The sequence below is a fragment of the Polaromonas sp. P4_F4 genome, assembly GCF_056401355.1.
In genome coordinates this window covers 57,672-114,186 of the sequence record NZ_JBFUJO010000008.1, presented here as the reverse complement: position 1 = coordinate 114,186, position 56,515 = coordinate 57,672, and the positions used below count along the sequence as shown (strand labels likewise).

At 64.4% G+C, this 56,515-nt stretch carries 49 protein-coding genes and 1 pseudogene (1 of these 50 running past the window's edge); 25 read left to right on the top strand and 25 right to left on the bottom strand.

Annotated features, from left to right (window positions below; all coding sequences use genetic code 11):
- The 9 genes from AC1DUR_RS11005 to AC1DUR_RS10965 all read right to left on the bottom strand — a co-directional run.
- Nucleotides 1-323, bottom strand: the 5' portion of a protein-coding gene (locus AC1DUR_RS11005; protein WP_477716302.1) for an aldehyde dehydrogenase family protein. Its footprint begins 1,180 nt before the window's first position; 323 of the gene's 1,503 nt are visible here — the first part of the coding sequence; the start codon lies at nt 321-323; its stop codon lies off the left edge, out of view.
- A gap of 41 nt (nt 324-364) precedes the next feature.
- The gene (locus AC1DUR_RS11000) at nt 365-1,954 is read right to left on the bottom strand and encodes a GMC family oxidoreductase (protein WP_477721614.1); all 1,590 of its coding nucleotides are present in this window, start codon (nt 1,952-1,954) and stop codon (nt 365-367) included.
- Nucleotides 1,955-2,657: 703 nt separating this feature from the next.
- Nucleotides 2,658-4,454 carry a carboxylesterase/lipase family protein gene (locus tag AC1DUR_RS10995; RefSeq protein WP_477721613.1) on the bottom strand — a complete coding sequence of 599 codons (1,797 nt, stop codon included), beginning with the start codon at nt 4,452-4,454 and terminating at the stop codon, nt 2,658-2,660.
- A gap of 557 nt (nt 4,455-5,011) precedes the next feature.
- Nucleotides 5,012-6,292: a fumarylacetoacetase gene (gene fahA / locus AC1DUR_RS10990; protein WP_477716299.1), complete on the bottom strand. Its 1,281-nt coding sequence runs from the start codon at nt 6,290-6,292 to the stop codon at nt 5,012-5,014.
- Complete coding sequence (hmgA, locus tag AC1DUR_RS10985; RefSeq protein ID WP_477716298.1) at nt 6,289-7,596, bottom strand: homogentisate 1,2-dioxygenase; 1,308 nt, start codon at nt 7,594-7,596, stop codon at nt 6,289-6,291. The genes fahA and hmgA overlap by 4 nt, the downstream gene beginning before the upstream one ends.
- Nucleotides 7,597-7,725: 129 nt before the next feature.
- A complete protein-coding gene (locus AC1DUR_RS10980) occupies nt 7,726-8,685 on the bottom strand; it encodes a Bug family tripartite tricarboxylate transporter substrate binding protein (protein ID WP_477721612.1) in 960 nt (319 codons plus the stop codon).
- 29 nt (nt 8,686-8,714) lie between these two features.
- Complete coding sequence (locus AC1DUR_RS10975) at nt 8,715-8,903, bottom strand: DUF2783 domain-containing protein (RefSeq protein WP_477716296.1); 189 nt, start codon at nt 8,901-8,903, stop codon at nt 8,715-8,717.
- An 11-nt stretch (nt 8,904-8,914) separates the two neighbouring features.
- Nucleotides 8,915-10,597, bottom strand: a complete 1,683-nt coding sequence (locus AC1DUR_RS10970) for an FAD-dependent oxidoreductase (protein WP_477721611.1) — start codon at nt 10,595-10,597, stop codon at nt 8,915-8,917.
- A gap of 22 nt (nt 10,598-10,619) precedes the next feature.
- Complete coding sequence (locus AC1DUR_RS10965) at nt 10,620-11,579, bottom strand: MBL fold metallo-hydrolase (protein ID WP_477721610.1); 960 nt, start codon at nt 11,577-11,579, stop codon at nt 10,620-10,622.
- 214 nt (nt 11,580-11,793) lie between these two features.
- On the opposite strand from AC1DUR_RS10965, the gene AC1DUR_RS10960 reads away from it, so the two are divergent.
- A complete protein-coding gene (locus tag AC1DUR_RS10960; protein WP_477721609.1) occupies nt 11,794-12,528 on the top strand; it encodes an IclR family transcriptional regulator in 735 nt (244 codons plus the stop codon).
- A gap of 389 nt (nt 12,529-12,917) precedes the next feature.
- Here AC1DUR_RS10960 and AC1DUR_RS10955 read toward each other — a convergent pair whose 3' ends face one another.
- Nucleotides 12,918-13,109, bottom strand: coding sequence for a 4-oxalocrotonate tautomerase (locus AC1DUR_RS10955; protein WP_305636226.1), 192 nt, complete (start codon nt 13,107-13,109; stop codon nt 12,918-12,920).
- 257 nt (nt 13,110-13,366) lie between these two features.
- Between AC1DUR_RS10955 and AC1DUR_RS10950 the strand changes: the two genes are divergently transcribed.
- Entirely contained in the window at nt 13,367-14,692 is a 1,326-nt protein-coding gene (locus AC1DUR_RS10950) for a zinc-binding metallopeptidase family protein (protein WP_477721608.1), read from the top strand.
- 50 nt (nt 14,693-14,742) lie between these two features.
- Nucleotides 14,743-15,078, top strand: a complete 336-nt coding sequence (locus tag AC1DUR_RS10945; protein WP_477721607.1) for a hypothetical protein — start codon at nt 14,743-14,745, stop codon at nt 15,076-15,078.
- Between the two features lie 69 nt (nt 15,079-15,147).
- Here the strand turns inward: AC1DUR_RS10945 and AC1DUR_RS10940 are convergent, their stop codons facing one another.
- From AC1DUR_RS10940 to AC1DUR_RS10930, 3 genes are all read right to left on the bottom strand, one after another.
- Entirely contained in the window at nt 15,148-15,927 is a 780-nt protein-coding gene (locus AC1DUR_RS10940; protein ID WP_477721606.1) for a Crp/Fnr family transcriptional regulator, read from the bottom strand.
- 176 nt (nt 15,928-16,103) lie between these two features.
- Entirely contained in the window at nt 16,104-16,262 is a 159-nt protein-coding gene (locus tag AC1DUR_RS10935) for a hypothetical protein (protein WP_477716288.1), read from the bottom strand.
- 175 nt (nt 16,263-16,437) lie between these two features.
- On the bottom strand, nt 16,438-19,032 hold the full coding sequence (locus AC1DUR_RS10930) for a DUF1631 family protein (protein WP_477721605.1): 2,595 nt from the start codon (nt 19,030-19,032) through the stop codon (nt 16,438-16,440).
- Between the two features lie 292 nt (nt 19,033-19,324).
- On the opposite strand from AC1DUR_RS10930, the gene AC1DUR_RS10925 reads away from it, so the two are divergent.
- Together AC1DUR_RS10925 and AC1DUR_RS10920 are read left to right on the top strand one after the other, a co-directional pair.
- Nucleotides 19,325-20,356 carry a LacI family DNA-binding transcriptional regulator gene (locus tag AC1DUR_RS10925; protein WP_477716286.1) on the top strand — a complete coding sequence of 344 codons (1,032 nt, stop codon included), beginning with the start codon at nt 19,325-19,327 and terminating at the stop codon, nt 20,354-20,356.
- 120 nt (nt 20,357-20,476) lie between these two features.
- Nucleotides 20,477-21,490 (top strand): Bug family tripartite tricarboxylate transporter substrate binding protein, encoded by a 1,014-nt coding sequence (locus tag AC1DUR_RS10920; RefSeq protein ID WP_477721604.1) that lies wholly within the window; start codon nt 20,477-20,479, stop codon nt 21,488-21,490.
- Nucleotides 21,491-21,566: 76 nt separating this feature from the next.
- Here the strand turns inward: AC1DUR_RS10920 and AC1DUR_RS10915 are convergent, their stop codons facing one another.
- Genes AC1DUR_RS10915 through AC1DUR_RS10895 form a run of 5 tightly spaced genes read right to left on the bottom strand, consistent with a single transcriptional unit; the run spans nt 21,567 to nt 28,001 of the window.
- Complete coding sequence (locus AC1DUR_RS10915) at nt 21,567-23,363, bottom strand: carboxylesterase/lipase family protein (protein ID WP_477721603.1); 1,797 nt, start codon at nt 23,361-23,363, stop codon at nt 21,567-21,569.
- A complete protein-coding gene (locus tag AC1DUR_RS10910) occupies nt 23,360-24,922 on the bottom strand; it encodes an FAD-dependent oxidoreductase (protein ID WP_477721602.1) in 1,563 nt (520 codons plus the stop codon). Before AC1DUR_RS10910 ends, AC1DUR_RS10915 begins: the two co-directional genes overlap by 4 nt.
- 25 nt (nt 24,923-24,947) lie before the next feature.
- Nucleotides 24,948-25,538: a twin-arginine translocation signal domain-containing protein gene (locus tag AC1DUR_RS10905; RefSeq protein ID WP_477716282.1), complete on the bottom strand. Its 591-nt coding sequence runs from the start codon at nt 25,536-25,538 to the stop codon at nt 24,948-24,950.
- Between the two features lie 27 nt (nt 25,539-25,565).
- Entirely contained in the window at nt 25,566-26,471 is a 906-nt protein-coding gene (locus AC1DUR_RS10900) for a SphA family protein (RefSeq protein ID WP_477721601.1), read from the bottom strand.
- Between the two features lie 54 nt (nt 26,472-26,525).
- Complete coding sequence (locus AC1DUR_RS10895) at nt 26,526-28,001, bottom strand: benzaldehyde dehydrogenase (protein WP_477721600.1); 1,476 nt, start codon at nt 27,999-28,001, stop codon at nt 26,526-26,528.
- Between the two features lie 278 nt (nt 28,002-28,279).
- Here AC1DUR_RS10895 and AC1DUR_RS10890 point away from each other — a divergent pair, with 278 nt between their 5' ends.
- Nucleotides 28,280-30,181 (top strand): sigma-54-dependent Fis family transcriptional regulator, encoded by a 1,902-nt coding sequence (locus AC1DUR_RS10890; protein WP_477721599.1) that lies wholly within the window; start codon nt 28,280-28,282, stop codon nt 30,179-30,181.
- Between the two features lie 70 nt (nt 30,182-30,251).
- Here AC1DUR_RS10890 and AC1DUR_RS10885 read toward each other — a convergent pair whose 3' ends face one another.
- The 3 genes from AC1DUR_RS10885 to AC1DUR_RS10875 all read right to left on the bottom strand — a co-directional run bounded on the left by AC1DUR_RS10885 (nt 30,252) and on the right by AC1DUR_RS10875 (nt 34,310).
- The gene (locus tag AC1DUR_RS10885; protein WP_477721598.1) at nt 30,252-32,462 is read right to left on the bottom strand and encodes a malate synthase G; all 2,211 of its coding nucleotides are present in this window, start codon (nt 32,460-32,462) and stop codon (nt 30,252-30,254) included.
- Between the two features lie 56 nt (nt 32,463-32,518).
- Entirely contained in the window at nt 32,519-33,247 is a 729-nt protein-coding gene (locus AC1DUR_RS10880; protein WP_477721597.1) for a haloacid dehalogenase type II, read from the bottom strand.
- A 334-nt stretch (nt 33,248-33,581) separates the two neighbouring features.
- Nucleotides 33,582-34,310, bottom strand: coding sequence for an IclR family transcriptional regulator (locus tag AC1DUR_RS10875; RefSeq protein WP_477721596.1), 729 nt, complete (start codon nt 34,308-34,310; stop codon nt 33,582-33,584).
- Between the two features lie 111 nt (nt 34,311-34,421).
- Here AC1DUR_RS10875 and AC1DUR_RS10870 point away from each other — a divergent pair.
- Together AC1DUR_RS10870 and AC1DUR_RS10865 are read left to right on the top strand one after the other, a co-directional pair.
- A pseudogene (locus AC1DUR_RS10870) lies at nt 34,422-35,255 on the top strand (hydroxymethylglutaryl-CoA lyase); the annotation flags it as partial.
- A 102-nt stretch (nt 35,256-35,357) separates the two neighbouring features.
- Complete coding sequence (locus AC1DUR_RS10865) at nt 35,358-36,590, top strand: CaiB/BaiF CoA transferase family protein (protein WP_477721641.1); 1,233 nt, start codon at nt 35,358-35,360, stop codon at nt 36,588-36,590.
- Between the two features lie 285 nt (nt 36,591-36,875).
- Here AC1DUR_RS10865 and AC1DUR_RS10860 read toward each other — a convergent pair whose 3' ends face one another.
- From AC1DUR_RS10860 to AC1DUR_RS10850, 3 genes are all read right to left on the bottom strand, one after another.
- Complete coding sequence (locus AC1DUR_RS10860; protein WP_477721595.1) at nt 36,876-37,205, bottom strand: collagen-like protein; 330 nt, start codon at nt 37,203-37,205, stop codon at nt 36,876-36,878.
- 190 nt (nt 37,206-37,395) lie between these two features.
- On the bottom strand, nt 37,396-38,721 hold the full coding sequence (locus tag AC1DUR_RS10855) for an Ig-like domain-containing protein (protein WP_477721594.1): 1,326 nt from the start codon (nt 38,719-38,721) through the stop codon (nt 37,396-37,398).
- 344 nt (nt 38,722-39,065) lie between these two features.
- The gene (locus tag AC1DUR_RS10850) at nt 39,066-39,884 is read right to left on the bottom strand and encodes a hypothetical protein (protein ID WP_477721593.1); all 819 of its coding nucleotides are present in this window, start codon (nt 39,882-39,884) and stop codon (nt 39,066-39,068) included.
- Between AC1DUR_RS10850 and AC1DUR_RS10845 the strand changes: the two genes are divergently transcribed.
- Nucleotides 39,883-40,062, top strand: coding sequence for a hypothetical protein (locus tag AC1DUR_RS10845; RefSeq protein WP_477721592.1), 180 nt, complete (start codon nt 39,883-39,885; stop codon nt 40,060-40,062). The genes AC1DUR_RS10850 and AC1DUR_RS10845 overlap by 2 nt on opposite strands.
- 25 nt (nt 40,063-40,087) lie before the next feature.
- On the opposite strand, the gene AC1DUR_RS10840 is transcribed toward AC1DUR_RS10845, so the two are convergent.
- Complete coding sequence (locus AC1DUR_RS10840; protein WP_477721591.1) at nt 40,088-41,008, bottom strand: LysR family transcriptional regulator; 921 nt, start codon at nt 41,006-41,008, stop codon at nt 40,088-40,090.
- A 123-nt stretch (nt 41,009-41,131) separates the two neighbouring features.
- Here AC1DUR_RS10840 and AC1DUR_RS10835 point away from each other — a divergent pair, with 123 nt between their 5' ends.
- The 16 genes from AC1DUR_RS10835 to AC1DUR_RS10760 all read left to right on the top strand — a co-directional run bounded on the left by AC1DUR_RS10835 (nt 41,132) and on the right by AC1DUR_RS10760 (nt 56,413).
- The gene (locus AC1DUR_RS10835; protein WP_477721590.1) at nt 41,132-42,271 is read left to right on the top strand and encodes an ABC transporter substrate-binding protein; all 1,140 of its coding nucleotides are present in this window, start codon (nt 41,132-41,134) and stop codon (nt 42,269-42,271) included.
- Between the two features lie 36 nt (nt 42,272-42,307).
- Nucleotides 42,308-43,096, top strand: a complete 789-nt coding sequence (locus tag AC1DUR_RS10830) for an enoyl-CoA hydratase-related protein (protein ID WP_477721589.1) — start codon at nt 42,308-42,310, stop codon at nt 43,094-43,096.
- Between the two features lie 47 nt (nt 43,097-43,143).
- Nucleotides 43,144-44,082, top strand: coding sequence for a ketopantoate reductase family protein (locus AC1DUR_RS10825; protein WP_477721588.1), 939 nt, complete (start codon nt 43,144-43,146; stop codon nt 44,080-44,082).
- A gap of 22 nt (nt 44,083-44,104) precedes the next feature.
- Entirely contained in the window at nt 44,105-44,503 is a 399-nt protein-coding gene (locus AC1DUR_RS10820; RefSeq protein ID WP_477721587.1) for a VOC family protein, read from the top strand.
- Nucleotides 44,504-44,528: 25 nt separating this feature from the next.
- Nucleotides 44,529-45,305: an SDR family oxidoreductase gene (locus AC1DUR_RS10815; RefSeq protein WP_477721586.1), complete on the top strand. Its 777-nt coding sequence runs from the start codon at nt 44,529-44,531 to the stop codon at nt 45,303-45,305.
- A gap of 63 nt (nt 45,306-45,368) precedes the next feature.
- Nucleotides 45,369-45,854 (top strand): MaoC family dehydratase, encoded by a 486-nt coding sequence (locus tag AC1DUR_RS10810; RefSeq protein ID WP_477721585.1) that lies wholly within the window; start codon nt 45,369-45,371, stop codon nt 45,852-45,854.
- An 85-nt stretch (nt 45,855-45,939) separates the two neighbouring features.
- Entirely contained in the window at nt 45,940-47,190 is a 1,251-nt protein-coding gene (locus tag AC1DUR_RS10805) for a CaiB/BaiF CoA transferase family protein (RefSeq protein WP_477721584.1), read from the top strand.
- Complete coding sequence (aroE, locus tag AC1DUR_RS10800; RefSeq protein WP_477721583.1) at nt 47,187-48,008, top strand: shikimate dehydrogenase; 822 nt, start codon at nt 47,187-47,189, stop codon at nt 48,006-48,008. The genes AC1DUR_RS10805 and aroE overlap by 4 nt, the downstream gene beginning before the upstream one ends.
- Nucleotides 48,009-48,086: 78 nt before the next feature.
- On the top strand, nt 48,087-48,812 hold the full coding sequence (locus AC1DUR_RS10795; protein ID WP_477716264.1) for a TetR/AcrR family transcriptional regulator: 726 nt from the start codon (nt 48,087-48,089) through the stop codon (nt 48,810-48,812).
- Nucleotides 48,813-48,954: 142 nt separating this feature from the next.
- Complete coding sequence (locus AC1DUR_RS10790; RefSeq protein ID WP_477716263.1) at nt 48,955-49,491, top strand: TRAP transporter small permease; 537 nt, start codon at nt 48,955-48,957, stop codon at nt 49,489-49,491.
- Between the two features lie 21 nt (nt 49,492-49,512).
- The gene (locus AC1DUR_RS10785) at nt 49,513-50,790 is read left to right on the top strand and encodes a TRAP transporter large permease subunit (protein WP_477716262.1); all 1,278 of its coding nucleotides are present in this window, start codon (nt 49,513-49,515) and stop codon (nt 50,788-50,790) included.
- Nucleotides 50,791-50,889: 99 nt separating this feature from the next.
- Nucleotides 50,890-51,897 (top strand): TRAP transporter substrate-binding protein, encoded by a 1,008-nt coding sequence (locus AC1DUR_RS10780; RefSeq protein WP_477716261.1) that lies wholly within the window; start codon nt 50,890-50,892, stop codon nt 51,895-51,897.
- 85 nt (nt 51,898-51,982) lie between these two features.
- Nucleotides 51,983-53,032 carry a Gfo/Idh/MocA family protein gene (locus tag AC1DUR_RS10775; RefSeq protein WP_477721582.1) on the top strand — a complete coding sequence of 350 codons (1,050 nt, stop codon included), beginning with the start codon at nt 51,983-51,985 and terminating at the stop codon, nt 53,030-53,032.
- 60 nt (nt 53,033-53,092) lie between these two features.
- The gene (aroQ, locus tag AC1DUR_RS10770; RefSeq protein WP_477721581.1) at nt 53,093-53,542 is read left to right on the top strand and encodes a type II 3-dehydroquinate dehydratase; all 450 of its coding nucleotides are present in this window, start codon (nt 53,093-53,095) and stop codon (nt 53,540-53,542) included.
- Nucleotides 53,543-53,571: 29 nt separating this feature from the next.
- Entirely contained in the window at nt 53,572-55,488 is a 1,917-nt protein-coding gene (locus AC1DUR_RS10765; RefSeq protein ID WP_477721580.1) for a bifunctional sugar phosphate isomerase/epimerase/4-hydroxyphenylpyruvate dioxygenase family protein, read from the top strand.
- Between the two features lie 91 nt (nt 55,489-55,579).
- Nucleotides 55,580-56,413, top strand: a complete 834-nt coding sequence (locus AC1DUR_RS10760; protein WP_477721579.1) for a shikimate dehydrogenase family protein — start codon at nt 55,580-55,582, stop codon at nt 56,411-56,413.
- The last annotated feature ends 102 nt before the right edge of the window (nt 56,414-56,515 follow it).

Sequence of the window (56,515 nt, the reverse complement as noted above, 5' to 3'; positions counted from 1 at the left end):
GTCTCCATCGCGCTCAGTTCGTCCGCGTGGTCTTCGATCAGCTGGGAAAGGCGGAACAGCGCGCGCTCGCGGTCGGCCGGCCGCATGCGGGACCAGGCCGAGTCTTCCAGTGCCCGGCGCGCCACGGCGACAGCGGCATCCACATCGCTCTGGTCACTGTCGGGCGTGTCGGCCACGATCATTTCCGAAGCAGGATCGACGACATCGATGCGCTTGCCGCTGCGGGATTCGCGGAATTCACCGTCAATAAAATTTTCGAAGCTGCGCCGCGAGAGGAAGCCGATGCGTGCGAGCTCCTGTTGGGAAAGGTCTTTAGGGTTCATGGTGGTGCGGGATGGTTGGAGGGAAGGGAAACTCGCACCGCTCAGCGGCCGAGCATGAACTCGGCGCCGCGCTCGGCGATCATGATGGTGGGCGCGTTGGTGTTGCCGCTGCAGATGGTGGGCATCACCGACGCGTCGCATACACGCAGCCGGCCGACGCCATGCACGCGCAGTTCGGAATCGACGACGGCCAGCGGGTCGTTCCCCATGCGGCAGGTGCCCACGGGGTGGTAGACGGTCTTGGCGTACTGGCGCACGAACTGCTCCAGTTCGCTGTCGGGCATGTGCTCCTGGGGGCCAGGGTAAAGCTCTTCGGAGACAAGCTTGCGCAGTGAGGGCATGCGCAGGATGCGGCGGGCCAGCTTGAGGCCGCGCACGAGCGTATCGACGTCTTCCTGCACCGACAGGAAGCCGCCATCGAACTGCGCCTGGTCCAGGGCATTCGCGCTGACGGCCCGCACGCGCCCGCGCGACTTCGGGCGCAGGAAGCAGGGGTCGATGGAGATGCCGTGCACTTCCGGCATCGGGCGATCCACGTCGCCCACCAGCACGGGCAGCACGTGGAACTGCACATCGGGACGTCCCGTGCCGGCTGTATCAACGAAGCCGCCGCTCTCCACCACGTTGGAAGTGAGAAGACCAGTCTTGAACAGCTCCCACTGCACGCCGTGCTTCAGCGCAGTCAGGCCTTTGTCCTGCCCGAGCAGGCTGATCGGCTCCTTGCAGAGGCCATGCGCGATGATCTCCAGATGGTCCTGGAAGTTCTCGCCCACGCCAGGCAGGTCGCGATGCAGCGGGACGCCCAGGTCGCGGAGCAGGTCGCCGGGGCCGATGCCCGAGACTTGCAGCAGCTTGGGCGACGCGAGCGCACCCGCGCTCAGCACGACCTCGCGGTTGGCAAGCGCCTTCACGCTGCCACCGTCATTGCGGCGGTACTCGACACCGGTCGCATTACCGCTCTCAAGGGTCACGCGCAGCACATGGGCGCCATTCACCACAGTGAGCTTCGGGTCGCCAAGAACCGCGGCAAGGTAAGTCGCGGCGGTGCTGCCGCGCGTGCCGTTGATCGTCGTGGTCTGGTAGAAGCCCACGCCGTCCTGGGTGCCGCTGTTGAAGTCGTCGTTGTACGGAAGGCCCGCCTCCTGCGCGGCCTTCACGAACGCCAGGCTCAGTGGGTGCCGGTACTTCGTGTCGCTGACATGCAGCGGTCCGTCGGTGCCATGCATCTCGCCGGAGAAGCGCATGTTGTTCTCGGCGCGCTTGAACGCGGGTAGCACATCCTTCCAGCCCCAGCCGTTGCAGCCCGCCTCAGCCCATGCGTCATAGTCGGCGGCCGCGCCGCGGATGTAGACCATCGCGTTGAGCGAACTGCCGCCGCCATTCATTCGTCCCTGCGGCACGAACATCTTGCGGCCGTTGGCGTGCGGCTGGGCGACTGTTTCGTAGACCCACGAACGCTCGGTCCCAATGACACGAACGAAGGTCGCGGGAATCTTCACGAACTTGCTCGCATCGGTCGGGCCTGCCTCGAGCAGCAGCACTGAATGGCCTGCCTTGACGAGGCGGTGCGCGATCACACATCCGGCCGAGCCGGCTCCGACCACGATGTAGTCGGCAACTTGAGTCTCCATGTCTGTCTCCGTTCTTGCTGTATTGGGAGCGGATGATCGGTCGGCTGCCGGTCTGTTTCAAGGGAAAGCGCGCCAAGTGCGCGCTGGATCAATTCGAAGTGCCCGTTCGGGCAGGTAAGAGAAAGCTGGCAATGAAAGGCATCGCGATCCGTTGAGTTGGGTCTATCAAGACCTTGCACTGGGTTGGTTAAACCTAGAAACCGCAGTTGGATGCGCCCGAGTGCGCCGTGATCGGCGTGCCAGGCAAGGGTGAGCGCTGCGGCTCCGCTGGCACCTGCGTGCCAGTGGACAGCGCGAACGGGCTCAGGCTGCGACTGAGCCGCGCCCTGCAAGGGTGACGACGCGGCGGGCTACTGCCCGCAAGGAGGAGCAACGCAGCCAGGCGCGTCGGGCGCGATGCAATCGGGTGCATAGCGCTCTCACCCAAACGGTGAAAACCAACGAAGGCACAAAAGAGAGTGTCCGCTTGCGCGATTGAATCGCTAGTACTTATTCACTGATGTTACGCAGCTCGGCTGTCTTGCTCCTTCCCGCCTTTGGGGGAAGGTTGGGATGGGGCTCTTGGGCGCTGATTACACACCATTAGTGCTTATAGGCCCAGGCCCCCATCCCTACCTTCCCCCAGCGGGGGAAGGGGTAAAACCAGTGCCTGCGTAACATCAGTTATTCATCGAATCCCGGAAAATACGCCACCAGCGTTCCATCAAACTTCAAGCTGTGGCCGGAACCGCGCAACTGGAACGGCACAGCCAAATTCGCGGCACCAAAGCTCGTACTCGGATGCGTCGCCATGGCCTGCGAACAGCGGATTCCATACGAAGAGGCGAGCGTAGATGCGGCAGCGAAGGGTGGCGGGCTCGGCCTCTGAATCTGTCCTCAGCGCTTGCTTGACCGCTGCCATGTTCGTACTGAGCCGTGCCATGCGGATACCGCCGTCGCGCGCCGTGTCGAAGAGCAGGCAATCGGGACGGTTCTTCTCGACCCTGCGGCGCGACCACTCATGGCTTGGCAACGTCGGTATTGCGTTGCGTGCGAAACTGGTCCAGGCATCGCCCATCGCCCGGGCGAGCACGGTTCTGCCCGAGCGATTGAAGGGCGTATTGACGCCAAAAATGTCGAGTTCGCCGGCCGTGTCGCGGAAGACGAAGGCCATCTCCATGGCGTGTGCCGCGCCGAGAAGCAGGTCGGGGCGCACGAAGGGCACGGCGGGTGCCTCGTCCCAATCGAAACGATAGGTCCACACGTCGGCGTGTCCACCCGCCAGCATCGCGTCGGCCGGGGCGTCGATATGCAGTGCCTTCCAAGCCAGCGACAGGTACTTCATCTCGACCTGATAGGCGCGGCGGTCGCGCAGGATCGGCATCTTTCCCAGCAGCAGGCGCGAGTGCTCGGGCTTGTCTGCGCTGAAGGTCTTGAACTCGTCGCGGTTGCTTCCAAGAATGACCGGCACGCGGTTCCATTGGCCGCGGGCGAAGGCTTCGGCCAACGGCTCGCGCGGCAGCACCACGCCGTCGCGCACCGGACGGGGGGTCCGGTAGATCCCGACGCTGCCCGGCGTGAAAGCGCCCAGCAGCCGGGCTGGACTGAGTGCGCGCAGAAAAGCAGCAATGTCCGCTGCGGGCAGGGTTGCGAGTTGCTTCTTGGCTCCCTCGCGGTCACGCGACCGGCCCTCGGCGACCCACAGCCGTGCGGTGACCTCGCACGCACTCTCACGATCGCCCGGTTGCGCGTCGTCGCTCCAGTTCACCGCCTGCTCGATGCTGAAGGTCTCGGCCACCGGCGATTGCGCGATCGCACGATGGAACAAGCCTCGGGCCAAGGGGCTCGCCAGCAGCGTCAGCACATTCTGCCCGCCGGCCGATTCGCCGAAGATCGTCACGCAGCCGGGGTCGCCTCCGAAGGCCGCGATGTTGTCCTGCACCCATCGAAGCGCGGCAATCAGGTCGAGGGTGCCGAAATTGCCCGAGCGTTCCTCGGGCGTGACGTCGCCGGCCTCGTGCAATGCAGGGTGGTTGAACCAGCCCAGCACGCCGAGCCGGTAATTGACGGTGACGACCACCAAGCCGTCGTGTGTCGCGTAGTTGCGCGCCGCGTCATAGGTCGCCGAAGTGCCGACTGAATTGCCGCCGCCGTGAATCCACACCATCACTGGTCGGCGTTGGTCGGCTCTCGGCACCGCATCGGGCTCGAACGCGGGCGCGAAGATGTTGAGCGTCAGGCAGTCTTCGTCACCCGCGATCTGGCCGCGTTGCCGGGCTGGGACACCGGCCAGCAGGTCGGCGTATTGAGGTGCGATCGAACCGTGCGCGCTGGCCTCAAGGACACCGCTCCACGGTGCGGCGGGACGCGGCGCGCGCCAGCGCAAGGCGCCCGAGGGCGGACCGGCGTATGGGATGCCACGCCAGGCGTGAGCCCCGCCTTGTTCGCGCGTGCCGATGATCTCGCCGGCGGCAACACGGCGACGCGACGCGGGATCGAGTTTTTGGAGCGTTTTTTTCATCGTGAGCTTCCGGTTCGCAACGCAATGAGCGCGATCACAGATCCGGCCGAGCCGGCTCCGCCAACGATGTAGTCGGCAACTTGAGTCTCCACGTCTGTCTCCGTTCTTGCTTTACTAGGAGCGAATGGTCGACCAGCTGCCGGTCTGTATCAAGGGAAAGCGCGCCAAGTGCGCGCTGGATCAATTCGAAGTGCCCGCTCGGGCAGGCAAGAGGCCCGAACGGGCACCCGCAGCCCCAGCCAGCGCACCGGGCGCATCGCACTCACCATGGCCGCGAGATATCCACCCAGTGTCATCTCGCAATGTCAGCAGCGCCACCGGCACATCGAGTGGCTGAAATTCCTCAGGCAGATTGATGCCAGCGCGGCACCTGACTTGCAGATTGACGCCGTGCAAAGCAGCCAAAACATCAAAACGCTACGAAATCAATAGCTTATTACGCCCATCCAGTATGCGCTGGAGCCAATTTTGATGCCTGAATCACCCGCTTTGGCGTGAACAGGCTCCAGTCACCCAGGCTGCGGGCCACCGCAGCAAGCATGAAGCAAACGCGTCGCTCATCGGTTCACAGGGGCTGGCAGCACCGTGCCGCGGCACTCGCCAAAACCGATGCGCCTGAAACCCTCGCGCTCGCAATAGCCGCGCAGGATGATGCTGTCGCCGTCTTCCAGCCAGGCGCGGGTTTCACCGTTTGACAAGGCCAAAGGCCGCTGGCCGCCCCCACCCAGTTCCATCAGCGAGCCGCCCTGCTCAGGCTGGGGGCCGGACAGCGTGCCCGAGCCGAACAGGTCGCCTGCGCGCAGGTTGCAGCCGTTAACGGTGTGGTGGGCCACCAATTGGGCCACGGTCCAGTAGGCATCACGGTAGTTCGATTGCGAGATGCGCTCGCCGGCATGGCCGGCCTGGCGCATCTGCGCCGTTTGCAGCCACACTTCCAGTTCAATATTGATAGCACCCTCTGCCCTGTTGGTGGGCGAATCGAGGTATTCCAGCGGTTCTGGATGGCCTTCGGGGCGGCTGAACGGCACGCGAAACGGCGCCAGCGCATCCAGCGTGACGACCCAGGGCGAGAGCGTGCTGGCAAAGTTCTTCGACAAAAACGGGCCGAGCGGCTGGTACTCCCAGGCCTGGATGTCGCGCGCGCTCCAGTCGTTGAACAGGCTCACGCCGAACACATGCTCTTCGGCGCTGCCCATGGGGATGGGCTCGCCCAAGGCGTTGGGGCGGGCGACGAGCGCTGCGAGTTCGAGCTCGTAGTCAAGCCGGCGGCAAGGGCCAAAGCTGGGGCGCTCCTGGTCAGGCGCTTTGGTCTGGCCGCTGGGGCGGTGAAAGCTGTGGCCGCTGGGCACGATCGACGAGGCACGGCCGTGGTAACCAATCGGTACCCATTGGTAATTGGGCAGCAGCGGGTTGTCGGGCCGCAGTTGCTTGCCGATGGTGGTGGCGTGGTGGATGCTGGTGTAGAAATCGGTGTAGTCGCCGATCTGGCAGGGAAGGCCCAGCTCGACCTCGGACTGGGCGTGCAGGGCATTAGCCCATGCCAACTGCTGAGCGCTGCCTTCGGCCAGGCCGGCCGAAATGGCAGCGCGCAGTGCCAGCCGCTCGGCCGGGCCCTTGGCCATCAGCGCGTTCATGTCGTCCGTGTCGATGAGGCCCGCCGCCTGTAGGTCCAGCACCTGGTCGCCGATGGCGACGCCGATGCGCAAGGCCTCGCCGCTTCCCGCGGGCCGAAAGCGCCCAAAAGGCAGGTTCTGGATCGGGAAGTCGCAGCCGGCCTGGTTGGCCGATGCGACCCAGCTGTGCAGCGCCGGAGCGTGGGTTGCGTTCAATGTGTTCATGCTGCCCCCACGCTTGCCTTGAGGCCGGCCCAGCAGTCGGCGTAGTCGGTGTCGAGCGCGGGGCTTTGCAGCGCCCAGTTCGTCGGAATGAAGCGATAGCGGCTTTCGAACATAAAGGCCAGCGTGTTGTCGAGCTTCTGTGGCTTGAGATCGGCGTGGCTGGCTTTCTCGAAGGCTTCCTCGTCGGGGCCATGCGGGACCATGCAGTTGTGCAGGCTGGCACCGCCCGGCTTGAAACCACCGGGCTTGGCGTCGTATTCACCATGGACCAGCCCCATGAATTCGCTCATCAGGTTGCGGTGATACCAGGGCGGACGGAAGGTATCTTCCATCACGAGCCAGCGCGGCGGGAAGATCACGAAGTCGCAGTTGGCCGTGCCCGGCGTGTCGCTCGGCGAGGTCAGCACGGTGAAGATCGACGGATCGGGGTGGTCGAAGCTGATCGAGCCGATGGTCATGAAATTGGCCGTGTCGTACTTCACCGGCGCCAGGTTGCCGTGCCAGGCGAGCACGTTGAAGGGCGACTGCCCGGCTGGCGCGCGCCAGAAGTGGCCACCGAATTTTTTGATGAGCTCGTAGTCGCCGGCCTCTTCTTCGACGGCAGCGACGGGCGCCTGGAAGTCGCGCGCGTTGGCGAGGCCGTTGGAGCCAATCGGACCCAGCTCGGGCAGGCGGAACTGGGCACCGTAGTTCTCGCAGAGGTAGCCGCGCGAAGGGCCATCGGGCAATGCCACCTTGAACGCCACGCCGCGCGGCACCAGCGCGATCTCGCCAGGCTTGACGTCGAGCACGCCCATTTCGGTGGTGATCAGCAGCCGGCCCTGCTGCGGCACGATGAGCAGCTCGCCGTCGGCGTTGACGAAGGCGCGGCGCTCCATCGAGCGGCTGGCGATATAGACATGGGCAGCGATGCCGGTTTGCGCCTCCGCATCCCCGTTGGCCGCCAGCGTACGGATGCCGTCGACAAAATCGACATCGGCCTTGTCTGGCGGAATCGGGTGCCAGCGCATGGGCTCGGGTGGCAGCGCGATGGTGTGGTCGCCGCCGGTTTTCCAGTGCGGCTCGGCGTAGGGCTGGTAACGGCCCACCACCACCGACGGCTGGCGGCGGTACAGCCAGCTGCGGCGGTTCTCGTGGCGCGGCGCGGTGAACGCCGTACCCGAAAGCAATTCGGGGTACAGGTCCAAGGGCGCGCGCTGCGGACTGTTGCGTCCTTGCGGCAGGGCGCCAGTGACGGCCTCGCTGGCGTACTCATTGCCAAAGCCGCTCTGGTAGCGCAGCTCGGCGGAAGTTTCGTGGCTCATGGCATTCTCGCGATCTTTCTCTTTCTCTTGCTCTTTCTCTTGCTCTTTCTCTTGCTCTTTCTCTTGCTCTTGAATTAATAGCTGCTTGCGCTGATGCAGCTTGCGCAAGAGGGCTATTTCATTACTATTTCAGTCTATCTTGATGTTGTTGTCGCGGATCAGCTTGCCCCAGCGCTCGCGCTCGCTCTTGACGTAGCTGGCCATCTGGGCCGGCGTGCCGGGCAGGCCCTCGACGCCGAGCGCCTGAAAGCGTGCCCTGACCGTGGTCGAATTCAGCGCCTCAACCAGCGCCTTGTTGAGCTTGGTGACGGCCTCGGGCGGCGTGCCGGCGGGCACCGAAAGGCCTTGCCAGGCGTAGGCCTCGAAGCCGCTCAGTCCCTGCTCGGCGAGCGTCGGCACGTCGGGCAAGGTGGCAATGCGCTGGGCGCTCGCCACGCCGATGGCCTTGACCTTGCCGGCCAGCACGAACTGGTTGCCGCTCGCGCTATCGACGAGCATGAAGGGGACGACGCCGCTCAGGATGTCCTGCATCGCCGGCGCGGCGCCGCGGTAAGGCACATGCGTCATCTTGAGGCCGGTTTTCTCACGCAGCATTTCCGTCGCCAGATGGTGCGGGCTGCCCGCGCCGGCCGAGGCGTAGTTGATGCCGTTCGGCTGCGCCTTGGCCCAGGCCAGGAACTCCTTGAAGTTTTTCACCGGGACGTTCGCACCCACCACCAGCACCAGCGGAAAGCGGGCCAGCATGCCGACCGGCAGTAGGTCTTTTTCGGCGTTGTAGCTGAGCCTGGAAAACAAAAAGGGGTTGGCCGCGAGTGTCGCGAAGTCGGCCGTAAACATCATATGGCCATAGTCTTTCGAGCGTGCCACATAGTCGGCCGCGATGTTGGTCGCCGCGCCGGGCTTGTTGTTGATGATGATGGCCTGGCCGAGGTTCTTGGCCATGGTTTCGGCGGTGGCGCGCGCCACCGCGTCCGAGCCGCCGCCGGCCGCGTAGCCGACGACCCATTCGATCGGTTTGCTGTCTTGCGCCACCGCCGCGAAGGCGGTGAACGAAAGAGCCAGGGCGAGAATGCGGGAACTGAATTTCATGAATGTCTCCTTGGGGTTGGGGTGCGGAATCAGGCGCGCTGCGCCGCGGCGAAGGCCTCGCGCAGCACGGACAGCGAGCCGATGTGGTTGGCCAGCACCAGCACAAGGCGTGCGTTGAAGGCGTGGCTCTCTTCAGTCGAGAGTCCCTGGTTCGCTTCGATCAGCGCTTCGTAAAAATCGTCGGGCGCGTCGAGGTTCGGGGTGGTGATCAGTTTCATGGCGGCCTCCTTCATGCCTTGGCGAGTGCGTGGTCCAGTGCGGTGCGGACGTCTCGCGTGTCCGGTTGCCGCCAGCGTGCGCAGACGTGGTGGTCGGGCCGCAGCAGGTAGACGGTGCCGGGTCGTGCGTCGTAGCGCTGGGTAGCGAGCGCGTGAGCGCTGCTCGATGCGACGCGCACCACCTTCACAGCCGGGTCGGCCTCGGCGACCGCGCGTGCGCTGCGCTCGGCCAGATCACCGCCGCCACTGTCGTCGCCGAACACCAGCGCGCTGAAACCCGTGGGGTTCAGTTCGCGCAGCAGCCAGCCGGCGCTGCCATCGGCGCAAGCGATAGGCGCGTCGGCGGCCGGTGCGCCGGGCACCAGTTTGCCTTCGAAGGCGTCGGCATCGGCGGTGTTCAGCACTGAGTCGTGGAGCGTGGACGGTACCGAGAGCCGGCCGCTGTTGACCAGCGTGCGCGCAAAGCCGTGGCGCTTGGCCAGTTCGAGCACCGCGTCGCGGAACAGCCGGCTGACCTCGCTTTTGGGCGTGATGAAGTCGGTGGCGCGGGTGGAGTTGCGGATGTTCTCGTCGGCCGCGTATTCGCGTTCGCTGGCATAGCTGTCGAGCAGCGCGTCGGGCGCGTCACCGCGCACGACCGCCGCCAGTTTCCAGGCCAGGTTTTCTGCGTCCTGCACGCCCGAGTTGGCGCCGCGGGCGCCGAAGGGTGACACGCCGTGCGCCGAGTCGCCGGCGAACAGCACGCGGCCATGGCGGAAACTGTCCATGCGCAGGCAGGCGAAGGTGTAGACGCTGGCCCATTCGAGTTCGAACTGCGCGTCCTTCATCGACGACTTGGCCAGCAGCGCCTTGACGCGCGGAATGATGTTCTCGGGTTTCTTCTCGTGCTCGGGATCGGCATCCCAGCCGAGCTGGAAGTCGATACGCCAGACGTTGTCGGGCTGCATGTGCAGCAGCACGCTCTGGTTCGGATGAAACTCGGGGTCGAACCAGAACCAGCGCTCTGCTGGCTGATCGAGCTTCATCTTCACGTCGGCAATGAGAAAACGGTCCTTGAAGATGCGGCCCTTGCTCTCCTGGCCCAGCAGCTGGCGCAAATTGGAGCGCGAGCCGTCGCAGGCGGCGACGTAGCCGGCGGCGATCTGGTAATTGCCCTCGGGCGTTTCGACGGTCAGCAAAGCATGGTCGGCCTGCTGCTCTATGCCCACCACCTTGTTGTTCCAGCGCAGGTCAATCAGCGGCAGCCCAGCCGCGCGCTCGGCCAGGTAGCCCTCGACGTAGTACTGCTGCAGGTTGATGAAGGCGGGCCGCTCGTAGCCGGCTTCGGGCTGCAGGTTGAAGCTGTAGATCGGATCATTCTTGAAGAACACCTTGCCGACGTTCCACGAGACACCCTTGTCCGTCATGCGCTGGCCGCAGCCGAGGCGGTCGAACACCTCGAGCGTGCGTTTGGCAAAGCAGATGGCGCGCGAGCCGGTCGAGAGCGTGCAGTCGTTGTCGAGCAGCAGCACCGGCACGTTCTGCTGCGCCAGGTCAATGGCCAGCGCCAGGCCCACCGGACCGGCACCGACCACCACCACCGGATGGCGCGCGGGCGCATCGGCGTCCTGGTCGGCATGACGCTCGTAGTCGAAGGCCAGCTTCTGGTAATCGACGCCGCTGCCCCGGGTGTTTGGAAGTTCCTGCAATTTCATCTTTGTCTCCTCAGGGATCGCGTCAACCTTCCAGCGTTTCCCACATCTGCTGGTCGCGCTCGGCCGTCCAGATGCGTGGGTCGGGGTACTGTGTCGCCTCGTCGTAGCAGCGGGTCACGTCGAAGGGCATGCAGTGGTCAAAGATCACCCAGTGGCCGTACTTGGGCTTGAGCCTGGCGTAGGTTTCCTGGTAGACAGCGTTGAGGTTCTTGCCGACCTTCACGCCGGCCTGGACGCTGGCGTACACGTCGGCAATGAAATCGCGCGTGCCGGCCAGGCCCTTTTGCACTTGCTCGGGGCTGGTGAGCGCGGCGCCGCGGCCGGGCACCAGCGCCGCCGGCTTGAGCGCCGCCAGCTTGTCCAGCGTCTGCGGCCAGTCCTTGAAGTAGGCGTCGCCGGCATAGGGCGTCGCGTCGAACTCGACCAGGTCGCCCGAAAACAGGATCTTGTCCTTGGGCAGCCAGACCACCGTGTCGCCCTTGGTGTGGCCGCGCCCGAGCTGCAGTAGCTGCACCTCGAGCTTGCCCAGCCACAGCGTCATTTTTCCGGTAAAGGTCAGGGTCGGCCAGGTCAGGCCAGGCGGCACCGATTCGACATCGCGGAACAGGCGCGGAAAGCGGCCAATTTCGCTCGCCTTGTCCTGCTCGCCGCGCTCCCCGATTAGGTCATAGGTGTCCTGGCTCGCCAGGATGTGCTCGGGCTGGTAGCCGCTGGCACCCAGCACGCGCACCGCGTGGTAGTGGGTCAGCACCACATATTTGATGGGTTTGTCGGTCACCTCGCGGATGCGGCGCACCACATCGGCCGCCATGGCCGGCGTGGCCTGGGTGTCGGCCACCAGCACGCAGTCGTCGCCGATGACGATGCCGGTGTTGGGGTCGCCTTCGGCCGTATAGGCGTAGGCGTTGTCCGAAAGCTTGGTGAAGCTGACCTGCTTCTCGTCGAGGTCGGCTTGGGAGGCGAATTTCTTGGGGCTGCTCATGGGATCTCCAGACTGGGGTGGGAAGGTCGTGATTTGTCAACTGCAAATCGATTTGTTAATTCTATGCAAAAATTTGCCATTGTCAAATCCATTTGTGAAATGATGGGTGCTTGTGGCGACTGGCCACCCCTTCACCACCCCCACCGGGAAGCCAAGCATGGACAAGGACGAACACGATCACCAAAAAGAACATAAAGAGCAGCGGGCTGTGTAATTGGTCGAGATAGGCGGGCGGCTGCTGCTGGCGCTGGCCGAGCACCCCAGCTCCATGACGCTCAAGGACCTGGCCGCCAAGGCTGGCCTGCCGGCGTCGCGCGCGCACACTTACCTGGTGAGTTTTGGCAGGCTGCGCCTGATCGAGCAGGACGCGGTCACGGGCCGCTACGCGCTGGGCGCGGCGGCGCTGCAGGTGGGGCTGAGCTGCCTGCACCAGCTCGACCCGCTGAAAGCCGCCACGCCGGTGGCCGAAGCGCTGGCGCTGGCCATAGACCAGACGGTGGCCATCGCGGTGTGGGCCAATTTCGGCCCGACCATCGTGCGCTATATCGAGGCCAGCCAGCCGCTGCATGTCAGCATGCGCATGGGCACGGTCATGTCCATCCTGGGCACGGCCACGGGGCGGGCTTTTGTCGCCGCGCTACCCAAGCAGCGACTGGAGCAGTCCATGCTGGGCGCCTGGGGCGATGCGCCCCGGCGGCTGGACCGCAGCGCCGTGAAGGACCTGGACCAGGAGATCAAAAACATCAAGGCTGTAATGCAGCAGCACGGCGTGGTGCGGGCGATGGGGCGGCCGATTCCCGGCGTCAATGCCTTCAGCGCCGCCGCGCTGGGCCATGAGGATAATTTTCCGGCGGACTGGGACTCCGATATCGCCCGCGCCGTGCGCCAGGCGGCGGCGGATGTGTCGCTGCGGCTGGGTTACCGGGTCAAGGCGTCAATTGGGCCCTAAGAACCTGTTTACGATCTAAACGGGGCCGCGCAAGCACCTTCTCGGGATGGGATGCAAGGCGCGGTGCGCCGCCCATAGCTCGGGCTATGGGCAAGCGCCGCAACGCCGCAGACCGCCCGAGAAGGCGCTTGCCCTTCGGGTTGGGGTGAAATCGGGCGATTGAGCCACCCGGGCCCTTGCATGGGCATGAGCCCATGCGGCGGTCCCGGGCGCCCCACTCATCCCGATTGCACCCCAACGCGGCCTCGTTTAGATCGTAAACAGGTTCTAACCCAGGCGGGATGGGCGCTGCAAGCCATTAAGCGATTAACTTGCATGCCGGCCGCAGCGCGCCTGCCGGTCGGCGTGCGAGGCAGGGGATGCGGACGGGCTTGAAAATTTCCTGGCGCTCAGCTTCTGGGTTCCGACCAGAGCTTGCCGCCGGTGGCCCAGTTCTCGCGCTTGATGTCGGTGATGATGATGTCGACCGAGTCGGGCTGGCCGCCGAGAATCTCGACGCTGACGCGGGTGATGGCTTCGGCGAGCTTTTTCTTTTGCTCAACGGTGCGGCCTTCCATCATTTCTACATGGTATGTGGGCATGGGTTCCTTGGGTGATAGTTGAAGATGACCAGATGATAAAAGTAAAAGCAAGGGTTGATCGAGCAAGGGCTGGCCGGCAGGCGGAAGTTTGCTGAACTGAAAGTGCCGGGTGTCGCTTGTCCGGGTGTCACTTATGTCAGCAGGCGCTTACACGCGCACAAGGCTCACTGCCCTCACGCCGCCGCCATCAAACGTGGGACACTGGAAGCCATGGAAGTGCAGGGTTCTGCAGGTTCCTTTTTTCCGGCACATCTCCCGTGTGCCTTTTACCTTTGTCATTCAATACGTTTCCAAACACCGCGGATCAACCCCTGCCCCTGCTGGCAGGGCGTAACTACCGCTGCCATTGCGGGCAGCCGGTCTTTTTTCGCAACAGCAAATGCCTGGCTTGCGACACCCCGCTGGGCTATGACCCGGAGCGCGGCATGTTGCTGCCCCTCATGCCGGGGCCGCAAGAGGGCACCTGGCGGGAGTGGCAGGCGCAGGCCGCGCCCGCCAAGGCCACTCCCGACGACGCGCATCCGCCCTTGTTGCAGGACATCCCCGGCCAGCAATCCGCCAACCCCCCAACCGCAGCGCCCGGGCCGGACGTCGCCGGGACCGTGTCCGGGATCGAGTCCGAGAGCGGCGCGCCGGTGTACAAGCGATGCCTGAACCTTTCGACGCCGGCTTCCTGCAACTGGCTGATGGCCGTCGAAGACCCGCACGACATGTGCCGCGCCTGCAGGCTGAACCGCACCATTCCCGATCTCACTGACCCGGCCCTGCCGGACAACGGTTACCTGTGGGGCCAGGTGGAGCTGGCCAAGCGCCGCCTGGTGTCGTCGCTGATCCTCCTGAAGCTGCCCGTGGCTTCCTGCATGAGCGAGGACCCCGAGCACGGCTTGATGTTTGATTTTTTGCGTTCCCCCCTCAACGGGCCGTACATCCTGACCGGCCACAACACCGGCCTCATCACGCTCAACATCGATGAAGCCGATGACGCCAAGCGGGAGGCGGTGCGCAAAGCCCTGCGCGAGCCCTACCGGACGCTGCTGGGGCATTTGCGTCATGAGGTCGGCCACTACTACTGGGGCCGCCTGATCGCCGGCACGCGCTGGCATGAGGGCTTTTCCCGGCTCTTTGGCGATGAGTCGGTGAATTACCCGGCCAGTCTCCAGCGCAACTACGACGAAGGTCCGCCGCCGGATTGGCCCATGCATTTCGTGAGCGCCTATGCCAGCGCCCATCCATGGGAAGACTGGGCCGAATGCTGGGCTCACTACCTGCACATGCGCGATGCGATTGACACCGCACTGAGCTTTGGCCTGAGCGTGGATCGCTTCGACCTGGAGTTCACGCCCTTCACCCTTGACGCCCTGTATCAGCCGGAGCATCCCGAGGCGGGGCAGTTCCTGGCATTCCTCAACCACTGGACGCGGCTCACCACCATGCTCAACGAAATGTCGCGCAGCATGGGTCAGCCCGATTTCTATCCATTTGCGTTGCCCCTCAATGTGGTGGGAAAACTGCATTTCATTCACCTGGTGGTGACCTCGGGCAGCTGGCTGGACTTCGGCCATCATGGTGCGGTTGACGGGTGATCGACGGCCGCGGCATGCGGTACAGTGTGCCCACACTGTCTCCATCTTCCATGCCCAGCAAGCCACGTGGCCACCATTACAGCGTGTATGTGATCGAGCTGGCGCCCGAGGTCTGGGATGCGGCCCGGTTTCGCCGCGCCAATCCGGACTACCAGCTGGGCAGACCGTTTGTGTATGTCGGCATGACCGGGCTGGACCCGGACGTGCGCTTTGACAAACACAAGGCCGGCATCCAGTCGAACCGCTTTGTGCGCGATTTCGGTGTGCGCCTGATGCCCGAGCTGTACGCCATGTACAACCCCATGCCGTACGAAGGTGCGCGCGACATGGAGGTCGAGCTGGGCATTGGTTTGCGGGAGGCCGGCTATGGCGTCTGGCAGGCGTGAACGCCAGACGGCCACCGCCCGTGCCCCCTGCCGCTGTGTGAGCGGGCAGCGCTGCGCTGCACCCTTTCCCTAAAAAAGGGTAGCGCTTGCCCGGGGCGGCCCACCCGGAGAATTGTCCTCAAGCGCCTTCAGCGGCAGCGTCAGTGCGCGGTCGTAGGCCATCAGGTCGGCCCGATAGCACGGGCAGGCTTGTGCCTGCAGCCTGGCTTCATCGAGCAGCATCAGGTAGCCCCGGCTGTAGCTGATCAGGCCCATTTTTTGAAACACGCTGGCGGCCTGCGACACGCTCTCGCGCCGGACACCCGCCATCAGGCCCAAGGCTTCATGGGTGAGAAAGAGCTCCCCGGAATGGGCCCGGTCGCGCGTCATCAGCAGCCAGCGCGCCAGGCGCTGCGGCGCCGTGTGGTAGTGCAGGCAGGCCGCCTGCTGCGCCATATGGCTGGCAAAAACGTCGACGTAGCGGTGCAGGACATTGCGCAGACAGGCACCTTCAGCCCGCCGCAGTCGCAATGCATTGCGGTGGATCTTGAAGGCACGCCCCGGGCCCTGCACCAGACTGGTAAACGACGAGGCTTCCACACCGAGCAGGAGCGAGGTGTGGCACATGCCCTCGCTGCCGACCAGGGCAACGCCAAGGCCCGGGGCCTGGACCTGCTCCACCGGCAGGATCATCGAGACAAAGCCTTCCACGGGAAAGTAGGCATGCTCGGGCGTCTGGCCGGCTTCTACCAGCACCGTCTGGGGCTTGAGCTCCACCAACTCGCTGTGTTCAATGAACATGGCGCGTTCATACGCCGGCAGTGCCGAGATCAGCCGGTTGGCCAGAGACAGATCTTTTTGAAACGACAAGACACCTCCTGTTGGCTTTGCGGACAACGAGTGGTGCGTACTAGTCTAGACGCTTCACTCGCCGCACAAGCGAAGCTATTGCTGCGATCTGCATCCATGTGTATCCAGGCCCGCTGGAAAAAAGCAATGGGGCGATGAGGCAATGGGCGGACAAGCCGCGGCGGACCCCGCCAGGCTCAAACCGGGGTTTTGCGGACCGGATCTTCGGCGTCGGGGATCCCCGGCGCGGGCAAGTCCCTGTCGTCAGGCTGCACGGGCAGGCTGGGCGGGTCATCGGGCTCATCAACCGGCGGGCCGCCGGGCAAGGGCGGGGGCCGTGGGTGGCTGGACTTCATGGTTCGATCTCGTGAGGAATGATTGTGGCAAGTTCGGGCTGTTACACCTGAAAGCAATCCTAGAAACCCTTCCTGCATACCGGTCGAGGTCGGTAGCGCCAGCCGTATCGCCACCTTCAGGGTTGGCGGACAAGGAAAAAGTGTTTGCGAGCTTAAACGCTTAAACGTTAAACGCTTAGGCGCTCATGAGGTCCGCCGATGCCGGAACCTCACCGGGCGTGCTGGCGGGGGTGTCCGCTTCCAGGGCCAGCGCGTCGAGCGCCTGGCCGACGACGCCTTGTGTATCGACGGGCCGCAGAAGGCGGTCCCGGATCAGTCGCTCGCAGCTTCGCCGTGTCATGGAATGGGGTTGCCCGCCATGGCTCACAAACATGAAGAGGGTGCCTTTGGTGCCGGCCCAGATCAGCTGGGCGCGCAGCCAGCGGTGCTTGGAGTACAGGTCGACCCAGTGCCCCGCCCGCAGGCCGAGCAGCATCCGTTCGGCTTCGGCCGGGGCGATGGCCGGGCCGGTTGCTGGAGAGGCAACGTCCTGCTGCTGCGGCGCCGGCTCTGTTCCTGGGGTCTCGGCCGGATCGCCATCGCCGGTTGCTGCTGACTCGGCCACGGCAGGGGTGTCGTCTTCCAGGGGCGCGAGTTCGCCGGGCGCAGTGGGCAGCGTGTCTTCAAAACCGGCCGCGTCCAGGTCATCGCGACCCAGCCAGGGCGGCGCGGCAGATCGGGCCTCGCGGGGCTCGGTGGTGGGGTCCGTGATGAACGTGGTGGTGTGGGCCTCTTCAGGCTCCAGCGGCATGGCGCCGGACTCTTCCGCGTCACGCTGGCTCTTGAGCCGGCGCAGCTTGAGTACCGGCCTGTGCAGCTTCATCAGCTCGTCAAAAAAAACTTCGCTTTCGCGCGGGTCCTGGCCCAGCAAGGTCAGTCCTGCGTGAAGTTTGCCCAGCAGGCTCGGCAGCATCTCGAACAGTTTGGCGGGACGCTTCAACGTCACTCCACGCTTGACGCTCCACAGCAGGTCGGGCACCACCGAGCCAAAGCCTTCCGGGTCGACCTGGTTGCGCGTGTCGGTGAGCCTGGCATGGGCCATGGCGAGCGCCCAGGAGTCGAACAGAAAGTCCAGCACCAGAGCCGGGACATCCCCAAGGTCTGAACGCCTGCCCAGGTCCTGGGCAATTTCATCGGCAAGGGTTTGGCGTTCCTCTGCAAAATGCAGGGCCTGCAGCAGGTTGTCGCGGTTTTTGGCCTCCAGCCGGTCCTGTTCGTCCCAGTGTTGGGCCAGTGTGGCCAGCGCGGCATCGAAAGGCTGGGCATTCTTGATATCCAGCCCGTTGAGTTTGTTAAAGGCGCGGATGACCGGCTGGAGAAACTCCGAGAATTCGCTACTGAACTCGTCGTTGTAGCTGAAGCTGCGTTGGGCCACGCGCTCCATCAGCCGCCTGCCGGGGTGGTCCTCGTCACTGAAAAAAAGCGGGTCCACCATGGCCAGGCGCATCAGCGACGGCTCCAGCGCTACGATGGCCTCGCGCACCGGCGCCAGCAGGCGCGGGTCCTGCGCCACATGGCTCACCAGCTTGCGCACCACCTCCAGCCCCATCACCTGACCGACCTGCCTGGCTTCCTTCTTCAGCTGGGTCCGGACAATGTCGCGTTCCCGGGGGCGCCCATAAGCACCCCAGACCTGCTGGCTCAGCTGGCTGCGCTCATCGACAACCCGCTGGGGGCGGTCGACGGTCGGCATTTTCTGATAGCCGGAAAGCGGTGCCGCGCGTGACTCGAGCGGAGCCTGTGCCGTCTCGCGCGCTGCTTTCAGCGCCTTCAGTTCTTCCTCGATGCTGTCGTAATAGGCGGGCGCCAGGCCGCGCTGCGCATTGCTTGCACCATTGAACAGGAAATCATGGAACAGGTCGCTCTTGACCCCGGGGTCGGACAGGTCGGCAAACTGCGAGGGCCGCAGGGGCTCGTCGGACACGTAGCCGACTGGCGGCGGTGGCGCGTCATCTCCGCGGCTGGCGCCCTGGCCGCCCTCCGGCCTGGCACCAGTTTGTGGGTTGCCCTGGCTCCTGTTGCCGCCGCTGGCAGGCGTTTGCAGCACGCGATAGCCGGCGCCCTGCACATTGGCCATTTCAAACTGGTTGATCAGCCGTTCGTACACCAGCTTGAGTTCGCGCCCGAGCGGAGCCGCCAGGTACCGGAGCCACAGCGCGCTGATGGCCCGGTCGACGGGCACGGCAAAAATCATGTCCTGAAGCGCCTGCGCGAAGACGTCCGGGCGCAGCGGGTTGAGTTCCGGCCGCACATTGGGCAGGCCCTGCACGGCGCTGACCAGCGTATTGAGTTCCGCGAGGCTTTGCTCTACCGCCGGTAAAACCTGCTGCAACAACCGCGACGACTCAATCGCCTGGGATACATCGGCGTCATCCATCAGCGAAAACGCTTCGGTGGAGCTGAGCGTGCTGGTCGCGGTGACGGTGGACGCGGCCCCCCGGCCCTGAGGCGACACGCCGGCCGGTGCCGAGGCCGCTTGCGTTGCCGCTGCGGCCTGGGTCCTCAAAACGGCAAGCAGGTCGGCGCAGTACTGCGCGCTCCAGCTTGCTTTGTGTTTCAGCAACTCGCGGTAGGCTGCAAAAATCTCTTCGCGCTCTGCCGCATCAGCGCTTTGGCTTTGCGCGAGCTCCAGCGCCGCTATTGCATCCTCGATGCAGCGCTCCATGGCCGGCTTGGCCGCTTTGGCGGCTTCCTCTATGCAGGATTGAAGAACTTCGGGTTGCGAGGCCATCTGGAGCGGGTTTGCGGGGAATTTTTTTTGATAATGACACTCAGCCGGGCGGCTTGCAACCGCGAATGCCTGAACGGAGGAGTTCTGAGGTTAAGGGGCAACGGTAATTTCCTTGGGACACTTGCAAAGTGTTTCAATTGGTTTCCACTTCACACAGTTGCCGGCGCCGGCCTCTTACCGGACCCAGTTTTTGAATCCGGGGCCACTTCCCGGTTGCACGGGCCGGTTCGCCGCGGCGACCCCCGGCAGGCCACGGTCGAGAGGCTGATGGCGTTAGCGTTAACATGGCCGCATGGATTCCCTTAAAAAGCCTGGCCGGGCCGCCAGGCCAGGCACGGGCGGCATCACGCTCAATGATGTGGCCAAGCTGGCCGGCGTGTCGGCCATCACCGTTTCGCGCGCCCTCAACACGCCCGCTGCCGTCTCGCCCGACACGCTGGAGCGCGTGCGCGGCGCCATCACGCGCAGCGGTTATGTGCCCAACCTCGTGGCGGGCGGCCTGGCGTCCAACCGAAGCCGCCTGGTGGCGGCGCTGGTGCCGACGATCGCCGGACCGGTGTTTCTGGAAACCATCCAGGCGCTGACCGATGCCCTCGCGGAAGCGGGCTGCCAGCTGATGCTGGGCCAGAGCGGCTATGGCGGCGCGCGGGAAGATGCCCTGCTGGACGCCATCATCGGGCGTCGGCCCGACGGCATCGTGCTGATCGGCATCATGCATTCCATTGAAGGGCGGCGGCGCTTGCTGGCGTCCGGCATCCCGGTGGTGGAAACCTGGGACATCACGCCCACGCCGCTCGACATGATCGTGGGGTTTTCCCACGAGAAAGTCGGCGTTGCCGTGGCCGATTACCTTCACGGGCGGGGCTTTCGCCGGCCCGGCATCGTCAGCGCCAGCGATGAGCGTGCGACGCGGCGGCGTATCGGGTTCGAGCAGCGTTTTGCCGAGCTGGGCGTTGCGGGCATTCCGGCGTGTGTGGTGCCGTCACCGTCCTCGCTCGGCAATGGCAGGGCCGGATTTGCCGAGCTGCGCGCCAGCCATCCCGACATTGATGTGGTGTTTTGCAGCTCCGACGTGATTGCCCACGGCGTCATCACCGAGGCCCACGCCACCGGCCTGAGCGTGCCGGACGATATCGCCGTGATGGGCTTTGGCGACCTGCCGTTCGCCGCTTTCACCTATCCGCAGCTGAGCACCGTCCGCATCGACGGCACCTCCATCGGCCAGCAGGCTGCCCGCTTCATCCTGGATCGGGTGGAGCGCCGCGACGTCGGCCCGCCGGTGCGCGATATCGGGTTTTCCCTTGTCCAAAGAGGCAGCGCCTGACTTGACGTCTTGTTGGATGCTGTTTTATGATCAATTGTTAGCGCTAACATTTTGAGTTTGGCGCCTCTGCATCGTTGTATTCAAGCAACTCCCTTCTCAAGTCTTTTCAAGGAAACCGTGATGACGACAAATTTTTCCCGCCGCAAGGCGGTTCTTGGCCTGGGTGGCCTGGGCCTCGGCACCTTGTTGCCCCTGCCCGGCGTGGCGAGCGCCGCGGACACAGCCACCACGGGCTGGCCCGCCAAACCGATCACCTATGTCGTTCCTTTCACGCCGGGCGGCTCCACCGACGTGATTGGCCGGACGTTGTCGCAAAAGCTGGCCGAAATACTGGGCCAGCCCGTGATCGTCGACAACAAGCCGGGAGCCGCCGGCGCCGTGGGCGCGACCTATGTGGCCAAGGCCAAGGCGGATGGCCACACGCTGCTGGGCGGCACCATCAGCACGCATGCCATCAATGCCAGCCTCTACAAGAACCTGCCCTACGATCCGGTCAAGGACTTTGAGCCGGTGGCGCTGGTCGCCATGCTGCCCAATGTGTTGATCGTCAACCCCAACCTGGGCATCAACTCGGTGGCGGATCTGGTGGCGCTGCTCAAGCGCGAGCCGTCCCGGCGCAACTTCGCCTCCTCGGGCGCGGGCACCTCGACGCATCTGGCCGGCGAGATGTTTGCCGACCTGATTGGCGTGCCGCTCACCCACATCGCTTACAAGGGCACACCGCCCGCCATGCTGGATGTCTCGTCCGGCCAGGTGACCTTCATGTTTGACCAGATGACGGCGGCCGTGTCGCTGGCCCAGGCCGGCCGGCTCAAGCTGCTCGCGGTGACGACCCCCAAACGCATGGCGCTGGCGCCCAGCCTGCCCACCATGATGGAAGCGGGCATCAAGAACTTCCAGATGGCCTCGTGGCAGGCGGTGTATGCCCCCAAGGGAACACCGCCAGCCATCGTGCAGCGGCTCAATGCCGAGATTGTCAAAATCCTGAAGATGCCGGACGTGGCGGCCAAGCTGACCGACCAGCTCGGCATGGAGATCGTGGGCAGCTCGCCCGAGGAACTCGCGGCGCACATGAAGTCCGAGATCGCGCGCTGGGCCGAGCTCGTGAAGAAATCCGGCGCGACGGCAAGCTGATAGCAGCACCACAAGAACCGCGAGAACCAGCTCCGGGTCCCGCAGCTGCGCGCGACGATGGGCGTTGCGCCGTCAGTCAGATTTCGACCCGTGGCCGGAACTCCACGGCAGGAACGGTACAGCCAAACTCGCGGCACCAATGCTCGTACTCCGATGTATCGCCGTGGCCTGCGAACAGCGGACTCCATACGAAAAGGCGGGCGTGGATGCGACAGCGCAGCGTGGCGGGTTCGGCCGCTGCATCGGTCTTCAGCGCCTGCTTGACGGCCGCCATGTCGGTGCGTACCCGCGCCATGCGGATGCCGCCATCGCGCGCCGTGTCGAAAAGCAGGCACTCGGCTTGTTCCGCGTTGAGACTGCGGCTCGGCCACTCATGGCCTGGCAGCGTTGGTACGCCGTCGCGCGCGAAGCGGGTCCACGCATCGCCCATCGCCTGGGTCAACACGGACCGGCCGGACCGGTTGAACGGCGTGTTGACGCCAAAGATGTCGAGTTCGCCCGCCGTGTCGCGAAAGGCAAAGGCCATCTCCATGCCGTGCGCGGCGCCGAGCAGCAGGTCGGGGCGGATGAAGGGGATGGCGGGGGCCTCGTCCCAATCGAAGCGGTAGGTCCACACGTCGGCATGTCCGCCCGCCAGCATCGCATCGGCCGGGGCGTCGATATGCAGTGCCTTCCAGGCCAGCGACATGTATTTCATCTCGACCTGATAGGCGCGGCGATCGCGCAGGATCGGTACCTTCCCCAGCAGCAGGCGCGAGTGTTCGGGCTTGTCTGCGCTGAAGGTTTTGAACTCATCGCGATTGCTGCCCAGGATCACCGGCACGCGGTTCCATTGACCGGCGGCGAAGACCTCGGCCAGTGGCTCGCGCGGCAGGACCACGCCGTCGCGCACGGGACGAGGCGCCAGGTAGACCCCGACGCTGCCGGGCGTGAAGGCGCTCAGCAGCCGGGCCGGGCTGAGCGAGCGCAGAAAGGCGGCAATGTCTGTTGCGGGCAGCGTCGCGAGGTGCTTCTTCGCACTCTCGCGGTCACGGGACCGACCCTCAGCGACCCACAGCCGCCCCGTGACCTCCAGCGCGCTCTCGCGGTGGCCCGGCTGCACGTCGTCGCGCCAGTTCATCGCCTGTTCGACACTGAAGGTCTCGGCCACCGGCGACTGCGCGATCGCACGGTGGAACAAGCCCCGGGCCAGGGGGCTCGCCAACAGGGTCAGCACATTTTGTCCGCCGGCGGATTCGCCGAAGATCGTCACGCAGCCGGGGTCGCCGCCAAAGGCCGCAATGTTGGCCTGCACCCATTGAAGCGCGGCAATCAGGTCGAGCGTGCCAAAGTTGCCCGAGCGCTCCTCGGGTGTGGCGTCGTCGGCGTCATGCAGTGCCGGGTGGGTGAACCAGCCCAGCACACCGAGCCGGTAGTTGACGGTCACGACGAGCAAACCATCGTGGCTCGCGTAGTTGCGCGCCGCGTCGTAGGTGGCCGAGGTGCCCACCGAATTGCCGCCGCCGTGGATCCACACCATCACCGGGCGGCGTTGGCCTGCGCCCGGCACCGCACCCGGCTCGAAGGCGGGCGCGAAGATGTTGAGCGTGAGGCAGTTCTCGTCGCCCACGATCTGGCCGCGTTGCCGCGCCGGCGTGCCGGACAGCAAGTCGGCGTATTGAGGCCCCATCGCGCCGTGCGCGCGGGCCTCGAACACGCCGCTCCAGGGCACGGCAGGGCGCGGCGCGCGCCAACGCAAGGCCCCGGTGGGCGGGCTGGCGTAGGGGATGCCGCGCCAGCCGTGGACGCCGCCCGGCTCACGCGTGCCGATGACTTCGCCACCGGCCACACTGCGCCTGGACGCCGCATCAAGGGTGCGCTGCGCAGCCCTCATGCGTGCGCTTTGACGATGCGGTCGCTGATGTAGCTGGCCAGCGCGTACACCGTCTCCGAGGGGTTGTAGCCGATTGAGGTGGGTAGCAGGCTGGCATCGGCCACGTACAGGTTCTTGACGTCATGCGTTTCGCCATAGGGGTTGACCACGGTGGTCTTCGGGTTGCGCCCCATGCGGCAGGTGCCCTGCGGATGGAACGAGGTGTACTTGTAGCGTGCCGGTTCGTTCTTCAACGCGCCAATCACGCTTTCGACCTGATCGGCGCTCTCGACCACCGCCTTGTTCGATGACGGCAGGTAGAGCTTGCTCGCCCCGGAGGCAAACAGAATGCGCGCCGTGGCGACCAGCCCTTTCTTCATCGCATCGAAGTCGTCGTTGTCCACCGTGTAATGGATCTGCTTCTGACCATTTTCCCAGCGCACCTCGCCCACATTCTTGTCGTGGATCAGGCTGATCAGGCGGATCGTATTTTTGTAGCCCGTCATGTAGGCCACGTAGGGCTTGCCGGTGCCGGGCTCGGCCTGAAAGCCAGCCTCCACCGGCTCCTGTATCGCGTTGAGCAGCAGGTAGCCGCCTTTCTCGGGCAGTGTGTGCTGGTCCATGTAAAGCGAGTGGGTCGCGCCGTGGAAGTCGTTGACCTCGTGGGGAAATTCAGCGGTGACCGACAAGGTGGGATGGCAGGCAAAGTTCTTGCCCACTTGCGCGCTGCTATTGGCCAGCCCGCTTTTGAGCAGCAGCAGCGGCGTCTGGATCGGCCCGGCCGCCAGCACGACGATGGGGGCATCAACGCGCACATCGGCCTTCTTCTTGCCGGTAGCCGGGTCGATGACCTCGGCCAACACGCCACTGGCCTTGCCGCCCTCGGCCAGCACTTGCGTGACACGCGTGTCGGCGAAGATGGTCGCGCCATGCGCCACGGCCCAGGGCAGGTAGGTCACCAGCATGGATTGTTTGCGGTCGGAAGTGCAGCCGCTGAAACAGGCGCCGGTGAGTGCGCAGTCCTTGATGTTGCGCCGCGCCTTGCCTTCGGGGTAGCCCAGCTTTTTCATGCCCACGCCAATCAGCGCCGCGCCCGCGCTGGTCTCGTGCGAGGCGACGGTGCGGATGTGCAGGTTGCGCTCGATCTTCTCAAAGTAAGGCGTCAATGCCGCCGTGGTGAGGTTGGTCAGGCCGAACTCCTTGGCCCACAGCTTCAGGTAGTAATCGGGCGTGCGAAAGCACAGCGCCGCATTGACGACCGTGGAGCCGCCCACGCAAGCGCCTTGCAAAATGGCAATGTCGCCATGCATGTTGGACTGCCCGCCGTGGTCCTGGTAGAGCGTACCCATCGAGACGGCCAGCATCTCGGTGAACTTCTCCGACGGGATGTATGGCCCGGCCTCCAGCACGATGACCGTCTTGCCCGCGCGCGCCAGTTCGTAGGCGGCGATGGCGCCGCCAGCGCCTGAGCCGATGATCACTGCGTCGGCCTTCAGGTGCAGTTTTTCCTGCGTGATGTCACTGGCCTGTGTGACCTTGAGTCCCTGCTTGGCGAGCTTCACGGGAATGGATTTTTTCATGTGGTGTGTCCTCGAATGGTGATGTTCAGCGTGTCGGCAGCGGTGCGTTGCCCAGGGACTTCAGGCCCAGGCGCTTGGTCATCGGTCCGTCATAGCCAAGCGGTGCCCAGCTTGCCGGATTCGCCCAATACGACAGCTGGATCAGCTTTTTCAGCCCCACAGTCAGGCCGCGTTGCGGCGGCAGTTCCGAATTACCCCAGGCATCGCAGAACTGCGTGGCTTCGGCGTCATCGAGCGCGGTGAAACGCTTTTTGTACAGGGCCACGGGGCCGTCGTTGAAGTACTGCATGCCGCCTTTGAGGCCCGTCAAAATATGTGGTGCCATGGTGGCCAGCAGCGCGCCGTCCAGCGTTTGCAGCAAGCCGTCCGGCGTCCACGGGACCAGTGGACTACCGGCCACCGGCAGCACCACCTGGGCCAGCCGCGTGAAGATGGCGGCTTCCGCTTCGTTGATGAACTTCACGCCGGGAGGCAGGGCCGCAAGGCTGGCGCCACCGGCCAGTGCCGTGATGGCACCCGCGCCGGAAAAGCGCAGAAAGTCGCGCCGCTGCAAGCGACCGATGGCCGCGACCACCGTGCTGAGGTCGGCGGCCTGGTGATGAGAATCGAATGGCATGGTGTCTCCTTGGCTGGGTTTTGCGTCTTAGAACGGCAGGATCATTTTGACCTTCAGCGCCGCGCCTTCAGGCCGGTTTCGAACCGCGAAGTCCTGCTGGAACTTGGCGGTAATGAAGAAACCCGAAGGGCTCTGGTACTTGATCGATGGCCCGATAGCCATCGCCGAGCCCTTGGCATTCGGCACGGTCACGCCGGAAACCTTGTCATCGGTGATTTGCTTGTAGGCATAGCCTCCCACACCCGCCGTCCAGCCGTTGCCGAAGCCCCAGCCCAGTGCATAGTCGAAGTGGAACTCCTGGCCGGAGCGGTACTTCGTATCCTTGTTGGAGCCGTTGAATTCGTAGTGCAGCTTGATGTCGGCGTTGATGCCCGACGGCTGTGTGTAGGTGATCGCTGCCACCGGACCGGCAGTCCAGTGGTTGCGTCCCAGGTTGACCAGATCGGTCTTGCTATACGACCCGGTGGGTGCATGGATATCCACCGCCAGGACGTAGTGAAGTTTGTCCGAGGGGTGGTAGGTCAGAAACGGGCCGAAGATGACGTCGCCGAGGCCGCTCTTGTGTTGACTGAGTCCCGCAATCTTGGCATTGATGTCGAGCAGCGGCAGGAAACCGTGAAAACCGAAGTTGCCTCCCAGCATCTTGGTTTCACCGATCCAGATAAAGCGGGGAACGAGGGCCGCGACATCGACCTTGAACGGAACGGGGATTTCGTTGCCGTTGTTGTCGCGCAGCTTGTTCAGGTGGTCGTACGAGGGGTAGAGCAGCACGTAGGTACCTGGGGGAGGCGCCGCACCGGCCAGGAAGTTCTCCGCGCCGTTCGGGTAGGCGCTACCGCCTCCTTCGGTGGCGAAGGCAGGCGTGCAAAGCAAGCAGGCAAGGGCGGCGGCGAGCGTGATGTTTGACCGCAGGGTGTTTTGAAGAGGGTTCATGATTTTCCGGGTTTTTCGGGGGGGTCGGGGGTTTTTGGGGTTGAGTGGCTTGAGTTAGAACGGGTACACGATGGGCTTGTCCATCACGCTGACCCACTGGCTTTGCGTGAACTCCTCCAGATTGGCCGGACCGCCAAAGCGCCCGCCATTGCCCGAGGCGCCCATGCCGCCAAAGGGCACGTGGAACTCGTTGTTCACCGTCTGGTCGTTGATGTGAATCATTCCCGTGTGCAAGCGGTTGGCCAGCGCCATGGCGCGTGAGATGTTGCTGCTGTGGATGGCCGCCGCCAGACCGTAGGCCGACGCGTTGACCAGGGCCGCCGCCTCCTCGTCGGTGTCGAATACGGTGATGGGGGCGACCGGGCCAAAAATTTCATCGGTGAACGCCGGCATGGCCGGCTGCACCTCGGTGAGCACGGTCGGGCGGTAGAGCAAGCCCTCGTAGGTGCCGCCAGTCACCACGCGCGCGCCTTGCGCCACCGAGGCCTGCACGATCTGGTCAATGCGGTCGCGCTGTTTGGCGTTGATGACAGGTCCCAAATGTGCGGGGCCGGCGTGCGGGTCGCCCACATGCAGCGCTTCGGCGCGCTGCTTCAGCCGCTGGGAATAGGCCTCGGCCACGCTGCGGTGCACCAGGTGGCGGCCCGCCTGCATGCAGATTTGTCCCTGGTGCAAAAAAGCGCCCCAGGCACCGCAGGAGCTGGCGGCTTCAATATCGGCATCGTCCAGCACGACGAAGGCGTTGTTGCCGCCCAACTCCAGCGCCACCTTTTTGAGCAAGCCACCGCACACTTCGCCAATTTGCCGCCCCACCGCCGTCGAGCCGGTGAACGAAATCATGTTGACCGCCGGGTGCCGCACGACTGCATCGCCTGTGGCGGGGCCGCCCGGCAGCACATGCAAAACGCCCGCCGGCAGGCCGGCGTCGGCAAACACTTGGGCGATCAACATGCCACCCGTGACGGCGGACTGCGCGTCAGGCTTGAGCAGCACCGCGTTGCCCAGCGCCAGCGCCGGCGCCACCGAGCGCATGGCCAGCAGCAGCGGGAAGTTCCACGGGGCAATCACGCCCACCGTGCCGATCGGCACGCGCCGCCACAAGTTGGTTCGCCCGGGCATGGTCGAGGGGAACATCTGCCCGTTGGCCTGCATCGGCAGCGCGGCGGCCATCAGCATTTGTTCGTAGGTGGCGTTCAGCTCCCATTCGGCCTTGGGCATGATGGAGCCGCATTCGCGCACATTCCAGCCATTGATTTCGCCGGCGCGCTCCTTCAGCAGCCGCGCGGCCTCGCGCATCACGGCGGCGCGTTGGTCAAAGGGGGTCGCGGCCCACGCGGCGCGGGCCGATTGGGCACTCTGCGCGGCACGGTCAACGTCTGCGGTCGAGGCCGTGCCGACCTGGCCCAGCGTGCCGCCGGTGGCAGGCTCCATCACCGCAGCGGTGCCGCCTTGCGCCGCGACCCAGCCGTCGCTGTAAATCTTGCCCGTCCAGTGATCCTGGCTCGGCGGCGGATAAAGAAGGGTGTCCATGTGTTTGTCTCCAATGCTTGTGTTTTTTGATGGATTGGCCGGCTGTTCGGCGCCACCAGTGCTGCCGTCCAACGCAGCCTCTTCCGCAAGGGGCGTGCCACAAAGGCAGTTAACTGCATAAATTGGTAATGTCGTCCGGGTAATTACCATGTTTGGCGGTATTTTCAGGAACTAAACTGCATGTTAGCCCGCCGGGATACCGCCTCAAAACGAGACGAGGGTCTCAAATCGAGACGACCAGAGAAACGCATACGTGCTGGCAGCCCTGGAGACAATCTGTGCAACAAGCGATTACTTTTGAGCCGAACCTCTACGCGCCCGAACGCATCTGGCAAGCGCGTCGGGCCTTCTTTGACGAAGGCAGTGCGCCCGCGGGTCTGATTGACGACCCGGTGCTGCGTTCCTGGCAACGTTGCCAGGGTCAGGGTCGCGGCGCTTCGGAACAGGTGGAATTCGATCCCGTGGACCGTCTCGCGCTGGCCCGTTTGCTGGAGGCCCAGCGCACCTTGCTGGAGGCGGCACGCCCCGAGCTGGATGCGCTCGCCCGCGCGGTGTCGGACGCCGGCTATGCCGTGCTGCTCACTGATGTCCAGGGGCGAGCCCTGGCGGTCGAGGGTTGCACCGACCGCCGTAGCGAGCCGCTACGGCAAGCCTTTCGTCCCGGGGTAGACCTGTCTGAGGCGGTGATCGGCACCAACGCGATGTCGTCGGCGATGACCGAGCAGCGGGTGGTCCGCGTGCTCGGGCCCGAGCATTTTTTTGCCGACAACCAGATCTTTCACTGCTGCGCTGCACCCGTGTTTGACCCGCAGGGGCGCGTGGTCGGCGCGGTCGATATCTCGCGCGACATGCCGGGCCTGGCGGCCGGTGCCGTGGCGTTGACCCAGCGCTGCGCCCGCCGCATCGAGCGCAAGCTTTTCGAGGCGCTCCCGGCATTCGTACGGCTGCGGCTGGAGACGCAGGATGCGAGCGATGAAGCCTGGCTCGCCTTCAACCGCGATGGCAGCCTGCTGGCGGCCAACATCGCCGCGCGCCATCTGATCGATGTCCCTTTTGTTCCGCAGGGGCTGGGCTTCAGCGACCTGTTTGACGGCCGCTTCGATGCGCTCGCCGCTGCGGCAAGCCAGGCGAGCGGCGAACTGAGCCTGCGTCTGCGTGGCGGGGTGCAGTTGCGCGCCCGCGCCTCGGGCGTGCCGCCCATGGCGCGATCCGTTGCCACACCCAACCGTTCAGCGCCGCCGCGCACCGCGCCGAGGCCCGAGTTTGGCGATGTGCCCTTTGCCGCCGACTTTGAACGCGCGCTGCGCGCCTTCAATGCCGGTTTGCCGGTTTTGGTAACGGGCGAAACCGGTGCTGGCAAGGAAGTCGCAGCCCGCGCCCTGCATGAGGTGAGTCATCGCCACGACGGCCCGTTGATAGCGATCAACTGCGGCGCAATCGCTCCCCAGTTGATGGCCGCCGAGCTGTTCGGCCATGTCGAAGGCGCCTTCACTGGCGCCCGGCGCGGCGGCAGCGCGGGCAAAATCGAAGCGGCCCAAGGCGGCACCTTGCTGCTTGACGAAATCGGCGACATGCCGCTTGAGTTGCAGGTCGGGCTGCTGCGCGTGCTCGACAGTGGCGAAGTCCTGCGCGTCGGTGCGACCCGGGCGCTGCGGGTGGATGTGCACATCGTCTGTGCGACCCACCGCGATCTGCGCGCGCTGGTGGCTTCGGGGCTCTTTCGCGAGGATCTCTATTACCGCATCAGTGGTTTCCAGTTGCAGGTACCCCCGCTACGCACGAGAAGTGACTTCAACGCAGTCCTTGACGCCTTGCTGGCGGAGCAGGGCTGCGCGCCGCGGCTGCTCGACGCCGGGCTGCGCCGGGCGCTCAAAAGCAGACGCTGGCCGGGCAACGTGCGCCAGTTGCGCCATGCGCTTCGACTGGCACTCGCGTTGCTGGACGCCGATGAAGCGCTCACCCTGAGTCACTTCCCTGACCATGAACCCGACCATGGACCCGGCCTGGGAGTACCGTCTGCTCGTCCGCGCACCGGTGCACCCGACGACGGGCTGAGTTGGCGGCAGACGCAACAGCAGGCCATCGATGCGGCGCTGCGGCAAACCGGCGGCAACGTCACCGCCGCGGCTGCCTTGCTGGACATCGGCCGCGCAACGCTCTACCGCAAGCTGGCGAAATGATCAACGGCCAACTCGCCCCAACTCGCCGTTAGCTATCCCTATCCCTATCGCTATCGAGAAGATGGCATCTTCAAGCCGAAGCCGTACCCGCCTTGACTTTCAACCGCCACGCATGCAGCAGCGGCTCGGTGTAGCCACTCGGCTGCTCCAGCCCCTTGAACACCAGGTCGCAGGCGGCCTTGTAAGCCGCTGAGGTGTCGAAGTGGCCCGCCATGTTTTGGTAGAGCGGGTCGCTGGCGTTCTGCTTGTCGACCACGGCGGCCATGCGCTGGAAGGTTTCGATGACCTGATCCTTCGCCACGACGCCATGGTGCAGCCAGTTGGCGATGTGCTGGCTTGAAATGCGCAGTGTGGCGCGGTCTTCCATCAGCGCGACGTTGTGGATGTCGGGCACCTTGGAGCAGCCCACGCCCTGGTCGATCCAGCGCACCACGTAGCCCAGGATGCCTTGCGCGTTGTTGTCGAGTTCCTGCTGCTTTTCCGTCGCCGGCCACCTGGCTTCGGCCGCCACCGGAATTTGCAGCAGGTCATTGAGGATGTTGTCGCGTTCCGCATTGGCATCGATCTTCTCGAGCTCCTTCTGCACATCCGACACCAGCACCTGGTGATAGTGCAGCGCATGCAGGGTGGCGGCCGTGGGTGAGGGCACCCAGGCGGTGTTGGCGCCGGCGCGGGGGTGCGCAATCTTCTGCTCCAGCATGGCGGCCATCAGGTCGGGCATGGCCCACATGCCCTTGCCGATCTGCGCCTTGCCGCGCAGGCCGCATGAGAGGCCCACCAGTACGTTGTTCTTCTCGTAGGCGCCAATCCAGGCGCTGGTCTTCATGTCGCCCTTGCGGATCATGGGGCCGGCGTGCATGGCGGTGTGCATCTCGTCGCCGGTGCGGTCCAGGAAGCCGGTGTTGATGAAGGCCACGCGGGCGCCCGCCGCGGCGATGCAGGCTTTCAGGTTGACGCTGGTGCGGCGCTCTTCGTCCATGATGCCGAGTTTCACGGTGTTCTCGGGCAGGCCCAGCAGCGCCTCGACGCGGCTGAACAGCTCGGACGCAAACGCGACCTCCTGGGGGCCATGCATCTTGGGCTTGACGATGTAGACCGAGCCGGCGCGCGAGTTCTTGATGCCGGGCTGGCCCTTGCGCTTGAGGTCATGCATGGCAATGATCGTGGTGATGACCGCGTCCATGATGCCCTCGGGAATTTCCTTGCCGCCTTCATACAAAATGGCCGGGTTGGTCATCAGGTGGCCGACATTGCGCACAAACATCAGCGAACGGCCGTGCAGCGTGACCTCACCGCCCTGCGCGCCGGTGTATCGGCGGTCAGGGTTCAGCCCGCGCGTGAAGGTCTTGCCGCCTTTGCCGACTTCTTCGGTCAGCGTGCCCTGCAGAATGCCCAGCCAGTTGCTGTACGCCAGCACCTTGTCTTCGGCATCGACCACGGCCACCGAGTCTTCCAGGTCGAGGATGGTGGACAGCGCGGACTCCAGCACCAGGTCACTGACGCCGGCCGCGTCGCTCTGGCCGATCGGTGTGCTGCGGTTGATCTGGATGTCAATGTGGATGCCGTTGTGCTTGAGCAGTACCGACGAGGGCGAGCCCGCATCGCCCTGGTAGCCAATCAATTGCGCGCTGTCTTTCAGGGCCGCGCGGCCGCCGTTCGTCAGCGTCACGGCCAGCTTGCCGTCCACGACGGCGTAGCCTGCGGATTCCTTGTGTGAAGCGGCCTCCAGCGGGGCGGCCTGGTCGAGGAAGGTGCGCGCGAACTCGATCACCCTGGCGCCGCGTATCGGGTTGTAGGCCTTGCCCTTCTCGGCGCCGCCGGATTCGGAAATGGCGTCCGTGCCGTACAGCGCGTCGTAGAGCGAGCCCCAGCGGGCGTTGGCCGCGTTCAGTGCGTAGCGGGCATTCAGGATGGGCACCACGAGTTGCGGGCCGGCCTGCTCGGCCAGTTCGGCGTCGACGTCGGCGGTGGTCGTGGTCACGTTGGCGGGCTGCGGCACCAGGTAGCCGATCTGTTCCAGAAAGGCGCGGTAGGCCGGCATGTCGGTGATGGGGCCGGGGTGGGCCTGGTGCCAGCTGTCGATCTCGCGCTGCAGGCGGTCGCGCTCGGCCAGCAGGGCAATGTTTTGGGGGGCCAGGTCGGCCACGATGGCGTCAAAGCCCTGCCAGAAGGCGGCGCTGTCAACGCCGGTGCCGGGCAGCACCTTGTCTTCAACAAAGCGGTAGAGGTTAGTGGCCACCTGGAGGCGGTGGGCAGTGGTGCGTGCTGTGTTGGTGGTCATGGTGGTGGTCCCTTGTGAAAATAAAACGGTGGAGGGTGTGGGGAAATGCGGCGGCGTCATGCCGCAGCGCCAGGCAGGGTTATGCCCGGCAGTGTCAGTACGTCGCGCAGGCCGCTGCCCGTGTATGTCGGTGCTGTGCCAAGCTCTTCAAACGGCAACTGGTAGCGGTTGACCCAGAGCGTCTGGTAGCCATACCAAGTGGCGGCCAGGGCGTCCCAGCCGTTGCAGCTGACAAAAGCGATCTGCCACACCTCCAGGCCGGTTTGTTGCGGGCCCAGTGCATAAGCGTCGGGGTGCGTCTTGTATTTGCGGATGCTGTCCACGCTGATCACATGGTCCAGCAGGCCTTCCAGCCCGGCGGATTTCACGGCCACGTCGAGCATCGACGGGTCGCCATTGGACAGGATGCCGGTGACGATGCCGCGCTTTTTCAGTGCCTGCAGCACGCCCTTGTTTTCAGGAAAGGCCGACAGGTGCCGGTACTGGTTCATGAGCCGTTCCTCGCGCTCCGCCGTGAGGTCCAGCGCCAGGCGCTTGCAGACATAACGCAGGCTGGCGCGGGTCAGATCCCAGAAAGGCCGGTAATGCACGCCGTCATTGCAGGTGGTGACCAGGCGCGTGTATTCAATTTGCTTGTCGCGCCACAGCAGCCCCAAGGTCTGCCCCTGCCCCGGAAAGAGCTGCTCCGCCAGCAAGCCCACGCTGTAGACGTCGAACAGCGTGCCATAGGCATCAAATAGCACGCCCCGGACAGGGACAGGGGCGAGCGTACGGAGTTTTTCCATAACCTCTACTTTATTTGATACAAGGCCAATCATTAATTAACTGAATATCGTTTTATTTGTGACATTTATCCGGGTAGTTTGATGGAGTGTCTGAAGAAATTCAAGGCTCATTCAGTGCTATTTAACTCGTTCTTTATGAGTCTGTGCAGGGGTATGCGCAGCCAGCGTGACCTGCCAGCCCGGCCACCACCGTCGTTAGTCGACGGCCGGCTCGTCAACACCCCGCTGAAGAAACAGTCGCCCCCGACCCGTATTGCGGGGTCCTGCTGCTATTGAAAAGTAGCGTCTGGTGTTTTTTGCTTTTTTGTGTTTTTTGTTTCTTTGTTTGTGTGGCTCACACCTGACCGCTCAGCTTGCGGGCGGCCTCCAGCACCTTCTGAACGTGGCGTTCGTCATAGCGCTCTGCCGGCATGGTCAGCGTCAAGGCCGCCGCCAGGCTGCCATCGGCCTTGAAGACCGGCGCCGAAATGCCGGCCACGCCGGCCAGGCGGTCTCCCATGGCCGAGAAGTAACCCTGCTCCCGGATGCGGGCGTAGAGGTTTTTGTCTTTCGCGGTGAGGCCGGTGGTGCGCCGGAGGCCAAAGGCCATCAGCACGCGGCCGCCGGTGCCCCGGTTCAGCGGCAGCACGTCGCCGGCCTTGATGTGGTCGCGGATCGGATGGGGTGAGTCCACGCGGTATAGGCACAGCCGCGCATCGCCCTGCACCACATGGTAGGCGGCGCTCTCACGGGTGGCCGCCACCAGCGCCCGCATCACGGGCAGCACCACGCGGTCCAGCGAAAACGAGGCGGCGTAAACCGCGTTGAGCCGCGCCACTTCACTGCCCAGCCCGTAGCGGCCGTCCTCCAGTTTTTGAATCAGCCGCGCATGCTCCAGCGAGGCCAGCAAACGCAGCGCCGTGCTTTTGTAGAGCTGGGTGCGGCCGGCCAGTTCGGCCAGGCTCAGGGCGGTATCGCCCTGCTGAAAAGCGCACAGCAGGGTGAGGGCGCGGTCCACCGCCGCAGCGCCACCGGGCGCGGCGTGGCTGTCGGCCAGCGATTCGGTCTGGGCTTTGCGGGGCATCAGTCACTCCTGGTCATAAAACGGGCCGTGCTGCCCGTCGCTTGACAAGCGGCAGGGCATCCATGATCATTTCAATAGAAAGAACAGTGTTCTATCTTACAGAATTATTTTATGAGTGCAGCCATGTCAAACTCTCATGTATTGATCAGTGAAGTCGGCCCCCGCGACGGCCTGCAGTCTGTCAAGGCCACCATGCCGACGGCCGACAAGCTGCGCTGGATCGACGCGCTCTATGCCGCCGGTGTGCGCGAAATTGAAGTCGCTTCCTTCGTGCCGGCCCGGCTGCTGCCGCAGATGGCCGATGCCGGCGAGGTGGTGCGCCATGCGATCACGCTGCCCGGCCTCACGGTGATGGCCCTGGTGCCCAACCGCCGCGGCGCTGAAGCGGCGCTGATGGCCGGCGTGCACAAGCTGACGATGCCGGTGTCGGCCAGTGCCGCGCATTCGCTGGCCAATGTGCGCAAGACGCGCGAAGAGATGGTCGAGGAAGTGCGCGCCATCTCTGACCTGCGCCGCGATCTCGCGCCCCACGTCAGGCTCGAAGCCGCCATTTCCACCGCCTTCGGCTGCACGCTGCAGGGCGTGGTGCCCGAGGACGATGTCATCCGGCTGGCCGCGCAATGCATTGCGGCCGGTGCCGACGAGTCGGGCCTGTCGGACACCGTCGGCTATGCCAATCCGGCGCAGGTACGCCGCCTGTTCCGGCGCCTGCGTGCCGAAATCGGCCACCACGCCGGCGCAGCCCACATGCACAACACCCGCGGGCTCGGCCTGGCCAACTGCCTGGCGGCGTACGAGGAGGGCGTTCGCACCTTCGATGCGTCGCTCGGCGGCCTGGGCGGCTGCCCGTATGCGCCGGGCGCGTCAGGCAACGTCGTCACCGAAGACCTGGTCTTCATGTTCGAAGCCATGGGCGTGCCGACCGGTATTGATCTCGAAAAACTCATGGCCGCGCGCGCGCCGCTGATGGCCGGGTTGCCGGGCGAGCCGGTCTATGGCATGACGCCCGAGGCCGGCCTGCCGAGGAGTTTTGTTCAGGGCGCCCGCATGACGGCGCCTGTCACCCCGGATATTGAGAAAGGCACAAGCAACGACACACCGCTTCCCTACGCCGGCATCCGCGTCGTCGAATTCACCCACATGGTGATGGGCCCGACCTGCGGCATGCTGCTGGGCGACCTGGGCGCCGAGGTGATCAAGGTGGAACCGGTCGAGGGCGACAGCACGCGCCGCCTGCTGGGCTCGGGCGCCGGATTTTTCCCGACCTTCAACCGCAACAAGAAAAGCATTGCGCTCGACCTGAAAACGCCCGAAGGCGTGGAGGCCGCGCTGCGTCTGATTGCCACGGCAGACATCGTCAGCGAGAACTTCAAACCCGGCACCATGAAGAAGCTGGGCCTGGACTACGAGACGCTGAAACAGCGTCACCCGCGCCTGATCTATGTCAGCCACAAGGGTTTTTTGCCCGGACCTTACGAGCATCGCACCGCCCTCGATGAAGTGGTGCAGATGATGGGCGGCCTGGCCTACATGACGGGCCGCAGCGGCGACCCCCTGCGCGCCGGCACCAGCGTCAACGACATCATGGGCGGCATGTTTGGCGCCATCGGAGCGATGGCCGCCTTGCGCCAGCGCGAACGCACCGGGCTGGGCACGGAGGTGCAGTCGGCCCTGTTTGAAAACAATGTGTTTCTGGTGGGCCAGCACATGATGCAGTTCGCCGCTACCGGCCATGCTGCCGCGCCCATGCCCAGCCGCATTTCGGCGTGGGCGGTCTACGACGTGTTCACCGTGAAAGACGGCGAACAGATTTTTCTGGCGGCCGTCAGCGACAAGCAATGGGCGATTTTCTGCAAGGCCTTCAGGCTGGACGAACTGCTGGTCGACCCGCGCCTCAAAACCAACAACGACCGCGTGCGCGCCCGGGAGTGGATGATGCCCATCCTGCGCTCGCACCTGGCCGAGCGCAGCGCGGCCGAGCTCAGCGCGGTGTTTGAAGCCAACGAACTGCCTTTCGCGCCCATCGTGCGGCCCGAAGAACTTTTTGCGGATCCGCACCTGAACGCGACCGGTGGGCTGGCGCCCGTCCGCATGAACGACGGCAGCGCGTCCAAAGTGCCGCTGATGCCCTTCACGCTGGGCGGCAAACGGCCCGGCATCCGGCTGCAGCCGCCGCTGCTGGGCGAGCACACCCGCGAATTGCTGCTGGAGCTGGGCTATGGCGAAGACGCCATCCAGGCTTTCCAGAGCACCGCCCAAACCGCGACTTCGACAAGCTGAGGACAGGCCTGGCCCGACAAACCGGTGCGCATGCCAGCCTGGCCGGAGCCTTCGTGCTCAGCGCCCGCGGCGAAGTGAGCGAGTCGGCGACCGGCACGCTGCTGATGGCGGATTCGCCTGCGCCGGGAGCGCCTTTCTTTGTATTCAGGGTAAAGCCAAAAGCGAAAATCCCCGCCACAAGCTGGGCTGTGGCGGGGATTTGCAGTCGGGTCATCTGCGCGAAGACCACACTGCTCATGGCCCGATATACCTTCGCCCGATACCGTCCGGGCGTATCGGAAACGCTTAGCGCGCGGGCGTCGTCGGAACGATGACCACGGTATCACCGGTCTTGCCGCGCTGGCCTTGGGCCCCGGTATCACCCGTTGCGCCAGTGTCGCCAGTTGCACCGGTGTACCCGGGCGAGCCGGTCGAGCCAGTGGACCCCGTGGAGCCAGTTGCGCCGGTGTACCCCGTTGATCCGGTCGAGCCCGTGGAGCCCGTCGCACCTGTGGGTCCGGCAGGGCCGGGGACCGGCACGGTCACCACGGCCGGGGCCACGACAGCGGCTGGCCTGTCACATGCGGTCAAAGCCAGTGCCGTCAGTGCGGCGGAAAAAACGATTGAATAGTTCATGAAAATTCCTTTGGGTTCTTTGGGTTGTTTGCGGCGGACTGCTCGCCTGTTCAGGCGAGCGGCCGTCCCGCGTTGCATTTTGAAAATGCGCTATCCGCATGCGGTTCCGTTCGATGGCGCACGTCACCCCGCTTCCGTGTTTGCCCGGAACGGCCCGCGCAAGGCCTGCTTCCGCTGCAATTCCTTGATCTCAACGTTGCTGGAACAGCACCAGCTGGATCTCGTTGGCGAGGTTGCCTTTGGTCGCCGTGATGGTGGATTCATAGCGTGCGCCCGGCACCGGCACTTGCGGCCTGAAGCTGAAGGCAAAGTTGCCACCGGCATCCGATCGCAGGGTCTGGGTCAAGATCGGCTGGTTGACGCCGAAGAAGCCGGCCAGCGAGGCGATCACGTGGACCTGCACATCCACTTTCGTGTCCGGGGCGGTACGCCCCCGTACCTCGATGGTGCCGCCGCTGACCTGTGCATTGTTGGCGTGGCTGGTGATCTGCAAGGGCAGTGTGGCGGCCGGCGGCGGAGTTTGCGGACCGGCCACATTGAACACCCAGGTCTGGCGCACGGCGTTGCCAGCCATGTCGGCAGCGGTAACTTCCACCGAGTGGGCGCCGGGCCGCAAATCACCGCGCCAGGTCAGGAATTGGGGCGTGATGCTGGCATTGCGCGTCACGTCCTGGCCGCCGATCATGATCTTCACGCTCCTGGGATCCACGCCGACACCGCCGCTGTCATCAAACGTTGCGGACACCGACACCGGGCCGCTTGCGACGGTCTCATTGTTTTGCGGTGCAAGGTTTCGCACGGTGGGCGGCCGGGCGTCCACCAGCAGCGCCTGGTTCAGCCGCGAGCGGATCGTCTGGCCGTTGCCTTCCAGGGTGGCGACGATGTTGAGCGAGGGCGGGAAGTTGTCGTTGCGGCGTATGGTGTAGGCGCCTTCATAGCGGCCCGGACGCACTTCCTGCATGGGCACGCCCTGCACCACGCCGTCGATGCTCAGCGTGGCGCGCGCGCCGGGTGTACCGGCGGCGGCAAAGCGCAGTTCGGCGCCGGGCTCGATGCGGGCCACCGGTGTGACGGTGAAGCGTTCGATCACCAGGGGTGGGGCGGCAGGAGGCGGTGGCGGGCTGGCTACCGGTGGCGGGCCACCGGCCAAGGCCTGGGTCACGACCTTGGAGGCATTGCGCACACGCAGGGTGGCGGTCGCGGTCGGCTGCGGGCCGAGTCGGTCGCGCCGGCTCAACGTGTAGGAGCCTTCATAAACACCGCGCTCGACTTCGCGCAGCACGATGTTTTTGTTGATGCCGCTCAGCCGGACGCTGGCCTGCCCGCGCGGCGAGCCTTCCAGCGTGAAGCTGAGGTCGCTGCCGGGTGCAAGCTGGTCGGTCACGTCGACCTGGAAGCTGCTGATCTCCGGTGCAAAGCGCGCCTTGGGCTGCGCACCTGCAGGCTGCGGCGCCGTGGCGATGAAGCCGACGGCCAGCAAGGAAATGAGGAGTGAAAGAAATCGATGAACTCGCATGGCTGACCTTTTACGATGAGGTTACTCATTTGTAACTGGCGGCCGGCCGTTCCGACGTAGGCGCACGACCGGACAGGGCGTGAGCGTAATACCCGGCTATTTGCCCGATTTCCGCCCACTTCCGCCCGTCGCCTATGACGCGGTTTGCTGTCAAACAAACAGCTGTCAACGCCCGCAGTTCAGGGGTCTGGCCGGTTGCCATGAACAATGTTGCGCTTCGCCGCGGGTCCTTGAAATCCCCGGGTCCCGGCTGATGCCATGGAGAAACCGGCGTCAAGTCGGGGGCAGGGCCGGAACAGGCCGCTTCCTGATGGCGCCTGCGTGGGGGGTGTCGTCTGCGCTGCTTATGCGCTTCGATTGACCAGAGTGCGTGCGTACAGGGGGTGGCGCATGCTGCGCACCTCGTGCTCGAGGGTCGCCAGCACCTCGCCCGTGTCCAGGTCGGTGATGTCCTGAAAGCGGTACTGGCTTTGGTTGCTTTCCTCGGTGATCAGGTCACGTTCGAGCAGACGCCGGTGCACGCCCGAAAAGTCGGCGATGGCGATCTGGACGTGGTGGCCGTCGAAGGGCGGCAGCACGCGGCCGGTTTCGCGGAATACCAGGCTTTCGCCGAGGCCTATGGGAATACGCGCGAAGGCGCCGGTGGCGTCGTGGCCGCTGTGGGCTGGCGCCGCAAGGACCTCGCGATAGAAGCGGGCGATGCGCGAGGCGGTACCGGGGGCGCTGTCAATTTCCACATAGGGCATGCCCAGCGTCATGCGGCCAAAACGCGCGGGATCTGGCGCGTGCACGCGGATTCGGTTGCCCCAAGGGCAGGTGACATCCACGCATTCGCCGGGGCGGGCAAAGGCAAACTTCGTGCCTTTCAGCCGGGGCGCCACCTGCGTCAGCCGTGCGACCAAAGCGTCCGGATCGGGCAGGACGAGGCCGGTCATGCCGCGCAGCACCTGCGCAGGCCCAACCGGCAAGTGGAACTGGCAGGTGCCGACATTGATCCAGGCGTTGTCCACACCGGTCATCAGGTAGGGGTCGCGGGTGAGGCCCAGGCCCATGATGTAGAAGATGATCGCCTGCTGCTGGTCTGGCACGCGGACATTGACGTGACCGAACTCGACGATGTTGCCGACGTCTTCGGTGGTGCGGTTGAAAACGGAGGGGCTCATGTTTGATGCAAGTAAGGACGTTTCCAATGTAGGCGATGGGGGTCATGGCGTCCATGTCATGGGGGAGATGGGCACCATGTCGTTTCGCAATGTATGCCATGTTCCCGATGGCATGGACGAGTGCGCCATCATTGCCTCCATTTCACCCGACTTTTTGTCACAGCATTTTTTGAAATAGCCGCTTACGCCCGCATTGTCTGGGGTCAGGCATTTTTCATGAACAATTCGGCGCAGACGCCGCGCAGCCAGCGGCAGGCCGCGTCATGGTGGTACCTGGCATGCCAGTATTGCTTGACGGTGAAGCCGGGAATCTCGAACGGGCAGGGCAGCACGCGCAGTCCGGCGGCGTGGGCCAGGGTTTCGCCGATGTGGCGGGGCAGGGTGGCGATCAGGTCGCTGGTCGAGAGAATGGCCGACAGGCCCAGAAAACCGGGCAGCTCCAGCCGTATCTGGCGTGTGATGCGCTGTGACGCCACGGTGTTGTCCAGCAGCTGGTAACCCGTGCCGGAGCTGATGCCGATGTGCGCTTCGGCCTGGTACACGGCGAGGTTCCAGTTCGCCCGGGTTTCGTCGATGACACGCGGATGCTGCGCATTGGCCAGGCAAATCCAGTCCTGCGCGTAAAGGGTTTGCTGGTAAAAACCGGCGTCCAGCCACGGCAGGTAGCCGACGGCCAGATCCGCCTCGCCGGCCTGCAGCGCGCTCGCCAGGTCACTGTCGATGCGCCCCGCTTCCAGCGCCACGCCGGGTGCCACCGCCCGCACATGCGACAGCAGCCGGGGCAGCAGGGTGATGTGGCTGGCATCCGTCATGCAAATCCTGAAGCGCCGCTGCGCGGTCGGCGGATCAAATGCGGCGCCCGACTCGGACAGCCGCTTCAAGCCGGCCAGCACCTCGCGCACCGTGCCCATCAGCGCATCAGTGCGCGGCGTCGGCAGCATGCCTTCGGCCGTGCGTACAAACAGCGGGTCGTTCAGCTGCTTGCGCAGCCGGGCCAGCCAGATGCTGACCGTGGGCTGGCTTTGCCCCAGCGCTTCGGCCGCACGCGTGACGCTGTGGGTGGCATACAGCTGGTCCAGCAGGCGCAGCAGTTTGATGTCGAGCAGATCAAGGTCCTTGTCCATACCTCTATTGTGATACGCAATGATATCTATTGTTATTGCTGCATGGACGACATGGTGGGGGGCTCTTACCATCGCTCCCACGCCCCAGCCAAGTGGGCGAAAACCAAATTTCAGGAGACAAGCATGAACAAGGTATTTGGCCGCCTGGCGGCTGCTTTCGCTCTGGCCGGCGTACAGGGTTTTGCGATGGCTCAGCCCATCCCCATCATCGGCTTGGTTGAGCTGTCAGGCTCGGGCGCGACCGCGGGCACCAACTTCGATAACGGCATCAAACTGGCCATCAGGGAAATCAACAGCAGCGGCGGCGTCGCCGGGCGCCAGCTTCAATACAGCTCGTGGGATACACAGACCCTGCCCGGTGTCGCCAAAGCATTGGCGGCAAAGGCGGTCGATCAGGGTGTCCCGCTGGTCATGGGCCCGGTGTTTTCAGGTTCGATTCTGGTTAGCATGAATGAAACCCGCCGCGCAGAAATCCCCAACATCATCGGCGGCGAGGCCGCGCACATTACCCAGCAGGGCAATCCTTATGTGCTGCGCTGCTCATTCACTCAGGCCGCTTCCATGCCCAAGGTGGCGCGTTATATCCGAAACACCGTGAAGGCTCGCAGCGTGGCGGTCATTTACGTCAACAACGACTTCGGCAAGGGCGGGCGCGACGCGATCACCAAAGAGTTCCAGGCCGCGGGTATCAAGGTGGCCGCCGACATTTCCACCGAACCCGGACAGCTGGATTTTTCGAGCGCGGTGCTCAGGGCGAAACAGGCACAGGCTGACGCCCTGTTCATTTACACCAACGAGGAAGAGTCCGCACGCGCACTGAAAGAGCTGCGCAAACAGGGCTACGACAAGCCCATCATTGGCGAGTCAACGCTGGCAAACGACAAGGTGATCGAGTTGGCGGGCGACGCGGCCAATGGCGTGATCGCCCATGTGGGGCTGACGCCGGACGCACCTAATCCGACCGTCCAGGCGTTCAGCAAAGCGTATCAGTCTGAATACAAGTTCAAGCCCGACCACAACGCCATGAAGGGCTACACCGGCATGCACGCTGCCAAAGCGATTTTTGACAAGATCGGCAAGGTGGATCCCAAAGCATTCGCAGCCGCGATGCGTGGCGCCCGCATTTCTGCAAAAGAGTACCCCGGTGTGTTGTTTGATGTGCGCTACGACGACAAGGGCGACCTCGACCGTGAGAGTTTCATGGTCAAAATTGACAATGGCCGGGCACAGGTCATTGAAACGCTCAAAACCACGGCGCAATAAACAGCAGGACGCTACCCTAGCTCCGCTGGACTTCTTATGCCCGCCGCTGATTTTCGTTACTGCCGCTTTGAATGTGATGGGCCGGTTCTGACGCTCACCTTGAACCGACCCGAGGTGCTCAACGCCCTGCATCCTGACGCACATGTCGAGCTGTCGCGCGCGCTGGACCTGTATGCCGCCGATCCCAAGCTTCAGGTGGCCATCATCACCGGTGCGGGTGACAAGGCGTTTTGTGTGGGCACCGACCTCAAGGCGTTGGCGAACAGTGGCAACCATGACAAGCCGCCGACCGGATTTGCCGGCATCACGTCACGCTTTGATTTGTTCAAGCCCGTGATCGCCGCCGTCAACGGTTTGTGCCTGGGCGGGGGCGTCGAGATCGTGGCGGCGTGTGACCTGGCCATTGCTGCCGATCAAGCGGAGTTTGCGCTGCCCGAGCCGCTGGTGGGCCTGGCGGCGCTCGGTGGCGGTGTTTTGCAGCGCCTGCCGCGCCAGATGCCCATGAAGGACGCCATGTGGCTGGTGCTCACGGGCCAGCGCATCAAGGCCCTGGAGGCGCGCCGCATCAGTTTAATCAACGAGGTCGTGTCCCATGCGGAGTTGATGCCACGCGCGCGGGCACTGGCGCAGACGCTGCTGGCCTGCGCGCCGCTGGCGTTGCAGGCCTCCAAGCAGGTCATGCTGCAAAGCCTGAACCAGCCAGACCTGGCGGCGGCCATGCGGGCGCGCTACGACGCGGCCGAACGAATGCTGGCCAGCCAGGACGCGATTGAAGGCCCCCGGGCATTCGCCGAAAAACGCCCACCTCGGTGGTCGGGGCGATAACTCAGACCTTGACGCTGTTCAACTTGCCAACGAATGAGGAGACTGTTTTGAAGATTTGTGTTCTGGGTGCTGGTGCGCTGGGTTGCGCGATCGGCGGCGTGCTGACCGAGGCCGGCCACGAAGTCTGGTTGATCAACCGGAACGCCGGGCAGGTCGATGCCATGAACAGCCGCGGGTTGACCCTGCGCGACGGCGGGGTGGACCGCAGCGTGCAGGTACACGCCGCCACCACCGCTCAGGGCGTGAACATGGACACGGGCGCGGTGGACCTGGTGATCGTGCTGGTCAAGTCCTTCCATACGCGCCAGGCTATGGAAGCGGCGACCTGTTTGCTGGGGCCGGACACGGCCGTGCTGTCGTTGCAAAACGGCCTCGGGCATGAAGACATTCTGGCGGAGATCGTCGGCCGCGAACGCGTGCTCGCCGGCAAGACCTATGTGGGCGGCACGCAGCTGGCCGCTGGCCATGTCATCGTCGGCACCCGCGGCAAAAACACCCATATTGGCGAACTGGATGGCCGCATCACCGGGCGCCTGCAGCGCATTGCCGACACCTTCAATCGTGCCGGGCTGGACACCACGGTCAGCGACAACATCATGGGCACCATCTGGGACAAGCTGCTGATCAACGTGGCGACCGGTGCGCTGACCGGCATCACGCGCCTGACTTATGGCGAGATGTACCAGCAACCCGATCTCGAAGCCTGCGGTGTGGCGGCGGTGGCCGAGGCGATGGCGGTGGCAAAGGCCAGCGGCATCCGTTTAAGCATCACCGACCCGCGCGATGCCTGGCTCAAGGCCGGCGCCGGCCTGCCTGATGAATTCAAGACCTCGATGCTGCAGAGCCTGGAAAAGGGCTCGGTCACCGAGGTCGATTTTGTGAACGGTTCGGTCGTGCGCTGGGGCGAGCGCTGCGGTGTGCCGACGCCGGTCAACCAGACCCTGGTGGCCTGCCTCAAGGGCGTCGAACGCGGCTTGAAACTCTAAAAAAAACCTCAGGACATATTTCATGGCTTACACAAAAAAATCCTATGTCGAACATGTCGCGGTGCGGGTGAAAGACATTCAGTGGCACATCAACTTCTTCTACGAGGTGCTGGGCATGGACGTGCGCGAGATCGACGGCCCGACGGATGCCCCGCGCCAGTACTGGACGGTAGGCGGCATGCAGCTGATGAGCACGCCCGGCTTCGAGGCGCCGCCGTCCAACGACGCTGGCTGGCTCGCCCATCTGGGCATCATGGTTGAAGACCTCGACGCGGCCCTGGCCGAGGCGCAGCACTGGGGTGTGACGCCGCTGCCCCAGGGTCGCAACTGGCTGCAGCTGCCCGATGGCCTGGCCATTGAACTGATTCAGGCCAGCGGCGATGCTGTGGCCAAGGTCTTGGCCGTGAACCCGAGAGCCTGACCCCCCATTCATTTAGGAGATCACCATGGACCTGGAACTCAAGGACAAGAACGTGCTCATCACCGGAGGCAGCAAGGGTATCGGGCTGGCGTGTGCGCGCCTGTTTCGCCGGGAAGGCGCCCGCGTCGCCATCGTTTCACGCTCGCAAGCCAACCTCGACGCTGCCAAGAAGATTTTGGGCGATTGCTACTGTATGTCCGCAGATCTGACGGACGCCGCTGCCGCCGCCGCCATGGTCGAGCGGGTTGAGGCCGAATTCGGTCCGCTGGACGTCCTCGTCAACAGCGCCGGTGCCGCGCAACGCACGGATGCCGCCGACCTGACCCCGGCCGCATGGCGCGCGGCGATGGATGCGAAGTACTTTTCCTACATCAACGTCATGGACCCCGCGATCAAGCGCATGGCGGCGCGCGGCCGTGGCGCCATCGTCAATGTGATCGGCAATGGCGGCAAGGTTCCCGCACCCACGCATCTTGCGGGTGGCGCGGCGAACGCAGCGCTCATGCTCGTGACTGCCGGCCTGGCGCACGCCTATGCGGGGCACGGCGTGCGCGTGGTCGGACTCAATCCCGGATTGACGAATACCGGCCGCGTCGCCGAAGGCCTCAAGGCCGAGGCCAGGCGCGCCGGTGTCTCCGAAGAGGAGGCGCTGAAGCGCTCGGTCATGAAAATGCCGCTCGGCCGCATGGCCGAGCCCGAAGAGATTGCGGACATCGTCGCATTTGCCGCATCCGTGCGTGGCCGCTACCTGACCGGCGCGAACATCACGGTGGACGGCGCGTCGGCCCCCACCGTGGTCTAGCAGGACGCATCACAGCCTGTCTTTTCCCAAACAACACTGGAACCAACTGGACCTGATCCCACCATGCCCGCCCCTCAAATCAACTTCACCACGCCTGAAAAATACTGGGACGACGCCAAGATCGGTGACGAATGCACCAGCCCGACCTACACCGTCACCGCCGAACGCATCGACGCCTATGCCGAACTCACCGGCGACTTCACGCCCGTGCATGTAGACGAGGAATACGCCAACGCTTCGCACTTTGGCTGCCGTGTGGCGCACGGGCTGATGGGCCTGTCGGTGGCCGACGGCCTGAAAACGCAGTGCGAGTACCGCTTCCTGCCCGGCATGTCGCTGGGCTGGACCTGGGACTTTGTGCTGCCGATCAAGATCAACGACGTGCTGCAGGTGCGGTTTCGGGTCGAGAGCATGCGCCCCTCCAAAAGCAAGCCCGGCTGGGGCATCGTGGTGCTGCCGGCCGAGCTGATCAACCAGCACGGCCAGGTGGTGCAAAAGGGCGAACACCGGCTGATGGTGCCGCGCCGGCCCGCTGCAGCGGCTTCCTGAACCCCTTCAATCGCCATCAGCACCATCAACACCTTCAAAAAATAGCTTATTGCGCCCGCTCCATTTGGGCCGAGAGGACTTTTAAATGACTGAACCATCACCCACCAAACCCCCACAAGCGCAGCCGCTGGCAGGCATACGCGTCATCGACTACAGCCATTTTCTGGCCGGCCCGCACATGTCGCGTTGCCTCAGTGCGATGGGCGCCGAGGTCATCAAGGTCGAGCGGCCGGTGGCAGGCGATGCCGGGCGTGCCAGCCCGACCCTCGTCAAGGGCCAGAGCGGCTACTTCATGCAGCAGAACATGGGCAAGCAGGGCCTGTGCATCAACCTGCGTGACCCGCGTGGCCTGGACATGATGCACAAGCTCACCGACAGCGCCGACGTGTTCGTCGAGAACTACCGCCCCGGTGCGCTGAACAAACTGGGCCTGGGGTATGAAGAGCTTTCCCGGCGCAACCCCAAACTCGTCTACTGCTCGGTCTCGGCCTACGGCCACACCGGGCCGGACTCGGCGCGGCCGGGCTTCGGTCTGATCGCCGAAGCCAAGAGCGGCGCCATGTCGCTGATTGGCGTGCCGGGCGAGCCGCCGCCGCTGTTTCGCATGCCCATCGCCGACATGTATGCCGGCATGCACGGCGTGTCGGCGATTTGCGCCGCGCTGTTTGGCCGCGTGAGCAGCGGCCGCGGGCAGCACATTGACATTGCCCTGTACGACTGCATGATCTCCATGCACGACTTCGCCGCGCAGAGCTACTTGATGAGCGGCGGCAAGGAGTTGCCGGTGCAGACCGGCCACGACCTGCCGCAGAGCACGGTCTATGGCGCTTTTTCCGCCAACGATGGTTATCTGGTGATTGCTGCGCAGATGACGGACACCTGGAAGAGCCTGGCCCGACTGATAGGCGGCGAGGACTATGCGGCGGACACCCGCCTGCACGACCAGGCCGGACGCAACGCCAACCGTGAGTCCATTCTGGCCAAGGTGACAGCCTGGACGACGGCCCATTCGGTTCAGGCATGTTGCGCGGCGCTGGACGCTGCCGGCGTGCCGGCGGCGCCTGTGCAAACCATAGACCAGGTGCTCAGCGACCCGCAAACCCTTGCACGGGGCATGGTGGTGGAGCAAGACCACCCGGTGCTGGGCAAGATCAAGCTACCCAACCTGCCGTTTCGCTTCTCTGAATGCGACACCTCGCCCAGCGGTCCCGCGCCACTGCTGGGTCAGCACAATCGAGAGATCGCGGCGAGCGTGGGATTCAGTCCGGTCGAGATAGACGCCATGGAGCGCGACGGCGTTCTGTATTCGGAGTCACCTGTGGGAGTCCAGTCATGACCGACCGTTATGCCGTCATCGGCAACCCTATTGGCTTTAGCAAATCGCCGCTGATCCACGGCATGTTTGCGCAAGCCACAGGGCAGGACATTGAATACACGGCCATCGAAGGCCCGCTGGGCGGGTTTGCCGCTGCCGTAGATTCGTTTCGCGCCAGCGGCGGGCGGGGCATGAACATCACCGCGCCCTTCAAGCTCGACGCTTTTGCCTATGCCACCGAGCGCTCCGAGCGGGCACAGCTCGCCGGTGCCGTCAATGCCATGAAATTTGACGGCGATCGCGTGCTGGCCGAGAACTTCGACGGCGTTGGCCTGGTGCGCGACGTGACCCATAACCTGGGTTGCCCGCTCAAGGGCAAACGCGTGTTGCTGCTGGGTGCCGGTGGCGCCGCACGGGGCGCGCTGCTGCCCTTCCTGGAGCAGGCACCGGCCGAGCTGGTGATCGCCAACCGCAGTGTGGACAAGGCACTTGAGCTGGCAAAAATTGGCTCGGCCAAGGGTAGCGTGCGCGGCTGTGCCTACACCGACCTGGTGGGGCAGGCCTTTGATGTGGTGTTCAACGCCACCTCGGCCAGCCTGCGTGCCGAGCTGCCGCCGGTGCCGGCCAGCGTGTTTGCCAATTGCGCCCTGGCGTATGAGCTGGCCTATGGCAAGGGCCTGACACCCTTCCTGCGCCTGGCGCAAAACGCCGGCGTCAAACAGCTGGCCGACGGTGTGGGCATGCTGGCCGAGCAGGCTGCTGAGGCCTTTGTCTGGTGGCGTGGCGTGCGTCCCGATACCCTTGCGGTGATCGGGAAGCTGACGGTTCCGCTGGTGTAAATAACCGGCTGTCGTGCGCTGTGCAACCCTTCCAGATGACCCCTTCCATGTGCTGCGCCGGCCCTCTATACTGCAGGAATGAACGAGTTAGTACATTCCGTCCCCAAGGCAAAAGCGGCAATCAAACCGGCAACCAGGCCGGCGGGCAAGGCTGCGACCGGGACGGCGGGCAGGACCTTGCCGGTTCCCCGCACCAACGACCCGGCCCGCACCATGGCGGGCATTCTCGAGGTCGCCACCGCGGAATTCGCGAACAAGGGCCTGAGCGGTGCGCGCATCGACGAAATCGCGGCCGCCACGCGCACCAGCAAGCGCATGATTTACTACTACTTCGGCAGCAAGGAAGGCCTGTACGTCGCGGTATTGGAAGAGTCCTACCGCCGCATGCGCAGCATCGAAGCCGGCTTGCACCTCGAAGACCTGCCGCCCGAACAGGCCCTGCGCCGGCTGGTGGAGTTCACGTTCGACCATCACCAGGGCAACCCGGACTACATCCGGCTGGTGATGACCGAGAACATGGAGCGCGGCGCCTACCTGGCGCAAAGCAAGAGCATCCAGGAGCTCAACGTCCCGGCGATCGAGGCTATTCGCAATCTTTACGAACGCGGCGTGGCGCAGGGCGTATTCCGGGCCGGGCTCGATCCCATCGACATCCACGCATCGATTTCGGCGCTGACTTTCTTCAACGTGTCCAACCGGCATACCTTCGACCTGATTTTCAAGCGCGACGGGGGCACCCCCCAGTCGATCGCTGCGCGCCGCAACAGCATCGTCGAGATGGTGGTGCGTTTCGTTCGCAAATAGGCAACAGAGAGCTCGGGAGAGGCTCCGAAGAGCTGGGCAATCGTCTGGTGCGGGGCTGGACTGCGCTAGGGTAAGTACTGATTCCAATAAAACTAACTAGTTCGTACATTACTGTACCGAACACATACAGGAGACTGGTTTCATGCTACAAAAACTCATTGACGGCTATTGCCGCTTGCTGTCGGTGCTCATGGCTGGCGCGCTGGCACTGATGGTGGTGCTGGTGTTTGCCAACGTGGTGATGCGCTACGCCTTCAACTCCGGCATCACCGTCTCGGAAGAGCTGTCGCGCTGGCTGTTCGTCTGGGTCACCTTCCTGGGCGCCATCGTCGCGATGCACGAAGGTGCGCACCTGGGCACCGACATGCTGGTGTCCCGTCTGTCGGTAGGCGGCAAACGGATCTGCCTCGTGCTCGGGCATGCACTCATGCTGTTCATTTGCTGGCTGCTGTTCAAAGGCTCGCTGGACCAGGTCAAGGTCAACTGGGAATCCACCAGCGCCGCCATGGAAGTGTCCATGGGCATCTTCTACGCCAGCGGCATGGTTTGCGCCGTGTCTGGCGCGGTGATCCTGCTCAACCACCTGTGGCGCCTGTTGAAGGGCGAACTCTCCGACGACGAGCTGATCGGCATTCGGGAGTCCGAAGAAGAGCCGATCGACGTGCCCAAGCCTCTCTAAGCCACCAGAGGAGTATCTACCATGACCATTGCTGTTTTCCTGGGTTCCCTGCTGGCTGCCATGGCGCTGGGTATCCCTATTGCCTTTTCGTTGCTGCTGTGCGGCGCCGCCCTGATGTGGCACATGAACATGTTCGACGCACAAATCCTGGCGCAGAACATCATGGAGGGCGCCAACAGCTTCCCGCTGCTGGCCGTGCCCTTCTTCATGCTGGCCGGTGAGGTGATGAACACCGGCGGCCTGTCCAGGCGCATCGTCGACTTCGCGCTGGCGCTGGTCGGCCACATCCGGGGCGGCCTGGGCTACGTGACCATCGTCGCCGCCTGTATCTTGTCGGCTCTGTCTGGCTCGGCAGTGGCCGACGCGGCCGCGCTGACCGCGCTGCTGCTGCCGATGATGGTCAAGGCCGGCCACGACAAGGCGCGCAGCGGTGGCCTGATCGCTGCCTGTGGCGTGATCGGCCCCATCATTCCGCCGTCCATCGGGTTTGTGATTTTTGGCGTTGCCGCCAACGTGTCGATCACCAAACTGTTCCTGGCCGGCATCTTCCCCGGTATCTGGCTGGCCGCGGGTCTGTGGGCGACCTGGTGGTGGACGACGCGCCGCGAAAAGCTCGAACCGCCGCCGCGCAAGTCTGCCGGCGAGGTGTGGCTCGCTTTTCGCAAGGCCGGCTGGGCTCTGACCTTGCCCTTGCTCATCCTGTTCGGCCTGCGCTTCGGCCTGTTCACGCCGACCGAGGCTGCGGTGGTCGCGGCGGTCTTCGCCCTGTTCGTGGCGGGCGTGATCTACCGGGAGCTCACCTGGAGCCAGCTGTATGGAACCTTCGTGGCCGCCGCCAAGACCACGGCGGTGGTGATGTTCCTGGTGGCCGCGGCCATGGTGTCGGCCTGGCTGATCACGGTGGCGCAGTTGCCCGCACAGGTCGTTGACCTGCTCAGCCCCTTGCTGGGCAGCCCCACCTTGCTGATGATGGCCATCATGGTGCTGGTCATGATCGTCGGAACCGCCATGGACATGACGCCGACCATCCTGATCCTGACGCCGGTGCTGATGCCCCTGGTGAAAGCTGCCGGCATCGACCCGGTGTACTTCGGCGTGCTGTTCATCATCAACAACTCCATCGGCCTGGTGACGCCGCCAGTCGGCACCGTGCTGAACGTCGTGGCGGGTGTGGGCCGGATGAAGATGGACGACGTGACGCGCGGCGTGATGCCCTTCATGGTGGTCCAGTTCATCGTGATGTTCCTGATGGTGCTGTTTCCCCAAATTGTGATGTGGCCGGCCCGCCTGCTGTACTGAGCTGAATCTGCTGAATCTGTTTTCCGAGGCGGGGCGTGTGTGGTACGCCATGTCCTGCATCCCGTCAATTTGCGTACTGTGTTATTTCAGGAGACAACCATGAAACGTTTGATGATCAAGACTCTGTTGGCCGCTGCCGCCCTGGCCGCTTTCGGCATGGCCGGTGCACAGGACATCAAGGAGCACGCGTTCAAGTTCGCGCTCAACGGACCGGAAGGCCACCCGGCCGTCGCGGGCATGAAGAAATTTGCAGAAGTCGTCGCCGCCAAGTCTGGCGGCAAGATCAAGGTCAACCTGTTTTACAGCGGCACGCTGGGCAGCGACCAGGCCGTGGTGTCGTCGATGAAGGGCGGCACGATCGAAATGGCGGTCATGAACAGTGGCATCCTGGCCAGCGAAGCCAAGGAACTGGCGATTTTTGACTTCCCCTTCCTGTTCGCCAACGAAAAAGAGTCCGACGCCATCGTTGATGGTCCGGTCGGCAAGAAGATGCACGCCCTGCTGGAACAAAAAGGTCTTGTGGGCCTCGCCTACTGGGAACTCGGCTACCGCCAGATCACCAACAGCAAGCGCCCGCTGAACAAGGTTGAAGACATTGACGGCCTGAAGCTGCGCGTGATCCCGAACCCGATCAACGTCGCATGGGTCAAGGCCCTGGGCGCCAACCCGACACCCATGCCTTTCCCCGAGGTCTATGGTGGTCTGGAGCAAAAAGCCATTGACGGCCAGGAAAACCCGGTCAGCGTGATTGCCGCCAACAAATTCTGGGAAGTGCAGAAGCACATCGCCCTGACCAACCACCAGTACAACCCGCAATCGGTGATCTTCAGCAAAAAGGTCTGGGACACCCTGACACCGGCCGAGAAGAAGATCATCGGCGATGCTGCCAACGAGGCTGCAGTTGTCCAGCGTGCCGAAGCCCGCGCCGCCGTGGCGACCAACCTCGAGCTGCTCAAGAAGAATGGCATGACCGTGACGCAATTCCCGCCCGCCGAGGTCGCCAAGCTGCGCGACAAGATGAAACCGGTGATTACCCAGTTCAGCGCCAGCGTCGGTGAAGCCACCGTCAACGAAGTCACAGCCGAACTGGCCAAGATGCGCAAGTAAATAGCACCCCAGGCACGCCCTGGCGGTTTTTTTCCGCCGGGGCGAGTCATCCCCGTTTTGCCCGACTAATTCCGATGACCGAAAGATGACCAAAACCCGCATCGCAGTTGCAGGCGCCGGCTATATCGGCCAGGCCCACATGGGCGTGGCGCTGGCCAGCCCCACCTGTGTGCTGTCCGCCATTGTTGACCCGTCGCCCGCCGCCGTCGAAGTGGCGGCCAAGGCGGGTGTGCCGCTGTACACCTCGATTGAAGAACTGCTGGCCAAGGACCGCCCCGACGGCCTGGTTTTGGCCACGCCTAATCAGCTGCACGTACCGCAAGCGCTGCAGTGCATCGCTGCGGGCCTGCCCATCCTGCTGGAAAAGCCGATTGCCACCACCGTGGCGGAGGGCGAACAGCTGCTCAAGGTGGTGGATGAAACCGGTGCCAAGGTACTGATCGGCCACCACCGCGCGCACAGCCCCATCATGGCCAAGGCCAAGGAGGTGGTCGACTCCGGCAAACTGGGCAAGCTGGTGGCCGTGATGGGCAGCGCCACCTTTTTCAAGCCCGACCAGTATTACGCCGACGCCACGTGGCGCCGCGAGATCGGCGGCGGCCCCATCCTGCTGAACATGATCCACGAGGTGCACAACCTGCGCATGCTGTGCGGCAACATCGTCGCGGTGCAGGCCTTTGCCTCCAGCGCCACACGCGGTTTCCCGGTAGAAGACACCGTGGCGATCAACCTGCGCTTTGCCAGTGGCGCGCTGGGCACCTTCATGCTGTCCGACACGGCCGCCTGCCCGCGCAGCTGGGAGCAGACCAGCCAGGAAAACAAGGCCTACCCGACCTACGACGACGAGGACTGCTACGTCCTTGCCGGCACCAACGGCAGCCTGTCGGTGCCCACGATGCGCCTGAAAACCTACCCCCGGCCGGAAGACCGGTCCTGGTGGAAAGAATTCGAAGTCGGCGTGGTGGGCATGGTGCGAGACGATCCGCTGAAGCACCAGATCGAACACTTCGGCGCCGTCGTCCGGGGCGAGGCGCAGCCGCTGGTCAGCGCGCGTGACGGCCTGCTCAACCTGCGCATCACCGAAGCCATTGCAGAAGCGGCCAGGACGGGCCAGATCGTCCACCTGACAAACTAGCAACCTGACAGACTAGCAACCTGACAATTTCTCAATTTCCCACCCATACAAGGATCTCTCATGAAAGTTCTCATGCTTCACGGCATCAACCACAACATGTTCGGCAAACGCGACCCCGCGCAGTACGGCACCATCACGCTCGACGAGATCAATGCCAGCCTGACTAACCTGGGCAAGGAGTTGGGTACGGAAGTGGAATGCTTCCAGACCAACAGCGAAGGCGACATGTGCGAGCGCATTCATCAGGGTTACCAGGACGGCGTGGACGCCGTGCTGATCAACGCCGGCGCCTGGACCCACTACAGCTACGGCATTCGCGATGCGCTGGCCATCCTGACCTGCCCGGTGGTCGAGCTGCACATGTCCAACATCCATGCCCGCGAGGCTTTCCGTCACGTGTCGGTGTTTGCCGAGATCGTGAAAGGGCAGATCTGCGGTTTTGGCGTCGACAGTTATTTGCTGGCGCTGCGTGCTGCTGTCTCGGCTGCGCAATCAGCCCCAAAAGCCTAAGCCGCCTGACGCAGCAAACCGAGTTGCCTATGCGCCATTCAATCGCCACTGTCTCGTTTTCCGGAATGCTGCGCGAGAAGCTGCAGGCCGCGGCTGCGGCGCACTTCGATGGCGTGGAAATTTTCGAGAACGACCTGCTGCAGTTTCCGGGAACGCCGGCCGAGGTGCGCCGCATTTGCGAGGACCTGGGACTGAGCATCGACATGTTCCAGCCCTTCCGCGATTTCGATGGAACAACGCCCGCGCAGCTGGCGCGCAATCTGGAGCGCGCCGAACGCAAGTTCGACGTGATGCAGGAGCTGGGAACCCCGCTGATCCTGGTCTGTTCCAACGTGCAGCCCGATGCCCTGAGTGATGTGGACCAGCTGGCCGAACAGTTTCAGCAGTTGGCCGAACATGCCGGGCGGCGCGGCATGCGTATCGCCTATGAGGCGCTGGCTTGGGGCAGCCAGGTCAAACTCTGGTCACAGGCCTGGCGCGTGGTCGAGCGTGCCAACCATCCGCATCTGGGCCTGGCGCTTGACAGCTTTCACACGCTGTCGCTGCGCGATGACCCGAGTGGCATTGCGCAACTGCCGGGCGAAAAAATATTCTTCGTCCAGCTGGCCGATGCCCCCTGGGTCAATACCGACGTGCTGACGCATAGCCGGCACTACCGCTGTTTTCCCGGCCAGGGCGAATTCGAGATGGCGAAGTTCACCGCCGCCGTGCTCGATGCCGGCTACTCCGGCCCCCTGTCGCTGGAAATTTTCAACGACGAGTTCCGCGCCGCACCGGCCCGGGCCAACGCTGTGGATGCCATGCGTTCGCTGCTGTGGCTCGAAGAGCAGGTGCAACTTGGCCGCGCCAGCGACGCACAGCCCTACAAGGTACCGCTGTTCACGCCGCCGGCCCCGCCGGCCTTCACCGGGTGGGCGTTCGTTGAGTTCGCCGTCGACCCGGCCGCTGGTGCGCGTCTGGCCACGTGGCTTCAGGCCTGCGGCTTTCAGCGCATCGGCCACCACCGGTCCAAGAATGTGGACCTGTACGGCCAGGGCGAAGTCCGCATCGTTGTCAACCTGGAAGAGGATTCCTTTGCCCGCAGCCATTTCGAGTTGCACGGTACTTCGGTCTGCGCCGTCGCGCTGGCCACGCCGGATGTGGCCGGTGCGCTGGCGCGTGCCGAGGCGCTGCAATGCCCGCGCGTGCTCGGCCGCGTGGGGCAGCACGAGGTGACCATCCCGGCCGTGCGTGCGCCGGACGGCAGCCTGGTGTATTTCTGCGAGACGCCGCACGGCGGCCGCTACCCGTTCGAAGCCGACTTTGTGATGGACGAGTCCGCGCTGCGCGGCGGGGCGCTCGGTGACTCCGCGCGCATCGACCACCTGGTGCAGGCTGTCCCGGCCGGTCAGGTTGAGCCCTGGGTGCTGTTTCATCGTGCGGTGCTGGGCCTGGTGCCCGAGCGCAACGTCGTGCTGCACGACCCCTACGGCGTGATCAGGAGCCGCGAGATTGAATCCGCCGACCGCGCGGTGCGTGTGTCCATCACCGTCTCCGAACGCGACAACACCTCGGTGTCTCGCGCCGTGTCCAGCTTCCGGGGTGCCGGCGTGCAGCAGATCGCGCTGGCCGTGACCAATCTGATTGCCACGGCACGTGCGCTCAAGGCCTCGGGTGCGCCGCTGCTGCCGGTACCGGCCAATTACTACGACGACCTGGCCGCCAAATACGACATCGACGCCGCCGAGCTGGCCGCCATGCGCGAGCTCGGCATTCTGTACGACCGCGAAGCCAGCGGTGGCGAATTCCTGCACCTGTACCTCACGCCGTTTGACGACCGCTTCCATTTCGAGCTGACCGAGCGGCGAGGCGGCTACACCGGTTACGGTGCGCCCAATGCCCCGGCGCGCCTGGCGGCCATGGCGCTGTGGCGCCAGACACGGGGCGAGCCCCAGGATCGGCCCTGACCCCCCGCAACACGAACCATCCAACGGTCGTTCAACCCCACTCAACCAGACAACGACGCCCCAAGGGCGCACTCACCATCAGGAAACGCACATGATCAACGGCAACACCGAACTCATTGCCCACATCGGTTACCCGACGCACGCGTTCAAGGCACCGATGATCTACAACCCCTACTTTGACCACATCGGCGTCAATGCCCGGGTGATGCCCATGAGCTGCCAGAGCGCCGACTACCCGGCCTTCCTGCGCGCGGTGTTCACGCTCACCAACATCCGGGGTGCCCTGATCACCATGCCGCACAAGGTCACCACCGTGGGCCTGCTCGACCGCGCCACGCCCACCGTGGCGGTGGCGGGCTCCTGCAACGCCGTGCGGCGCGCCGCCGATGGCAAGCTCGAAGGCGACATGTTTGACGGCGAAGGCTTTGTGCGTGGTGTGCAGCGCAAGGGCTTGACGCTGGACGGCGCCCGCGTGCTGGTGGTCGGCAGCGGCGGTGTGGGGTCGGCCATTGCCGCATCGCTGGCGGCGGCCGGCATAGGCGCCATCAGCCTGTATGACATGAACATCGCCTCCTGCGAAGGCCTGGGCGCGCGGCTGAGAAAGCACTACCCCAAGCTGCAGGTCAGCACCATGTCCAATGACCCAGCCGGGCACGACCTGGTGGTCAATGCCACACCCATGGGCATGAACGAGGGCGACCCGATGCCCATGGATATTGCGCGCATCGCGCCGACCGCCTTTGTCGGCGAAGTCGTGATGAAGACAGAGATGACCGCTTTTCTGAATGCGGCGGAGGCACGCGGCTGCCGCATCCAGGTGGGCTCGGACATGCTGTTCGAGCAGATCCCGGCCTACCTTGAGTTTTTTGGCTTCCCGACCACCACGCCCGAAGTGCTGCGCTCGGTGGCCCGCCTGAGCTACTGATACTCCGACCCGGAAATATCGAAACGTAAAGCGTGCCTTCGACCCCATGCGTCGAAAGCCAAACCTTGCCATGGTTGCGGCTAGGTCAGTTTCTTGCCAAAC

Excerpts from the sequence above, each read along its gene's own strand:
- AC1DUR_RS11000 (WP_477721614.1), bottom strand. The coding sequence starts at position 1,954 with ATGGAGACTCAAGTTGCCGACTACATCGTGGTCGGAGCCGGCTCGGCC.
- AC1DUR_RS10995 (WP_477721613.1), bottom strand. The coding sequence starts at position 4,454 with ATGAAAAAAACGCTCCAAAAACTCGATCCCGCGTCGCGTCGCCGTGTT.
- fahA (WP_477716299.1), bottom strand. The coding sequence starts at position 6,292 with ATGAACACATTGAACGCAACCCACGCTCCGGCGCTGCACAGCTGGGTC.
- hmgA (WP_477716298.1), bottom strand. The coding sequence starts at position 7,596 with ATGAGCCACGAAACTTCCGCCGAGCTGCGCTACCAGAGCGGCTTTGGC.
- AC1DUR_RS10980 (WP_477721612.1), bottom strand. The coding sequence starts at position 8,685 with ATGAAATTCAGTTCCCGCATTCTCGCCCTGGCTCTTTCGTTCACCGCC.
- AC1DUR_RS10975 (WP_477716296.1), bottom strand. The coding sequence starts at position 8,903 with ATGAAACTGATCACCACCCCGAACCTCGACGCGCCCGACGATTTTTAC.
- AC1DUR_RS10970 (WP_477721611.1), bottom strand. The coding sequence starts at position 10,597 with ATGAAATTGCAGGAACTTCCAAACACCCGGGGCAGCGGCGTCGATTAC.
- AC1DUR_RS10965 (WP_477721610.1), bottom strand. The coding sequence starts at position 11,579 with ATGAGCAGCCCCAAGAAATTCGCCTCCCAAGCCGACCTCGACGAGAAG.
- AC1DUR_RS10955 (WP_305636226.1), bottom strand. The coding sequence starts at position 13,109 with ATGCCCACATACCATGTAGAAATGATGGAAGGCCGCACCGTTGAGCAA.
- AC1DUR_RS10945 (WP_477721607.1), top strand. The coding sequence starts at position 14,743 with ATGCCCAGCAAGCCACGTGGCCACCATTACAGCGTGTATGTGATCGAG.
- AC1DUR_RS10935 (WP_477716288.1), bottom strand. The coding sequence starts at position 16,262 with ATGAAGTCCAGCCACCCACGGCCCCCGCCCTTGCCCGGCGGCCCGCCG.
- AC1DUR_RS10930 (WP_477721605.1), bottom strand. The coding sequence starts at position 19,032 with ATGGCCTCGCAACCCGAAGTTCTTCAATCCTGCATAGAGGAAGCCGCC.
- AC1DUR_RS10925 (WP_477716286.1), top strand. The coding sequence starts at position 19,325 with ATGGATTCCCTTAAAAAGCCTGGCCGGGCCGCCAGGCCAGGCACGGGC.
- AC1DUR_RS10920 (WP_477721604.1), top strand. The coding sequence starts at position 20,477 with ATGACGACAAATTTTTCCCGCCGCAAGGCGGTTCTTGGCCTGGGTGGC.
- AC1DUR_RS10915 (WP_477721603.1), bottom strand. The coding sequence starts at position 23,363 with ATGAGGGCTGCGCAGCGCACCCTTGATGCGGCGTCCAGGCGCAGTGTG.
- AC1DUR_RS10910 (WP_477721602.1), bottom strand. The coding sequence starts at position 24,922 with ATGAAAAAATCCATTCCCGTGAAGCTCGCCAAGCAGGGACTCAAGGTC.
- AC1DUR_RS10905 (WP_477716282.1), bottom strand. The coding sequence starts at position 25,538 with ATGCCATTCGATTCTCATCACCAGGCCGCCGACCTCAGCACGGTGGTC.
- AC1DUR_RS10900 (WP_477721601.1), bottom strand. The coding sequence starts at position 26,471 with ATGAACCCTCTTCAAAACACCCTGCGGTCAAACATCACGCTCGCCGCC.
- AC1DUR_RS10895 (WP_477721600.1), bottom strand. The coding sequence starts at position 28,001 with ATGGACACCCTTCTTTATCCGCCGCCGAGCCAGGATCACTGGACGGGC.
- AC1DUR_RS10885 (WP_477721598.1), bottom strand. The coding sequence starts at position 32,462 with ATGACCACCAACACAGCACGCACCACTGCCCACCGCCTCCAGGTGGCC.
- AC1DUR_RS10880 (WP_477721597.1), bottom strand. The coding sequence starts at position 33,247 with ATGGAAAAACTCCGTACGCTCGCCCCTGTCCCTGTCCGGGGCGTGCTA.
- AC1DUR_RS10875 (WP_477721596.1), bottom strand. The coding sequence starts at position 34,310 with ATGCCCCGCAAAGCCCAGACCGAATCGCTGGCCGACAGCCACGCCGCG.
- AC1DUR_RS10865 (WP_477721641.1), top strand. The coding sequence starts at position 35,358 with ATGACGGCGCCTGTCACCCCGGATATTGAGAAAGGCACAAGCAACGAC.
- AC1DUR_RS10860 (WP_477721595.1), bottom strand. The coding sequence starts at position 37,205 with ATGAACTATTCAATCGTTTTTTCCGCCGCACTGACGGCACTGGCTTTG.
- AC1DUR_RS10855 (WP_477721594.1), bottom strand. The coding sequence starts at position 38,721 with ATGCGAGTTCATCGATTTCTTTCACTCCTCATTTCCTTGCTGGCCGTC.
- AC1DUR_RS10845 (WP_477721592.1), top strand. The coding sequence starts at position 39,883 with ATGTTTGATGCAAGTAAGGACGTTTCCAATGTAGGCGATGGGGGTCAT.
- AC1DUR_RS10850 (WP_477721593.1), bottom strand. The coding sequence starts at position 39,884 with ATGAGCCCCTCCGTTTTCAACCGCACCACCGAAGACGTCGGCAACATC.
- AC1DUR_RS10840 (WP_477721591.1), bottom strand. The coding sequence starts at position 41,008 with ATGGACAAGGACCTTGATCTGCTCGACATCAAACTGCTGCGCCTGCTG.
- AC1DUR_RS10835 (WP_477721590.1), top strand. The coding sequence starts at position 41,132 with ATGAACAAGGTATTTGGCCGCCTGGCGGCTGCTTTCGCTCTGGCCGGC.
- AC1DUR_RS10830 (WP_477721589.1), top strand. The coding sequence starts at position 42,308 with ATGCCCGCCGCTGATTTTCGTTACTGCCGCTTTGAATGTGATGGGCCG.
- AC1DUR_RS10820 (WP_477721587.1), top strand. The coding sequence starts at position 44,105 with ATGGCTTACACAAAAAAATCCTATGTCGAACATGTCGCGGTGCGGGTG.
- AC1DUR_RS10815 (WP_477721586.1), top strand. The coding sequence starts at position 44,529 with ATGGACCTGGAACTCAAGGACAAGAACGTGCTCATCACCGGAGGCAGC.
- AC1DUR_RS10810 (WP_477721585.1), top strand. The coding sequence starts at position 45,369 with ATGCCCGCCCCTCAAATCAACTTCACCACGCCTGAAAAATACTGGGAC.
- AC1DUR_RS10805 (WP_477721584.1), top strand. The coding sequence starts at position 45,940 with ATGACTGAACCATCACCCACCAAACCCCCACAAGCGCAGCCGCTGGCA.
- aroE (WP_477721583.1), top strand. The coding sequence starts at position 47,187 with ATGACCGACCGTTATGCCGTCATCGGCAACCCTATTGGCTTTAGCAAA.
- AC1DUR_RS10795 (WP_477716264.1), top strand. The coding sequence starts at position 48,087 with ATGAACGAGTTAGTACATTCCGTCCCCAAGGCAAAAGCGGCAATCAAA.
- AC1DUR_RS10790 (WP_477716263.1), top strand. The coding sequence starts at position 48,955 with ATGCTACAAAAACTCATTGACGGCTATTGCCGCTTGCTGTCGGTGCTC.
- AC1DUR_RS10785 (WP_477716262.1), top strand. The coding sequence starts at position 49,513 with ATGACCATTGCTGTTTTCCTGGGTTCCCTGCTGGCTGCCATGGCGCTG.
- AC1DUR_RS10780 (WP_477716261.1), top strand. The coding sequence starts at position 50,890 with ATGAAACGTTTGATGATCAAGACTCTGTTGGCCGCTGCCGCCCTGGCC.
- AC1DUR_RS10775 (WP_477721582.1), top strand. The coding sequence starts at position 51,983 with ATGACCAAAACCCGCATCGCAGTTGCAGGCGCCGGCTATATCGGCCAG.
- aroQ (WP_477721581.1), top strand. The coding sequence starts at position 53,093 with ATGAAAGTTCTCATGCTTCACGGCATCAACCACAACATGTTCGGCAAA.
- AC1DUR_RS10765 (WP_477721580.1), top strand. The coding sequence starts at position 53,572 with ATGCGCCATTCAATCGCCACTGTCTCGTTTTCCGGAATGCTGCGCGAG.
- AC1DUR_RS10760 (WP_477721579.1), top strand. The coding sequence starts at position 55,580 with ATGATCAACGGCAACACCGAACTCATTGCCCACATCGGTTACCCGACG.